Source organism: Paenibacillus thiaminolyticus (assembly GCF_003591545.1).
GTDB classification, from domain to species: Bacteria; Bacillota; Bacilli; order Paenibacillales; family Paenibacillaceae; genus Paenibacillus_B; species Paenibacillus_B thiaminolyticus_A.
In genome coordinates this window covers 1-57,671 of sequence record NZ_QYZD01000008.1, presented here as the reverse complement: position 1 = coordinate 57,671, position 57,671 = coordinate 1, and the positions used below count along the sequence as shown (strand labels likewise).

At 55.3% G+C, this 57,671-nt stretch carries 46 protein-coding genes (1 of these 46 running past the window's edge); 7 read left to right on the top strand and 39 right to left on the bottom strand.

Going from position 1 to position 57,671, the window contains the following annotated elements:
• The 15 genes from DQX05_RS11180 to adhE form a co-directional block, all read right to left on the bottom strand.
• Positions 1–889 carry the beginning of a cache domain-containing sensor histidine kinase gene (locus tag DQX05_RS11180; protein ID WP_119793552.1) on the bottom strand. It extends 947 nt beyond the left edge of the window, so only the first 889 of its 1,836 coding nucleotides appear in the window; the start codon lies at positions 887–889; its stop codon lies off the left edge, out of view.
• A gap of 50 nt (positions 890–939) precedes the next feature.
• Positions 940–2,283, bottom strand: a complete 1,344-nt coding sequence (locus DQX05_RS11175) for an ABC transporter substrate-binding protein (RefSeq protein WP_119793551.1) — start codon at positions 2,281–2,283, stop codon at positions 940–942.
• Between the two features lie 544 nt (positions 2,284–2,827).
• A complete protein-coding gene (gene sdaAA, locus DQX05_RS11170; protein ID WP_119793745.1) occupies positions 2,828–3,706 on the bottom strand; it encodes an L-serine ammonia-lyase, iron-sulfur-dependent, subunit alpha in 879 nt (292 codons plus the stop codon).
• A gap of 85 nt (positions 3,707–3,791) precedes the next feature.
• Entirely contained in the window at positions 3,792–4,454 is a 663-nt protein-coding gene (sdaAB, locus tag DQX05_RS11165; RefSeq protein WP_119793550.1) for an L-serine ammonia-lyase, iron-sulfur-dependent subunit beta, read from the bottom strand.
• A 78-nt stretch (positions 4,455–4,532) separates the two neighbouring features.
• Positions 4,533–5,729, bottom strand: coding sequence for an MFS transporter (locus DQX05_RS11160; RefSeq protein ID WP_119793549.1), 1,197 nt, complete (start codon positions 5,727–5,729; stop codon positions 4,533–4,535).
• A gap of 77 nt (positions 5,730–5,806) precedes the next feature.
• Complete coding sequence (locus DQX05_RS11155; RefSeq protein WP_119793547.1) at positions 5,807–6,973, bottom strand: amidohydrolase; 1,167 nt, start codon at positions 6,971–6,973, stop codon at positions 5,807–5,809.
• Between the two features lie 186 nt (positions 6,974–7,159).
• Complete coding sequence (locus DQX05_RS11150) at positions 7,160–9,487, bottom strand: helix-turn-helix domain-containing protein (protein WP_119793546.1); 2,328 nt, start codon at positions 9,485–9,487, stop codon at positions 7,160–7,162.
• 590 nt (positions 9,488–10,077) lie between these two features.
• Positions 10,078–11,760: an ABC transporter substrate-binding protein gene (locus tag DQX05_RS11145; protein WP_119793544.1), complete on the bottom strand. Its 1,683-nt coding sequence runs from the start codon at positions 11,758–11,760 to the stop codon at positions 10,078–10,080.
• 172 nt (positions 11,761–11,932) lie between these two features.
• On the bottom strand, positions 11,933–12,823 hold the full coding sequence (locus tag DQX05_RS11140) for a carbohydrate ABC transporter permease (protein WP_119793542.1): 891 nt from the start codon (positions 12,821–12,823) through the stop codon (positions 11,933–11,935).
• An 18-nt stretch (positions 12,824–12,841) separates the two neighbouring features.
• Positions 12,842–13,819: an ABC transporter permease gene (locus tag DQX05_RS11135; protein WP_119793540.1), complete on the bottom strand. Its 978-nt coding sequence runs from the start codon at positions 13,817–13,819 to the stop codon at positions 12,842–12,844.
• Positions 13,820–13,997: 178 nt separating this feature from the next.
• Entirely contained in the window at positions 13,998–16,415 is a 2,418-nt protein-coding gene (locus DQX05_RS11130; protein WP_119793538.1) for an AraC family transcriptional regulator, read from the bottom strand.
• Positions 16,416–16,596: 181 nt separating this feature from the next.
• Positions 16,597–17,514 (bottom strand): alpha/beta hydrolase, encoded by a 918-nt coding sequence (locus DQX05_RS11125; protein ID WP_119793536.1) that lies wholly within the window; start codon positions 17,512–17,514, stop codon positions 16,597–16,599.
• A 240-nt stretch (positions 17,515–17,754) separates the two neighbouring features.
• Positions 17,755–18,492 (bottom strand): pyruvate formate-lyase-activating protein, encoded by a 738-nt coding sequence (gene pflA / locus DQX05_RS11120; RefSeq protein WP_119793534.1) that lies wholly within the window; start codon positions 18,490–18,492, stop codon positions 17,755–17,757.
• A 42-nt stretch (positions 18,493–18,534) separates the two neighbouring features.
• Entirely contained in the window at positions 18,535–20,796 is a 2,262-nt protein-coding gene (pflB, locus tag DQX05_RS11115; protein WP_119793532.1) for a formate C-acetyltransferase, read from the bottom strand.
• 459 nt (positions 20,797–21,255) lie between these two features.
• On the bottom strand, positions 21,256–23,850 hold the full coding sequence (adhE, locus tag DQX05_RS11110; protein ID WP_397335315.1) for a bifunctional acetaldehyde-CoA/alcohol dehydrogenase: 2,595 nt from the start codon (positions 23,848–23,850) through the stop codon (positions 21,256–21,258).
• Positions 23,851–24,311: 461 nt separating this feature from the next.
• Between adhE and DQX05_RS11105 the strand changes: the two genes are divergently transcribed.
• A complete protein-coding gene (locus DQX05_RS11105) occupies positions 24,312–25,022 on the top strand; it encodes a Crp/Fnr family transcriptional regulator (RefSeq protein ID WP_119793743.1) in 711 nt (236 codons plus the stop codon).
• A 650-nt stretch (positions 25,023–25,672) separates the two neighbouring features.
• Here the strand turns inward: DQX05_RS11105 and DQX05_RS11100 are convergent.
• Genes DQX05_RS11100 through nirB form a run of 3 tightly spaced genes read right to left on the bottom strand, consistent with a single transcriptional unit; the run spans position 25,673 to position 29,306 of the window.
• Positions 25,673–26,455, bottom strand: a complete 783-nt coding sequence (locus tag DQX05_RS11100; RefSeq protein WP_119793529.1) for a formate/nitrite transporter family protein — start codon at positions 26,453–26,455, stop codon at positions 25,673–25,675.
• Between the two features lie 42 nt (positions 26,456–26,497).
• A complete protein-coding gene (nirD, locus tag DQX05_RS11095) occupies positions 26,498–26,863 on the bottom strand; it encodes a nitrite reductase small subunit NirD (RefSeq protein ID WP_119793527.1) in 366 nt (121 codons plus the stop codon).
• Positions 26,864–26,882: 19 nt separating this feature from the next.
• Positions 26,883–29,306, bottom strand: a complete 2,424-nt coding sequence (gene nirB, locus DQX05_RS11090) for a nitrite reductase large subunit NirB (protein ID WP_119793525.1) — start codon at positions 29,304–29,306, stop codon at positions 26,883–26,885.
• Positions 29,307–29,874: 568 nt separating this feature from the next.
• Here nirB and DQX05_RS11085 point away from each other — a divergent pair.
• Positions 29,875–33,036 carry an alpha-amylase family protein gene (locus DQX05_RS11085; protein ID WP_119793523.1) on the top strand — a complete coding sequence of 1,054 codons (3,162 nt, stop codon included), beginning with the start codon at positions 29,875–29,877 and terminating at the stop codon, positions 33,034–33,036.
• Between the two features lie 94 nt (positions 33,037–33,130).
• On the opposite strand, the gene DQX05_RS11080 is transcribed toward DQX05_RS11085, so the two are convergent.
• From DQX05_RS11080 to DQX05_RS11060, 5 genes are all read right to left on the bottom strand, one after another.
• Positions 33,131–33,871 (bottom strand): hypothetical protein, encoded by a 741-nt coding sequence (locus DQX05_RS11080; RefSeq protein WP_147385177.1) that lies wholly within the window; start codon positions 33,869–33,871, stop codon positions 33,131–33,133.
• Between the two features lie 155 nt (positions 33,872–34,026).
• Positions 34,027–35,967, bottom strand: a complete 1,941-nt coding sequence (locus DQX05_RS11075; protein WP_119793519.1) for an ABC transporter permease — start codon at positions 35,965–35,967, stop codon at positions 34,027–34,029.
• Positions 35,939–36,718: an ABC transporter ATP-binding protein gene (locus DQX05_RS11070; protein ID WP_119793515.1), complete on the bottom strand. Its 780-nt coding sequence runs from the start codon at positions 36,716–36,718 to the stop codon at positions 35,939–35,941. The genes DQX05_RS11075 and DQX05_RS11070 overlap by 29 nt, the downstream gene beginning before the upstream one ends.
• 256 nt (positions 36,719–36,974) lie before the next feature.
• Positions 36,975–38,030, bottom strand: a complete 1,056-nt coding sequence (locus tag DQX05_RS11065) for a sensor histidine kinase (RefSeq protein WP_119793741.1) — start codon at positions 38,028–38,030, stop codon at positions 36,975–36,977.
• Complete coding sequence (locus DQX05_RS11060; protein ID WP_119793513.1) at positions 38,027–38,737, bottom strand: response regulator transcription factor; 711 nt, start codon at positions 38,735–38,737, stop codon at positions 38,027–38,029. Before DQX05_RS11060 ends, DQX05_RS11065 begins: the two co-directional genes overlap by 4 nt.
• Positions 38,738–39,018: 281 nt before the next feature.
• Between DQX05_RS11060 and DQX05_RS11055 the strand changes: the two genes are divergently transcribed.
• Both DQX05_RS11055 and DQX05_RS11050 read left to right on the top strand, forming a co-directional pair.
• Positions 39,019–39,333, top strand: coding sequence for a DUF485 domain-containing protein (locus DQX05_RS11055; protein WP_119793511.1), 315 nt, complete (start codon positions 39,019–39,021; stop codon positions 39,331–39,333).
• Positions 39,330–40,862, top strand: a complete 1,533-nt coding sequence (locus DQX05_RS11050) for a solute symporter family protein (protein WP_119793509.1) — start codon at positions 39,330–39,332, stop codon at positions 40,860–40,862. The genes DQX05_RS11055 and DQX05_RS11050 overlap by 4 nt, the downstream gene beginning before the upstream one ends.
• Before the next feature lie 90 nt (positions 40,863–40,952).
• Here the strand turns inward: DQX05_RS11050 and ric are convergent, their stop codons facing one another.
• From ric to DQX05_RS11030, 4 genes are all read right to left on the bottom strand, one after another.
• Positions 40,953–41,639: an iron-sulfur cluster repair di-iron protein gene (gene ric / locus DQX05_RS11045; protein ID WP_119793507.1), complete on the bottom strand. Its 687-nt coding sequence runs from the start codon at positions 41,637–41,639 to the stop codon at positions 40,953–40,955.
• Positions 41,640–41,767: 128 nt separating this feature from the next.
• Positions 41,768–42,628, bottom strand: coding sequence for a DegV family protein (locus DQX05_RS11040; protein ID WP_119793505.1), 861 nt, complete (start codon positions 42,626–42,628; stop codon positions 41,768–41,770).
• 468 nt (positions 42,629–43,096) lie between these two features.
• Positions 43,097–43,612 carry a cob(I)yrinic acid a,c-diamide adenosyltransferase gene (locus DQX05_RS11035; RefSeq protein WP_119793503.1) on the bottom strand — a complete coding sequence of 172 codons (516 nt, stop codon included), beginning with the start codon at positions 43,610–43,612 and terminating at the stop codon, positions 43,097–43,099.
• A gap of 141 nt (positions 43,613–43,753) precedes the next feature.
• Positions 43,754–44,128, bottom strand: coding sequence for a winged helix-turn-helix transcriptional regulator (locus DQX05_RS11030; protein ID WP_119793501.1), 375 nt, complete (start codon positions 44,126–44,128; stop codon positions 43,754–43,756).
• A 195-nt stretch (positions 44,129–44,323) separates the two neighbouring features.
• Here DQX05_RS11030 and DQX05_RS11025 point away from each other — a divergent pair, with 195 nt between their 5' ends.
• A complete protein-coding gene (locus DQX05_RS11025) occupies positions 44,324–45,574 on the top strand; it encodes a CapA family protein (protein ID WP_119793499.1) in 1,251 nt (416 codons plus the stop codon).
• Between the two features lie 371 nt (positions 45,575–45,945).
• Positions 45,946–47,082, top strand: a complete 1,137-nt coding sequence (locus tag DQX05_RS11020; protein WP_259391917.1) for a GNAT family N-acetyltransferase — start codon at positions 45,946–45,948, stop codon at positions 47,080–47,082.
• A 23-nt stretch (positions 47,083–47,105) separates the two neighbouring features.
• Here DQX05_RS11020 and DQX05_RS11015 read toward each other — a convergent pair whose 3' ends face one another.
• The 12 genes from DQX05_RS11015 to DQX05_RS30275 all read right to left on the bottom strand — a co-directional run bounded on the left by DQX05_RS11015 (position 47,106) and on the right by DQX05_RS30275 (position 56,297).
• A complete protein-coding gene (locus DQX05_RS11015) occupies positions 47,106–47,903 on the bottom strand; it encodes a LutC/YkgG family protein (protein WP_119793497.1) in 798 nt (265 codons plus the stop codon).
• Entirely contained in the window at positions 47,903–49,375 is a 1,473-nt protein-coding gene (locus DQX05_RS11010) for a LutB/LldF family L-lactate oxidation iron-sulfur protein (RefSeq protein WP_119793495.1), read from the bottom strand. The genes DQX05_RS11015 and DQX05_RS11010 overlap by 1 nt, the downstream gene beginning before the upstream one ends.
• A complete protein-coding gene (locus DQX05_RS11005) occupies positions 49,372–50,103 on the bottom strand; it encodes a (Fe-S)-binding protein (RefSeq protein WP_119793493.1) in 732 nt (243 codons plus the stop codon). Before DQX05_RS11005 ends, DQX05_RS11010 begins: the two co-directional genes overlap by 4 nt.
• A gap of 99 nt (positions 50,104–50,202) precedes the next feature.
• Complete coding sequence (locus DQX05_RS11000; protein ID WP_119793491.1) at positions 50,203–51,054, bottom strand: fumarylacetoacetate hydrolase family protein; 852 nt, start codon at positions 51,052–51,054, stop codon at positions 50,203–50,205.
• A gap of 80 nt (positions 51,055–51,134) precedes the next feature.
• Positions 51,135–51,908, bottom strand: coding sequence for an SDR family NAD(P)-dependent oxidoreductase (locus DQX05_RS10995; RefSeq protein ID WP_119793489.1), 774 nt, complete (start codon positions 51,906–51,908; stop codon positions 51,135–51,137).
• A 225-nt stretch (positions 51,909–52,133) separates the two neighbouring features.
• Complete coding sequence (gene rbsD, locus DQX05_RS10990) at positions 52,134–52,520, bottom strand: D-ribose pyranase (RefSeq protein ID WP_119793487.1); 387 nt, start codon at positions 52,518–52,520, stop codon at positions 52,134–52,136.
• Positions 52,517–52,741 carry a DUF4177 domain-containing protein gene (locus DQX05_RS10985; protein WP_119793485.1) on the bottom strand — a complete coding sequence of 75 codons (225 nt, stop codon included), beginning with the start codon at positions 52,739–52,741 and terminating at the stop codon, positions 52,517–52,519. The genes rbsD and DQX05_RS10985 overlap by 4 nt, the downstream gene beginning before the upstream one ends.
• On the bottom strand, positions 52,738–53,409 hold the full coding sequence (locus tag DQX05_RS10980; protein WP_119793483.1) for a cyclase family protein: 672 nt from the start codon (positions 53,407–53,409) through the stop codon (positions 52,738–52,740). The genes DQX05_RS10985 and DQX05_RS10980 overlap by 4 nt, the downstream gene beginning before the upstream one ends.
• Before the next feature lie 9 nt (positions 53,410–53,418).
• Positions 53,419–54,213, bottom strand: a complete 795-nt coding sequence (locus DQX05_RS10975) for an SDR family NAD(P)-dependent oxidoreductase (RefSeq protein WP_119793481.1) — start codon at positions 54,211–54,213, stop codon at positions 53,419–53,421.
• 101 nt (positions 54,214–54,314) lie between these two features.
• Positions 54,315–55,478 (bottom strand): UxaA family hydrolase, encoded by a 1,164-nt coding sequence (locus DQX05_RS10970; RefSeq protein ID WP_119793479.1) that lies wholly within the window; start codon positions 55,476–55,478, stop codon positions 54,315–54,317.
• A gap of 49 nt (positions 55,479–55,527) precedes the next feature.
• Positions 55,528–55,851 carry a UxaA family hydrolase gene (locus DQX05_RS10965; RefSeq protein WP_119793477.1) on the bottom strand — a complete coding sequence of 108 codons (324 nt, stop codon included), beginning with the start codon at positions 55,849–55,851 and terminating at the stop codon, positions 55,528–55,530.
• Between the two features lie 266 nt (positions 55,852–56,117).
• A complete protein-coding gene (locus DQX05_RS30275; protein WP_147385176.1) occupies positions 56,118–56,297 on the bottom strand; it encodes a hypothetical protein in 180 nt (59 codons plus the stop codon).
• Here DQX05_RS30275 and DQX05_RS10960 point away from each other — a divergent pair.
• Positions 56,287–57,291, top strand: coding sequence for a LacI family DNA-binding transcriptional regulator (locus DQX05_RS10960; protein ID WP_119793476.1), 1,005 nt, complete (start codon positions 56,287–56,289; stop codon positions 57,289–57,291). The two genes, DQX05_RS30275 and DQX05_RS10960, sit on opposite strands and share 11 nt — an antisense overlap.
• Positions 57,292–57,671 lie beyond the last annotated feature (380 nt).

Below are 57,671 nucleotides of genomic sequence, written 5' to 3'. Positions count from 1 at the left end.
GCATTTTCCAGGAAGTCACCGAGACGATATGCCAATCATAATCCTTCAGCTTATACATCGAGACGATGCTCTCCTGCCCGTTGAACGACGTCTTGAAGCTTTGATAGCGCGACGTATCCGATAGCTTGGTGGAATCGATCATCCCGGTCAATGAGTCCCCGTCCGCCAGCTTGTCGCTGTCATACAGAATCATGCCCTCATTATTGACGAGCAAGAAGCGCGTGTCATCCTCCTCCTCCCCTTGATTGCGGCGGAAATCATTGAATATCGATTCGATCTCCCAGTTCTTGATCTGCACGACAAGAATGCCGATATTGCGCAGGCTGCTTAATTCCTTGACGACCCGGATCTGGGTAAAAACCGGTTCATGGCCGGTCACCTCCGGGTATTCATACGGTCCCACCCATTTCGGAGCGCCGTTCAACTTCAGGACTTGCTCGTAGAGCGGATGCTTTTTGAACTGATCGAACGGAAGCGCCATAAAGCCCTCTTTGTTAAAAATCGAGATGACCTGATTTTGAGGCAAGGTGCTCCGGTAATTATATAGAAATGCATATCCGATAGACGGATGGCTGTATAACAGCAAGCGGAAATTGCGCTGATTCTCGTTCAGCTGCAAATAATTCGCGTTGGCCAGATTTTCGCTCGCTCCAGCCGTCAGCGCGTTCTGGAAGACGGAGTTGCTGATGCCGGTGTCCGTCACCCGGTTCATTTCCGAGAAGAAATAGCTGACGCTCTGCCCGATCGCTTTGAGCGAGAATTCCGCCTGCTCGCTATACTTTTGCGCGAACAATTGAAAGGTAATATAGAACACGAGCGACCCCAGCAAAAGGAGGGGAATAATGATCAACATTACGAATCCAGCCAACATTTTAAACCGCAAGTTCATTCCCGTTCCCAGCTCCGTCCGTATTTATTGCGCCAGCGAAGGAACATTCCTTATCTCACGGCCATGTTCGCTTCGTCCTGCATCTTCTGCACAGCGGCCAGCATAGCGGCCGGCTCGACATCGCCTTCCATGACGCGCTGAATGCCGATGCGCAGCTCGGTGTCGACCTCGGCCTGAATTAACGCGTCGAACGCCGGCCATCTGTACCGAACTTCATTGGTGCGCTTGATAATCTCAAGAATAAGGCCGCTATCGACCACCTGCTCCATCTTCGACTGCTCCATCTTCAGCGACGGGAGCACGCCGTCCTCCATCAGACCCTGCAATTGAATCTCTTCATTATAAAAATTGAGGATGAACGACTTGACCGCCTCCAGCTTGCGCGGATCCTCCGCCACCTTGGCCGAGAACGCATACCCATTGTTCGTGTCCACCATTGCGCTTATCCCATAACCTTCCTTGAGCGGAGGCATCAGGAAGAAGCCGAATTTGTTCCTGCCGTCAGCTGTCTTCTCATCCGTCAGACCGGAAGACCCCCAGGTCCCGTCGAACATCATGATCGCTTCTCCAGTCAGAAGCTGAGTTCGCTGGTCTGCATACTCCAATCCGAGCTCGCCACGCTTAAAATAACCTTTGCTCACCCATTCCTGATGCTTCGAGATCGCTTCCACCATACGCGGATCGGTCCACTTCGATTCGCCGGTCTTGAAGCCTGCGGTGAAATGAGGTCCGGTATAGTAAGACCACAGATTGTTAATCGTCATGAGCGGAACCCAGGCATCCTTGGAAGCCCGGGCGAACGGGATTTTGCCGTCGGCTTTGATCTTATCCGCAATCGCTTCCAGATCGGCCAGCGTTTTCGGCAATTCCAGGCCCTTTTCCGCAAAATACTGTTTATTATAAAAATAGCCTTCAATGGATCCGCCGTTCGGCAAACCATAAATCTTCCCGTCATGCGTCCACGGTTCCAGGTTGAGGAACTTGTCCCTCAAGCCAAGCTCCTGCAGAATCGGCGCTATATCCAGCACAAGGCCTTCCTTGGCATACAGACCGACATCCGGACTGCCGAATGTATCGAAAATATCCGGCGGATTGCCGGCCGCCATCTCGCTTCTCAGCTTATCCTTGCGGTTCACCTCGCTGTCGACCCCATCCAGCTTGATCGTAAGACCCGGATGCTGCTCCTGCGTCTTCTTCAAGACCGCTTCAAGCCGAGCGAGGCGGTTCTTATTCGCGTCTCCGAGCTGGATATGCCGCAGCTTCAGATCGAACGGCTCACTATTTTGTGATTGTCCGGACTTGGAACCGCCTTCACCGACAATCATGCCGCAGGCAGCAATCACGGACGCCGCCGCCACAATCAGCGCGAGAAGAAGAACAGCCTTTCTTCTCATGGCAAGACCTCCCCAAGGTAAAGTGTAGTCCATACATTATCAATTATAGGTCTATCGCCCGTATCCGTTAAGGACGAATATCTACGATCGGGGGATAAAATCCTCTAATCCCCATTATACAATTGTATCCCTGCCGATGGGGAAGAAGCCTAACTCCTAGAAGATAGATCCGTTCCGTCGCATATCTGCCTTATCCAAACATATCAAAGGCTGCTGAACAAATTCTTCACACCTCATTAGCTTCATAGTAGTATGTGCTTCGTGGTCGTTGTAGAACGGCGCACGTTGCCGCTACCGAGTACTTGTTTTTTTCCATTCTGATACAACTGGACGATCTGCTTTTTTAAAATTCAGGCGTAAAGGTAGGGCGTTCTCGTTTCTCTTGCTGCCACATCACGCGAATTTTGTTTTCATAAAGGCAAGCACCCCTTCCACAGCAAAACGACACCTGTCCTTCTGCTTAGGCAACTTGGACACGTGTCGTTTATTTCATTTAAAGGAACTCCTGTTTTGAAGAAAAAAGCTTACGTCTTACTCCTCTTCCTCAACGGTGAGCCGCACCAAAAATCTCCTGCTTCAACCTTCTGCCGGTTGGCGTATCTGCGAGCCCGCCAAGCGCCGTCTCGCGAAGCGCGGAAGGCATCGATTGTCCGATCTTGAACATCGCCTCGATCACTTCATCACAAGGAATCGTGCTCGTGACACCAGCCAAAGCCATATCGGCAGCAACCATTGCAACCGCTGCTCCCATGGCATTGCGCTTCACGCACGGGACCTCGACAAGTCCTGCTACGGGATCACATACGAGCCCGAGCAGGTTCTTCAAGGCAATGGACATGCCATGTGCGGCCTGAGCAGGTGTTCCGCCTGCAAGCTGAACGATGGAAGCGGCCGCCATGCCTGCCGCAGAGCCTACCTCAGCCTGGCAGCCGCCCGCTGCGCCGCTGATGGACGCATTGTTCGCTACGACCATGCCGAATGCACCTGAGGTGAACAAGAAGTCAATCATTTGCTCTCTGGTAGGGTTCAACTTGTCGCGCAAGGCAAAGAGTGTTCCTGGTACAACACCAGCAGAACCTGCTGTTGGTGTTGCACAGATTAAGCCCATCGCCGCATTCACTTCATTGGTGGCAACAGCCTTGCTTACAGCATCCAAGATCGTGAACCCGCTTAGGCCGTGGCCTGCGGAGATATAGGCATGAAGCTTGACCGCCTCTCCGCCAGTCAACCCGGAATGCGACTTCACGCCGCTTAAGCCTCGCTCTACGGCTTTCTCCATCACATCCAGGTTGCGACCCATCTGCTCACGAACCTGCCCTCTTGTTCTGCCCGATACCTTCATCTCTTGACTAACCATAATCTCAGCGATCGAGCAATCCTGCTCTTCTGCCAGAGCAACTAGTTCTGCTACATTACGAAACATCGTCATGCCCTCTTTCTTCATGCTGGCAACGATTCCCTTGTGCCGACATCTTCATAAAGGAACGGTTGCCACTCTTTTCTATGATTTAGTCTTCCATAGACAGGACGCGATTGACTCCGGATAAAGCGCGGATCTCTTCGATAATGCGATCATCGAGACGTTCATCGATCTCGATAACCATAAGCGCAAGTTCGCCCTTCTCTCGCCGCGATACCTTCATGTTCGCGATGTTAACCTGCTCTTTGCTCAGGATGCTTGTCACACTTCCAACCACGCCGTGTCGATCATGATTGACAACGAGAATTGCAGGATGATGACCGGAGAGCTGAAGCTCGAAGCCATTCAGCTCTATAATTTCCACTTTGCCTCCGCCGATCGAGATCCCTACAACCTCCATCTCCTCCTGCCCGTCCTTCATTCGAAGGCGAGCCGTGTTGGGATGATCAGGAACGGCCTCCATGGTCGTAATGACCACTTCTACACCTGCTTCCTCCGCATATCTATCCGATTCCGGCAGACGCGGATCATCCGTGTCAAATCCAAGCAAACCTGCAATCAAGGCCACGTCTGTGGCATGTCCTTTATACGTCTCAGCAAAGGAACCGTACAGCGCAAGTTCGACATGAGACGGCTGTCGCCCAAAGATGCTTCTAGCAAGTCGACCGATGGACGCCGCTCCAGCCGTGTGTGAGCTTGAAGGGCCCACCATGATCGGTCCAATAATGTCATATACGCTGCGGTATTTCATATCTTAACTCCTTTATCCATCATCAGGAGCAATGTGCTCACTTCATTTCTATAAGTCCATTGTTCATTCAAGCTACAGCTATGCCGATTGCTTGCGTGTGCGAAGCAGCAAGGTCGTCAGTCCGCACAGCAGAGCGGCAATCGCCATAAAGGCAAAGGCTGGTCCGAACGAGCCGCCACTCTTGTCAATCAAAGCCCCCAGAATCATTGGGGCTAGGAAGCCACCGATTGTACCGCCCGTATTGATGATTCCGATCGAGGAACCAATAATCGCTTGGTCGAACAATTTATGCGGCCACGTAAAGATCGCTGTAAACGTACCAACAGATACCATACTGATCAAGACCAAGAGAATCGCGGATACGATCAGCTTCGTGGAGAAGATAAAGCCCACAAGCAGCAGCGATACTAAGATCGCAGTCGAAATAACGAACGCTTTCTCTTTGCCAAGGAACCATTTTGACAACAGCCCGCCGACGATCATGGTCGCCACCGTGGTGCACACGGCATTGATCGCGAGGATGGTACCGACTTGACCAATTCCAATGCCGAATTGGCTCTTCAGATACGTTGGCAGCCATGAGATGTTACCGTATAACAGAAAGTTAAGCAACAGCATCGCCACAAACAGAATAAGCACATCACGATTCGTAATAATTTCAGTAAACTTGAGCTTTGGAGCATTATTGTTCATTTGTCCAGGCGCCTTATACTCCTTAGGGACGAAGAAGAATACACATAGCATCGCTACGGCGAACAATGCGCCAAGCACATAATAACCAAGCTTCCAGTTGCTTGCGATTAGCTGCGCGCCAAGGGTAAACGCTAGGATTCCGCCGATACCGGATGTCGAGAGGATGAGAGATTGCACGAACGTTCTTTTTTCCTTCGGGAAATGATCCGCAATCGTCTTCGAGCAGCTCGGCGGGTAACCTGCATGTCCAACACCAGCGAAGAATCGAATCGCGACGAAGGCGATTAAGCTAGCGCCTATTCCGAAGAAGATGGAGAATAAGGATACAAGAGCAAGCGACGTCATCAAGACCTTCTTTGCTCCAAACTTATCCGCAAGCCATCCGCTTGGAATTTGCATCATCGAGTAACCAAGGAAGAACAAACTCATAATGAGTCCCGTTTGCGAATTCGTAAGGCTAAATTCATCTGCTAACGGAATAATCGCTGTGGAAATCATGTTTTTATCCATATAAATCATGGAATAACCGGCCATTAGTGCAAAGATTAACAGATAAGGATTTTTGTTTTTAGGCTTATCCATTGCTGACCTCCTGTTATGGTGGTGCGTCAACAAAAGGTGGATCAAACCTTTTATTGACTGCTCCGAAGTGAGTAAAGCTATTTCTTGCCGAGTACGTCGAGTGCGATCTGAACATGCATTTGCATGCCGACAGCGAGTGCATCCTCATTGATCTTGAATTTCGGGTGATGGTTCATATAGCCACAGCCTTCTTCCTTTGTTCCGCCTCCTAAGACGAAGAAGGAACCTTTCGTTACATCGGTATAGGCTGCGAAGTCTTCACTACCCATCATTTTCGGACAAGTAAATTGCTGCTCGCCTACGATCTTGTCTGCTGCATTGCGAACGATACCGGTAGCTTCCTCATGGTTCACAACGGCACTGTAGCCATCTAGATAATGAAGCTCATAGGTACCGTTATAAGCCTTCACGATATGATCAATGACTTCATGAATGCGTTTTTTCATTAATTTGCGAGTGTCTGCATTCGTTGTGCGAACCGTTCCCTTGATCGTTGTGGTATCTGGAATCACGTTGTATACCTCGCCTGCCGTGAACTGACCGATAGAAAGCACGGCATTGTCTAACGCAGATACATGTCTTGACACGATGTTGTTCAGATTCGTCACGACTTCTGCACCGATCGTGATGGGGTCAATGGACAACTCAGGCGTGGAGCCATGTGAGCCCCTGCCTTGAATCTTAAGCTCGAAGATATCTTGAGCCGCAGACATCGCGCCTACATTCGTACCTACCATTCCTGCTGGCAGCTTAGGGAAGATATGAATGCCGAACACGTAGTCTACATCTTCCAGCACGCCAGCGTCTACGATGGCCTTAGCCCCCCCTGGCGGAACCTCTTCTGCCGGCTGGAAGATAAACTTGATTACGCCTGACAACTTCTCCTTCATGCCAGCAAGCACCTTAGCTGCGCCAAGCAGCATAGCCGCATGTGTATCATGTCCACAAGCATGCATAATGCCAGGCTTCTTGGATTTGAATTCAACATCTGCTTCTTCCTCGATAGGAAGAGCATCGATATCAGCGCGAAGCGCAATCGTCTTGCCGGGCGCGCTTCCTGTGAGCTTCGCAATTACGCTGTTCGCTGTTGGTCGTGATAATTCAAGATTCGGAAACATACTTAGCACGTCATAAATATAGTTAGACGTCTCTACCTCTTCAAAGGATAGCTCCGGATATTGATGAAAATGTCTGCGCCATTGGATGACTTCTTCCGTCGGTAGTTGCTCTCTCCAGTTTGTCATGTTGATTCCCTCCGTCAGAACGTATTAGAAAACGCTTACACATATATCATAAAAAAAATCGCCCCTTTTGACTTCGCGCGATTTGCTGCAAAGAAGGGCGATTTATAACCTTGTAGCGCACATCTTAGATTTGAAGCAAAAAACGACCTGCTGTTTTTGCGGTTCTGCCCATGAATGAACATCGAACTATAGCAATGGCTGGATCACATACAGCTTGCAGGCATTCATCGTTAGACTTGCATGCAGATTCAGGCCATCTGGAAGGAACCTGCGATCCGTTCGAACCTCCGGGAGAATTTTGCGCTCCAGATACCTTAGCATCTCGGCATCAAGCTCCCTCGGCGCACCGAGCCGGAGCCACTCATGATAGATTCCTCCATGATCCTTATCAAGCAAATACTGCTTCAGCTGATAGCTTCTTGCGGGCAGCCCCGACAAATCAATCTCCAAGCGCTTATTCCGCACCCGAGTCAAGAAATCATCGATGGAATAGAGCGGGTCCATATAGCATGCGTTATAGACCAGAAGCTGCCGTTCCTCTCCCTCACGGGTAAAAATGCAGCCTTCCTCGATATGAAGCATCTCGCTGCCTAGCCGATCGAACATTTGCAGGACGAAGAATAATGGACGCTTCAGCTTCTCATACAAAAAGACGGATAAGCAGCTATCCTGCCTTACTCCGGTCAGCTTCTCTTTAAGCTTAATATTTAACCAAAAGCCAAGGCCCTGGATGTCGCTGGCCAGGTCTGCCAAGGTCTCAATAATCAACGCAGCGCGGAAGAAAGAGCCGCTAAGTACATCGCCTTGCCCCACTAAAGTATTCCACTCCGTAATAAAGCAGCGCGGCTGGTCGAGGCCTGCTTGCTCGAACCCCTGCTTCATGTGCTGAACCAGATTCTGCTGATATTTCCGATAATACTCGACTAAATCCTCTCCATCCCGAGTATCCTCTTCTTCTGATGGATCTGCCGTCAGCGTGACAAAGTCCGGCTCTCGCTGACTCATCTTGGCATAGTCTACGAAGCTTCGGAATCGCTCTGTCTCCTCTTGATCCAAGGAGGACAGAATTTGGATTCCTACTTGAAATCTCGGATGATGCTCCTTGAGTTGGTCATATAAGCTTTCATATGCCGCTTGAATCGCCTTGCTGTCCTTAACCGGCCCAGGTACAAGCTCAAAGCACCAGGTCTCCAGCTCGCTTCTGCCATACCGATTCATAAGGTAACGGACCATATCCAGAATGGAGCCTTCCTTCGTTCTGCCCGAATGTGAAGCCAATACATCGTCTACCTTGAATTGAATCATAGGCATCATCCTGTTCTGAACGATGAAATCAAAGATTCGGTTGTTATTTGGCCGTTCGATCAGCATATTGCTCTTTTCCTTCAGTTCATGCTCGGTCCCGAATCCAATCATCCGAATATAGTGAAACTGAAGCTCTTGATGCACGCATTGAAGCTGGCTTCGCACTTCTTGATCCATAAGCTCTGACGCTTGTCCAATGTTCATGATCTTGCGGGGCTTCGCAAGTACTGTAGAGTGTTCAGCTTCAGCCAAAAGCTCCAACTTTTCACGAATCTCATTGGTATGGTCATTCAAATCCTTCTTCACCATATACTTCGACAACTCGTCAAGTGCAGCGGAAGGATCTATGACCTCATAGGAGGCTTGTGCCGCTTGCACTGATTCCTGTGCCAACACTCCCGGGCGCCGCTCACTTCGGAATTCGCTTGGCGTCATGCCATAGCGCTCCTTGAAGCACCTATTGAACGTTTTTACATTAGCAAAGCCATTGTTCATCGCAATCTTCAAGATCGGAAGCTCGGTATGGATTAATTCGGGAACCGCCTTCTTTAATCGAACCTCATTCACATACTGCGTAAAGGTCATTCCGACGGTTTTCTTGAACAAGCGAGACAGATGATACAAGGATATGTACTCCTGATGAGCAAATTGCTCCAGTGACAGCGGTGAGCGAAACTCCTGATCAATCACGTGAAGGATGCTTCGTATACGTTCGTTCTGAAGCCCGTCTACTTGGAGGGCTGTTTCCACCTGTTCGCCTTGAAAATGGGTCGTCAGGATGGAGAGCAGTTTGAACATGTATTTTCCCATTTCAAAAGGAAAGCCTTCATGCTGTCGATAATAGGCCAGCATGAGATACGTTAATGTCTCTCGAAGCATGCGGTACGTATCCTGCTCTCCCTCATTCGCGATCGCTGAGTTGCAGGCAAATCGTGGAGTCCAAGGCCGCTTCAAGTACTGCTCCACCCCAACACGGGAGATCATCAGCTTTAGAATCAATGTCTCGTTATCAGATTGCAGCGCAAAGATTTCATATGGATGAATCACAATTACATCATCCCCTGTGAGCTGATAGGTCTGCCCGGTAACCTGGATATGGACATGCCCTCTAAGAATGAGCAGAACGATCAATTCATCCAAAGCCTGCTCTGACATCGTCTTTAGCTGTAGTAGCGAGAGCTGTATCGAAGAAGGCCATTCACTGCTCATAGGCTCCCCCTCCTTTTTATCATGCTGTATATATATCTAAGTATTATCCATATTTCTCGTGTTACGTATGTGATGCTTTTATTGATATGACTCTCACGTAAAAGAACTCCCTATGCAAAGCACCATTCTCTTTCAGAGAGTTCGCTTCTCGTTGTATCATAGATCAGCTCTATTCACCATGGCTACAGCAAGTTCCTGACATTCCAGCATACACAAGAAGCCTTATCCTTAGAATAAGGAGCAAGGCTTCTATCCATGATTGTACCCATTTAGGAAGTGAATTACGTCTTACATTACTGCGAAGAAATGAACGAGAACAATGAACCTGTCCAGAGCCTTCCCAATTTGGCGCTATCCAACTGGAAAAGCCCACACGCCGGACTGTATTCCACCTTATTTTTGGTATGTTTTCCTCGATGGGCAATCGGATTTCTCACCTTCCTGACCGATGGGGAGATTGCTCGTAAGAGGCACGAACTCACCATTTCAACATAAAAGCTACCCGGGATAATAACCCGGATAGCTTCTTTGGATAGCTTCTTTCGCATGCTTTGGCGATGGGAAATTGAATGCGGGACCGCGCCTGCGGTTTATTTTTTGCTGTCGAAGGCGGTCTGGTATATCTCCAGGAAACGCGGCAGGTTCATTCCTTCGAGTGTCTGGAGATAGATATCCCAGTCTTTCTCCAGATCCGCGTCGCCGATGACGAAGCGAGCCATCATTTCGTCGACGTAGTCGTTGATTGTCTTCGACAGGTCGGACAGCTCGGCAGCCTGTTCATCGGTGAAGAACAGCTGCGGCACGGCCATATCCGCGCTTGGCTTGTATGGATCGTAGTTATTTTTCGTTTCATTATACAGGATCACTTCGAGACTCGGCTCGCCGTTATCTGGAACGGCCGAGCTCAAGCGAAGCTCGTTGGATCGGTTCGTCGGCGCTGTCTGCTCCCAGTGAACGTTCTGAATTTGCCCGTATTCCTTCAGCTTCGCCCACTTGGCCGGCTTGCCGTTGATGCCGATTTCGCCTTCCTTCGCTTCACGCCATTCCTCGTCCGGTCGTCCGATCGTCGTGCGCAGGGATACTTCTTCATCATAGAAGCCGTCTGCCCAACGGAAGGCGACATCCGGGTGTTTGGCGTTTTTCGTAATGAGGTACGATCCGACAGAGTATCCAAATGGGTCATAGGCGGCATATTGAACGCCGTTCGGCCCTTTCAATGGCGGGACGGTGACATAGTCGAGCCAGCGGCCGCTCTCTCCGGCGATCTGGGTGAAGACGCCCTGGTGTCCCCCAAAAGCCGCCCCAACTATCGGATCGCCGGACGCTTCGCCCAGCTTCAGCAGTTGATCACTGTCCTGCGTGAAGATTTGCGGATCGATCAAGCCTTCCTTATACAACTTGTTCATATAGGCGAGACCGTCACGCCAGCCCGGCTTGTCGAAGGCGACTTGAATCCGACCATCTTCCACATACATATGACTGCGCGACTGGCTGAAGACCGGGTTCAGCACGAAGGAGTTCATTAAGAAGGCGTCGATGGATGAATACCAGCCGCTCCCGCGCGGAGCTCCCGTAAGCGGCACTTCATCCGCCTTGCCGTTCCCATTCGGATCCTTTTCCTTGAACGCCTTCAATACGGTATACAGCTCATCCGTCGTGGTCGGAACGTCCAGGCCGAGCTTGTCGAGCCACGGCTTGTAGATCCACATCTTCTGCGCCATCGAGCAATGGTAGCAGTCGTTGATGCTCGGCAGCGCATAAATATTGCCGTCCGGTGCCGTAATCGCGGTGGACAGCCCAGTATTGCTGTCCAGCACTTTTTTGAAGTTGTCGCCGTACTGCTCGATCAGGTCGTTGAGCGGCAGGAACACGCCCTGATTGCCATAGATCATCTGCTGCGCAGGCGTGACGCCGAATCTCATGATGACGTCCGGGTAGTCGCCCGAAGCGAGCATCAGGTTGAGCTTCTCGCTGGCGCTCTGCTGCGGTACGACGATCCATTCCACATGCACGTTCGTCTTTTCTTCATACCATTTCGTGAACTCGTTCGTCTCGAAATTTTCAACGAGCGCCTCCGACGGAATCATGACCTTCAGCGTCACCTTCTCTTCTACGATCGGGTACGTCCCCTTAGGCGTCACGATCGATTCGCTGGCCTGGCCGCCGTCATTCGTTCCGCTCGCATTGCCGCCGCTGCCCGAGCAAGCGGTCAGCACAAGCGAGAGCGTCATCACCGCCACCAGACATGCCGTACTCCAACGCTTCCATCTCATTACGAATTCCCCCTTTTTGTCCTGTTCACAGCCATCTTGCCTTCTATGCCTAATGATGCGGACGCTTCAAAAAACCGATGCCGAAGCCTGCACCATATCAGGGCTTATCCTTTGATAATGTCTATCCTAATCAGGCCTACCCTTTGATCATGGCGTATCCTTAGATCGGGGCCTATCCTTTGATTGAACCAATCATCATGCCCTTTACGAAATATTTCTGCACGAACGGATAGATAGTCAACAGCGGCACGGAAGATACAACGATGAGAGAATATTTCAGCAGCTCCCGCAGCCCTTGACGCGCGGCTGCCGTCTTCGCGTCCCCAAGCGTCTCCTGGCTGACTTGGTTCTGGACGAGAATATCCCGGAGGACGAGCTGCAGCGGGAACAATTTTTCTGATTTCAGGAAAATCAATGCATTGAAATACTGGTTCCACTGATCCACCGCGTAGAACAGTGTCACTACGGCGATAATCGGCCCAGACAAAGGAAGCACAATGCGCAGCAGGAAGGTGAAGTCGCTGCAGCCGTCCATCTGCGCCGATTCCAGCAGCTCCAGCGGAATACTGGTTCGGAAATACGTCATCATAATCATGACATTCCAGACGGACAGGGCGGCCGGGACAATCATGGCCCAGGCCGTATCCAGCATGCCGAGCTCCTTCACGAGCAGATAGGTCGGAATCAGCCCGCCGTTGAACATCATCGTGAAGACGAACAGCAGCGTGAAGCCTCGTCTCCCCTTGAAATCGTTCCGGGACAGCGGATAAGCCGCCAGCACGGTGACCAACACGCTGATCAAGGTGCCGGCGAGTGTATAGTGAAGCGTGTTCTGCAGACCGGTCCATACCATCCGGTGCCGGAACACGGCCGCATAGCCGTCCAGCGAGAATTCGACCGGCCACAGCCATACTTTGCCGGAAATAACGGCGCTCGCCGAGCTGAAGGAAGCGCTTACGACATACAGCAGCGGATACAGCACGATGAGGAGAAATACGCCGAGCACCGCATTGTTCACGATATGAAAGATACGGTCGCTTTTATCATGAGCCAGTGAATCCATCTATGTCCTCCCTTCCCGTCACCATAAGCTCTCCTGCCCGGTCTTGCGGGCGGTATAATTGACCATCACGATTAGCAAGAGCGATATCACCGATTTGAACAGGCCGATCGCCGTTGCATAGGAGAAATTCATCGCTTCGGACAGCAATCCGATCTTGTAGACGTAGGTGTCAATCACTTCCGATGTCTTCAGATTCAGCGGATTCTGCATCAAATAGATCTTCTCGAACCCGGTCTCCAGCAGTTGCCCCGTATTCAAGATGAGCAGAATCATCGCGATCGGGAGCACCGCCGGCATATCGATATGCCAGATACGCTTCATCCGCCCGGCTCCATCCAGCACGGCGGCCTCATGCAGGGCCGGGTCGACGGTGGACAGCGCGGCAAGATAGATAATGCAGGAGAATCCGATATGCTGCCAGATGCCGGACCAGACGAATACCGACTTGAAAAACTGCATTTCCCCCATAAAATGAATCGGATCAACCCCGAGCAGTCCCAAAAACTGATTGATCATGCCAGAGCGGGGATCGAGGAACTGCAGCAGCAGGCCAACCATAACTACGGTGGAGATGAAATGGGGCGCATAGCTGACCATTTGCACCGTGTTCTTGAACCACCGTATCCGGACCGCATTCAGGCTCAGCGCGAGCAGCACAGGCAACGGCGTGCTGACCGCAAGGGAATAAAGGCTGATAATCAGCGTGTTCTGCATAATGCGCCAGAAGTCATAGGAGTTGAAGAAGCGCGCAAAATGCTTGAATCCGATCCAATCGCTCGCCCACATGCCTTTGACGACGTTGTAGTCTTTGAAGGCGATCTGGGCGCCGACCATCGGACCGTACTTAAAGAGAATGACATAGAGCAGCGGAAGGGCGAACAGCGCGTACAGCTGCCATGATCGCTTCAAATAGGATACGAACGCGGACTTGCGCACCGGTATCGCCGCCGCTGCCGGATTGGATGATCTTGCCTCTGGCTGCCATTGTTCCGACAAAGCACACCTCCTGTTCCCGGTCGGGACCGTTATAATGGCACAGCGATGATGGCGCTTACGTCTGTCGCTGCGATGATGGCTGGCGGACTTGCCCTTACCAACCGTTCGCTGTGTGGCCACAGTGTATAACGGAACTCCGCAACGGGAAAAGAAGCTGTTTTTAGCGATTGTGCGATTTTTACGAAGAGTCATTATTCCTTTTTTGTTCGTTTAACCATTTTCGATATTCGGTGGCGCTAATCCCGTGTGCGCGCTTGAATGCGCGGCTGAACGAGTTCAAGGAATTGTAGCCGACCCGCTCGGCAATGGAGGTCAGGGCGTCCCCTTCCAGCATGAGTTGCTTGGCATGCTCCAGCCTCAGCTCCTCCACATAATCCGAGAAATTCCGTCCGGTCTGCTCCTTGAAAAATGCGGATACATAGGCTTCCGATACTTGGAGCCGATCCGAGATGACGGTGAGAGACAGCGATGAATCCACATAACCTTCGCGAATGCAGGCCATCATATCCCCGAGCAGCGTGGCGTTGCGGCTGCGCTTCCGTTCGTGCACCGTCCGGCTCAATTGAACGAATTCGCTCCGGACAAGCGGGAACAGCTTATGCAGCTCCGACCCTTTCTTTAATGCTTTTTGCTGAAAGGTCGCGCTATCGGTTTGCAGCGGCAGATCGAGCGACTGCGCCAGCTTCATCGCTGCGGCATACATATCCATCAGCAGCCACCGTTCCATCGGACAGGTAAGCGGCTGCTTCTCCCAGTTGTCCTGCCAGACGGTCTTGCATAACCTCGCCACCTCTTCCTCATCCCCGCCGCGGACGGCGTGCGTGAGCCGGTTCTCCATCTCGGCGTTGAACCGGTACATTCCGGCATCCGCATGCTCCTCCTCGTTCCACCAGATCAAATCCTGGCTCCCGTCGGACATTCCGTACAGCTGCTGCGCCTGTTCCAGCGACCGCGGCACATCCATCCGATCGCTGACGATGCCTCCGATCGTATACATCGGCAAGATATGGGCGCTCTTCAGGCGCTCGTTCAATTCCATCAAGGTCTGTGCAATCAAGGCCGCGAAGCGGGCTGCCGCATCGACTTCCGCTGCCGCCTCGGTGCCGTAGAACAGCAAGGCCACCTGATCCTGGCCGGCCTCATGAAGATCGAAGGGAATGCGTTCCAAGCCAGACGCTTCCTCCTTCACGACCAGCATCTTCAGCACCATCTCATCAAGGACCGGGGCGCTCCAATCGTCGCCATGCCAGCCGAGATGAAGCACCGCGACCGCATACATCGTAGCGCTGCGCTGCAATCCCGCATGAGACAGCGAGGACTCCAGCTGCTGGTCGGTGGCGTATCCCCCGCGCAGCCAGCGATCGAAGACCGCCATGCGGGCATATTCCTGCCGCTCGCCCAGCTTTTGATCAAGCGTCTTCATCGTCTCCAGCAGTTCCGTGAACGCATCTCGCAAATAGGCAAAGATGTCGGACTTGCGGCTTCGCTGCCCCATTCCCGGCTTCGCGTTCGTATGGACATAGGAGTACAGTCCTTCCAAGGGGCGGCTGTTCCGGCGGGACAGCCACAAGGCCAGCAGCACGATGACGACGAGCGACAGCCCTACCAGCGTGAAGGTCGTCCGCTTCATGGCATGCACGCTCTCCAGTACCTCGTCCGCCGGCTGCGCAGCGATATACGTCCAGCCCGTCTTCGGAGAAATCATCTTCGAGACGAGCATGTCCCTTCCGTTCAGCTCGGTCCGGTAATGGGTATTCAGCCGTTCCAGGATGGCGGCCAATTCACTCTTTCCTCCCCGCTGTCCGCTTCCTGCTTCGTCCCCGGCCTGGCCGATGAGCTGTCCATTTTTATCCAACACCCGCACCCAGCCCCCGGCCTGCACATTGATGCCGCTGAGCAGCTTCGCCACTTCCGCATGCGGGATGAGCGCTACGACCGCTCCCTGGTAGTAACCGGGATACCCTAGCGATCGGATGTAGGTGATCATCCCCTCCTCGGTGGTTCCGTATTTTACCGTATGAAGACCGATAAAATCTTTGGAATGATATGTCTCCAACGTCTGCTCCCGCCATTCGGTCATATCCCAATCCCGGTAACGGAGCACATCCTCGTAGAATTCATCCAGCGCCTCCACCCGATGCGGCGAGATGACGAGCGAGCTGTTGCGGAAGACGACAAAATAATCCTTCAAAAACCGGTTGCTGATGCTGTAATCATCGAGCGCCTTTTGCGTGCTCATCACCTTGTACGTGTTCGTGCCGGCAAAAGGCTTCTGCACGACCTGGAAGCCTCTCACCTTCGGGTGTTCGGCTACCTGCTGCACGATGGATTCCACTTCCGCAATCCGTGTCTCCAGCAGCGTCTGGGCCTGGTGCAGCGCCTTGTCGTTCCGCTCCAGCACTTCCCGCTCCAACACGTCGATCGTCTCCTGGTAAGCGATCCAGCCGACGATTAAGGTTAATAGGAGAAATAATAAATAAGGAAGGAGGAACCGGAACCAGAGCCTCCCCATCCATTTCCGGGTCCAAAAGGAAACCATCCGCTCTTTTATGAATTCGCTTACATAATGATTCGGCTTCGGCAACGGACTATTCATTCGAGCCCCCCCTTTTTTGTCTAATTTGTGATAATAAACATACCAGAAATATAGGCACTCGAACATCATCTTGTCGGAATTTGCCGCTGGGCATGATTTTGTCCTCAGCAACGCCAAAAAGCTCCTGCATTCAGGAACGGACAGGTTCCAGTTCAGGAGCTTGATATGCTCATTTTTATATTCAATTGGATAGGATGCTCGCGACATCTTGAATCGATTGTCTGCCTGCCCTACTGATGCCGGCAAGCTGAAAAAATCCGTGGTTTACACCAAGATACCTCTTGCAATGCGCCTCTACGCCTGCTTCCAACAAACGGCGATATAACGCCTCCCCCTCGTCCACAAGCGGATCAAATTCCGCCGTAAAAATATGAGTTGGCGGGAGACCTGCCAAATCATTGCGGTATAGCGGGCTCGCTTCCGGATGATCAGGAGACAGATCGGATAAATAAGCCTCAAACCCGCTTAGCAAAGCGTCCCGTGTAACTATATAATCATCGCCATATTTTTGATAGCTATTGCTTCTGCCTTCTGCGTCCAGCATGGGATAAATGAGAATTTGCCGCTGTGGCATCCACTGCCCTTGTTCTTTCAAGCGAAGACAGGTCACCAGCGCGAGATGCCCGCCTGCACTGTCCCCGGCGATCGTGATGTTATCGGGGTCGCCGCCCCAAGATAAGGCATGTTCGCGAACGATAGTAGCGGCTGTGAACGCATCATCATGCGCAGCCGGATACACATGCTCCGGGGCTAACCGGTAATCGACGGTAATGACCAAAGCGTTGCCCCAAGCAGATAACAAACGCATCTGACGATCATGGGTTTCGAAATCGCCGCTGACAAAACAGCCTCCATGATAAAAAATCAAAACCGGAAGATCGCCTTGTTCCGATGGCTTGTAGATGCGAAGCCGTATGCCGTCAATCGTGCGTTCCAAAATAACGTGGACCGGGACTGCCTCTCCGGCCAAGTGAACCGTATCCAAATATCCTTGCCTGCGCTCTTGGATGCTTTGCTTTCTTGCCGATGGGCGCCCGCTCTCGATAAATTGGGCAACCAGTTGTCGAATACCCGGCTCAAGGCCGCTTATATCTGCCATTTTTCATTCACTCTCCACAATTGTCCCAATAGTATGATCCAGCATAACCGCTGTTTTCAGATCTTCATCACTGCACATATTTTATCATATTCTGTCTTTCTCTGGCGGATTACCCGCAACGGCGATAGGGAGCATAAAGAGTGTGCGGGAGAGCCGATCAGGAGATTGCTGGCGAACAAAAAACGTGCAGTGCCCCCGTTCGCCGGGTGACACTGCACGTTCCATTGTCGCGATATGCGATTATTTTTGAGCTGCGGCTTCGGCCCGGCCCTGTTCAATCAGCCGCTGTGCCCGCTCCGCTTCCTCCGCCGTCGGCGTCGGAATGCCTTCCAGCGGGTACTTCTCGCCAAGCTGCTCCCATTTATAGACCCCCATCTGGTGGTATGGGAGCACATCCACTTTCTCGACGCCCTGCAGCGAGCCGATAAAACGGCCGAGGTTCAGCAGATCCTGCTCGTCATCGTTAATCGTCGGCACGAGCACATGCCGGATCCACATCTTCTTCCCGTGGTCTGACAGCCAGCGCGCCGTCTCCAAGGTGCGCGTGTTCGGCACGCCTGTCAAGGCCAAGTGCTTCTCATTGTCGATATGCTTGAGATCGAGCAGCACCAGGTCGGTCAGGTCGTACAGCTCGGTCAGCTTCGTCACGTCGTTGACGCCGTTCGTATCGAGCGCCGTCGGCAAGTTCCAACGCTTCTTCACCTGCTTGAACAGTTCCTTCACGAAGGGAGCCTGCAATGTCGGCTCCCCGCCCGATACAGTCAAGCCGCCGCCCGAGCTGCGATAATACGGAAGGTAGGACTCGATTTCCGAGAGCGCTTCTTCTACGGACATCTCGGTGCCGCCGTGCAGATCCCAGGTATCCCGGTTGTGGCAGTACTTGCACTTCAGGGCGCAGCCCTGCATGAACAGTATGAATCGGATACCCGGCCCATCCACCGTGCCGAATGTTTCTACGGAGTGTATGCGTCCAATCATGTCGCTCACGGTCCCTTCTCTTCCGGCTAACATGCCTGTTGGTTACATGCTGCCGTGGAATGTGCGGTTGATAACATCGAGCTGCTGCTCGCGCGTCAGCTTGATGAAGTTGACCGCATATCCGGATACGCGAATCGTCAATTGCGGATAGTTCTCCGGATGTTCCATCGCGTCAAGCAACTGCTCGCGGTCGAATACGTTGACGTTCAAGTGATGCCCCTTGCTGCCGAAATAGCCGTCCAGCATCGACGTCAAGTTCGACTTGCGCGAATCGAGCTCCTTGCCAAGCGCCTTCGGCACGATGGAGAACGTGTTCGAGATGCCATCAAGGCTGTGCTCATATGGCAGCTTCGCGACGGAGCTCAGCGAAGCCAAGGCTCCTTTGCGGTCGCGGCCGTGCATTGGGTTCGCCCCAGGAGCGAACGGTTCGCCCGCTTTGCGTCCATCCGGCGTCGTACCGGTCTTCTTACCATAGACGACGTTCGACGTAATCGTCAATACGGATTGGGTTGGGAGCGCATTGCGATATGCATGATGCTTCCGAATCATATTCATGAACGATTCAACCAGTTCGATCGCGATGCTGTCTACGCGGTCGTCATTGTTGCCATAGCAAGGATATTCGCCTTCGGTCTCGAAATCCACCGCGATGCCTTGCTCGTTGCGAATCGGTCTGACTTTCGCGTGCTTGATGGCGCTGAGCGAGTCGGCAGCGACCGACAGGCCCGCGATGCCGCATGCCATCGTCCGGAGAATTTCACGGTCATGCAATGCCATTTCAATCCGCTCGTAGCTGTATTTATCATGCATATAGTGGATGACATTCAGCGTGTTCATGTACAGCTTCGCCAGCCACTCCATCATCTGCTTGAACCGCTTGACGACTTCGTCGTAATCAAGCACTTCGCTCGTAATCGGAGGCAACTCCGGTCCGACCTGCACACCCAGCTTCTCGTCCTTACCGCCATTGATCGCGTACAGCAGACATTTCGCCAGGTTGGCACGGGCGCCGAAGAACTGCATTTGCTTGCCGATGCGCATCGCGGATACGCAGCAGGCGATACCGTAATCATCGCCATAGATCGGGCGCATCAGATCATCGTTCTCGTACTGAATCGAGCTCGTCTCGATCGATACTTTAGAGCAATAGTTTTTGAATGCTTCCGGAAGCTTCGTCGACCACAGCACAGTCAGGTTCGGCTCTGGAGCCGGTCCGAGATTGTACAGGGTGTGCAGGAAGCGGAAACTGTTCTTCGTAACGCGGGTCGTGCCGTCCACGGCCATACCGCCGATCGATTCCGTTACCCATGTAGGGTCGCCGCTGAACAAATCATTGTAATCCGGCGTACGCAGGAACTTGACGATACGGAGCTTCATAACGAAATGGTCGACCAGCTCTTGGGCTTCTTCTTCGGTCAGCGCTCCTTCCTCCAGATCCCGTTCGATATAAATATCGAGGAAAGACGATACGCGGCCGAGCGACATTGCCGCACCGTTCTGCTCTTTGATTGCTGCCAAGTAACCGAAGTAAACCCATTGGAAAGCTTCCTTCGCATTTTGAGCCGGCTTGGAAATATCGAAGCCGTGCATCTCGGCCAGTTGCTTCAATTCCATCAGCGCCCGGATCTGCTCGGACAACTCTTCGCGGTCGCGGATAACGTCGTCCGTCATCACGTCAACTTCCAGGTCATTCAGATCCTTCTGCTTCATCTTAATGAGGAAATCTACGCCGTACAATGCAACGCGGCGGTAGTCGCCGATAATGCGTCCGCGCCCGTACGCGTCCGGCAAGCCTGTAATGATGCCGGCTTTGCGGGCCATGCGCATATCGGAAGTATATGCATCAAACACGCCTTGGTTATGCGTCTTGCGAATATCTGTGAACATCTTGATTATTTCATCAGGCATTTCGAAGCCGTACGCTTTACAAGCGTCAATCATCATCCGGATGCCGCCGAACGGCTGGATGGAACGGCGGAACGGAGCGTCGGTTTGTACGCCGACTACCTTCTCCTTATCCTTGTCCAAATAGCCTGGTTTATGCGAGGTAATCGTCGATGGTGTATTGACATCGACATCCCACACGCCACCGCGTTCGCGCTCTTCCTTCGACAATTGGCTTACGATATCCCATAGATCCTTTGTGTTCTGGGTCGGTCCGACCAAGAATGCTTCGTCACCGTGATAAGGCTGGATGTTGCCTTCCAAGAAATTCGGCACATCCACATGATTTTGCCATTTTCCCGTATTGAATCCACGCCACGCTTGTTCTTTTGCTTCTGTTTTACGTTCCATCACCGACATCGTAATCCCTCCATACTGTTTACTTTTCGTATGTGCTGACAACGAAGGCGCCACCCGACATGGTTCTCTCTATACCTTAACGTTATTTTGTTGTGATGAATTTCACATTTAAGGGTACGCGGCTGTTATCTTCTGCCTTCTTCGTTCGATAACTGCCCGTTTTTTTCCTGCCTGAGTGGCCTAATCAGCGTTACCGCTGCACTTGCAGCCTCTATCCTTGCTGCATTTTAATTGTACCTCCTTTCACGCACTTTCGGTGTGATGTACATCACAAAGAAGTAACTTTTTGTGAAAATAATCACATAAAATAGATAAAAGTCCGATTATTTTTTCCGCCCTTACCCACAAACGCGAAAAGCAGCGAAGAGCTATTGCTCTCCGCTGCCTGTTCATACGCTAGTGGTGTGCTAATAATATGCTAGTGATGTCTAGTCATATGCTATTTATGCCATGTTTATCTTATTCGAAGCGGCCATAGAAAGCGTCGCGGTATACTTCCGCCAGCTCGGTTACAAGCGGCAGCTTCGGATTGGCGGTCGTACATTGGTCTTCGAAGGCGCGATCGGCCAGATAGTCGACGCGGGATTCGAAATCCTTCGCATCGAAGCCCAACTCCTGGAACGATTCCGGAATGCCCAGCTCGCGGTTCAGGCCGCGGATGGCCTCGATAAGGCTCTTCACGCCTTCTTCCGTCGTGCGGGCCGGCAACCCGAGAATGCGGGCGATCTCGGCATAGCGCACATCTGCGACGAAATGGTCATATTTCGGGAAGGAAGCGAACTTCGTCGGCTTCTTCGCGTTGTAGCGGATGACATGCGGCATCAAAATTGCATTCGTGCGGCCGTGCGCCGTATGATACTGCGCCCCCCACTTATGCGCCAAGCTGTGGTTGATGCCAAGGAACGCATTCGCGAACGCCATTCCCGCCAAAGTCGAAGCGTTATGCATTTTTTCACGCGCTTTCGGGCATGCTTCCCGGTAAGACTTCACCAGGTTCTCGAAGACGAGCTGGATTGCTTTTATCGCCAGTCCGTCCGTATAATCGCTCGCCATGACGGAGACGTAAGCTTCAATCGCATGCGTCAATACGTCCATACCGGTGTCAGCCACGGCCGTCTTCGGCAAGCTGTAGACGAATTCAGGGTCGATGATGGCCACGTCCGGCGTCAGCTCATAGTCCGCCAGCGGATATTTCGTATTGCCCTTCTCTTTGTCCGTGATGACCGCGAACGAGGTAACCTCGGAACCGGTACCGGACGTTGTCGGAATGGCGACGAATTTGGCCTTCTGGCCAAGGCGCGGGTATTTGAATGTGCGCTTGCGGATATCCAAGAACTTCTGCTTCAGATTGTCGAAGTCAGTGTCCGGATATTCGTAGAACAGCCACATGCCCTTCGCCGCGTCCATCGGCGAGCCGCCGCCCAAGGCGATAATGCAGTCGGGCTCGAAGCTCCGCATCATTTCCGCCCCGCGCTCTACCGTCTTCGTGGACGGATCCGGCTCGACATCGGAGAAGACTTCGATCGCAACCGGAGTGCGGCGCTGGCGCAGATAGTACTCCAGCTTCTCGACGTACCCGAGCTTCACCATCATCGCGTCGGTGACGATCATCACCCGGTGAATGTCCGGCATTTTGGCCAAATATTGCGTTGAGCCCTTTTCAAAATAAATCTTGTTCGGCACTTTAAACCATTGCATATTCACAGTTCGCTTCGCCACCCGTTTAATATTGAGCAGATTGACGGCCGTTACGTTGGAAGACGTCGAGTTGCGTCCATACGAGCCGCAGCCCAAGGTCAACGAAGGGATATTCGTGTTGTAAATATCCCCGATCGCGCCGTGTGTCGACGGTGAGTTGACGAGAATCCGTCCGGTCTGCAGACGGTCCGCGAAGCGGTTAATCACGTCATCGTCGTGGGAATGAATGACGGAGGAGTGACCCATGCCGCCGAAAGCGACGATCTCGGCTGCCCGGTCAATTCCTTCCTGCGCGTTCTTCACTTTATAGCAGGCGAGCACAGGGCTCAGCTTCTCGGCAGACAGCGGGAACTTCGGACCGATGCCGTCCAGCTCGGCTACGAGTATCTTCGTATCGTCCGGCACCGAGATGCCTGCCATCTCGGCAATCTGCTTCGCCGATTGGCCGACAATGACCGGATTGACGGCGCAGGATTCTGGCTTCATCGCCATGCCCTGCAGCTTGCCGCTCTCTTCTTTCGTCAGGAAGCGGCAGCCTTTGGCCTGCATCAGCTTTTTCACTTCGGCGAAGACCGGTTCTTCGATAATGACCGCCTGCTCGGATGCGCAGATCATGCCGTTGTCGAATGTTTTGGAGAGAATCAAGTCGGTAACCGCCTGCTCCAGTTCCGCTGTCTTGTCAATGAAGCAAGGCACGTTGCCCGGACCTACGCCGAGCGCCGGCTTCCCGCAGCCGTACGCCGCCCGGACCATGCCCGCACCGCCTGTCGCGAGGATGAGCGCCACGTCCGGATGATTCATCAGCGCATTGGTCGCGTCCATGGACGGGTATTCAATCCATTGGATACAGTTCTCAGGAGCGCCGTATTTGACCGCCGCGTCGTGCAAAATGCGCGCTGCTTCCGCACTGCATTTCTGCGCCGACGGATGGAATCCGAAAATAATCGGGTTGCGTGTCTTAATGGAAATGAGCGCCTTAAACATCGTCGTGGACGTCGGGTTCGTCACCGGGGTAATCCCCATTACGATGCCGACCGGCTCCGCAATTTTCATATAAGCGCCATTCGGATTGTCCTCGATGACGCCGACGGTTTTCTCATATTTAATCGAGTTGAAGATGTATTCCGTGGCAAAAATGTTTTTCGTGATTTTGTCTTCATATACGCCGCGGCCTGTCTCTTCGACCGCCATTTTCGCCAAGTGCATATGCTTGTCGAGACCGGCTAACGCCATTTGCTGCACAATCGTGTCAATCTGTTCCTGCGTCATGTCCATAAATGCAGCTTGAGCCTTCTTGGCGCGTGCCACCAATTGATCAATATGTTCTGTTGCGTTCGGAACATTTTTCTTTTCCATTGCCGTTGCTTTCGGTTGTGCTGCCATCTTCTTCCGCCTCCACTCCGTAGACCAAGTCAACCCGGGGTTCCGCTTTTTTGCCGGTATTATTTCTATTTATTATGCTGCGGATATCATCCGATGTTCCTCGGTTTTTATTTGTGAATCTTTTCACAATCACAGTGTAGCTTATTTGCGGAGGAACTGTATGTGATCTTCGTCACATCTCGATTCTTTTTTCCATCTATACTTTTACACCCTGATTTCCGTCTATCTTTTACAGCCTCTCCAGACTTTGTGACACTCATCACAATCTGTCGCTAATTTGTAAAAAATTTAAACATTTCTAAATTGACAATACTCCCTGGAACGTACATGATAGTAATATCAAAGGATTTAGTGAAACATGTCACATGATATATCATAAAACCCAATGAATAACATTTGGAAATAGACAATTGGAGGCGAATGGAGTGGCCAACATGATGGAACAACTCGGCGAACACTGCAACTTATCGTGTTTCTCGGAGCAGAACCGACAGCGGCTGTTGGAGATTGCGAAGGATCGGACCTACCCCGAGAACTCGCATCTATTTTGGGAAGGCGACGTATCTGATAAGCTCTTCATTCTCAAGAGCGGCCGCGTCAAAATAACAAAATCGACGGATGAAGGCAAGGAATTGATTCTCTATATGTATCAAGCCGGAGACATGATCGGGCAGGTCGATCCGTTCAACAGCACGAAGCATAGCTTCACGGCGGAAGTGATCGAGGAAGCCGAGCTCGGCCTGATTGATCAAAAGGATATTGAGATTTTAATCTGCCAATACTGCGATTTTTCGATCGACTTCATGAAATGGATGGGGATCCATCATCGTCTGACGCAGACGAAGTTCCGCGATCTGATGATGTACGGCAAGCCGGGCGCGCTCTGCTCGACATTGATCCGCCTGTCCAACACGTACGGAGAGGAACTGGACGACGGCGGCGTGCTCATCAACAAGAAGATCACGCACACCGATTTGTCGAACATGATCGGCGCTACCCGCGAGAGCGTGAACCGGATGCTGAGCGATCTCCGCAAGAAGGGCGTCCTCGAATACGAGAGCGGCATGATTGTCATCCGCCAGCTCGATCATCTGCGGGACGTCTGCCGGTGTGAAATGTGTCCGAAGGAGATCTGCCGCATCTAGTTATCCGATTACGACGGCCCTTCCTTCCCCATCCAATCGCATATCGAAGCCAGCAGCTTGATGCCGCTGGCTTTTTTGCATGTTCTGTTTTGGCCAGTTGCAATCCGCACTTGAGCAGTGTTACCTGCACTTGCTATGTGCAATCCATACTTGCCCAGCACTACCCTCACTCGCCAGTTCCAATCCACACTTGTCCAGTGTTTTCTGCACTTGGCCTAGATGCATTCCGCACTTGCCTAGTGTTACCTGCACTCGCACCAAAATCCTGCATTTGTACATCAATTTTCGCCGCTTGAGCTTATATCTGTTATAATTCCTGCGCTAACGCATCATTTTCGCTAATTTCATCTTCTTTTCGTGGGATATCATGAAAATTGATGTACTTCTGCAGGAATTTCAGCCTAGGGTAGAAGCAAGTATCCGAATGCTGCAGTTTTGCAGCATTTTGGAGCAAGTCCAATAGAAAAGGAGGCTTTAAGGCCAAACAACACCCTCAACTCAGGGCCATGAAATTCCGTATGTGAAAAAGCCCAAAGCTGGAGGATCGCTCCCGCTTCAGGCTCTATTGGTACATGCATTTTCATTGATCTGCTCTTGATGCGATGTGAATGGACTCACGGGCTACAGAAATGTGCCGCGCTCATGCGCCGTTATTGCCCTTTCCGAACCGGGCTGATGAACCAATAAGCCATGCCTACGAAAATGGCGCCGCCGACGATATTGCCCAGCGTCACGGGAATCATGTTATGCAGCCACCCCGCGATCGTCACCGTCTCTGGATGCTGAGGCAGCAGCAATGCCGTCGTCAGCAGCGACATATTGGCTACGCTGTGCTCAAATCCGGTGGCGATGAAGGCGTACAGCATCCACCATATCAATACCAGCTTAGCGATCTCTTCCTTGGCGCGCATCGCCGTCCAGATCGCCAGACAGACGAGCCAGTTGCACAGAATGCCGCGGAAGAAGAGCTGATCGATTGGCAGCTTCATCTTCGTAGCCGCTGCCGTGAACAGCAGATGATCGGCCGGTGCGGCGCCGAACACGCCCGATCCTTGAATGAGCAGACTGAACAGAACCGCACCGAGCAGATTGCCGAGGAAGACGATGCACCAGTTCGCCCACGTCATCCGCCAAGGCGTCCTTCCCGACAAGGAGCTGACGGTGAACAGCATATTGTTCCCCGTGAACAGCTCGGAGCCGGCGAATATGACCAGGGTGAGGGCAATGCCGAAGGACATGCCCATCACCAGCGGCACGGCAGGAGAACCTGCCGCCTTGAAGCTTCCACCGACCGTAAAAATAAGCATAATGCCGAAGCCGACATAGGCGCCTGCCAGCATCGCCGACACGATATAACGCAGCAGCCCCGACTGCATCAGCTTCTTTTTCGCTTCTACCGCTTCATTGACGGCTTCCAGGGATCCCTTGAACATGGCGTCCCCTCTCCTTTCTCCAGCTTCCGCATCTTGTGCCTGTTATATGGATATGCTGTCCGTGCTTCCGTCCCGGCTTGCCCCGCCTGCCGCAATCTTCACGATGCCGTCCTCCGCCTTGATCGGATAGGTCTTTACCTGCCCTATGTCAGGCGCCTGAACGCGGCCATCGCGAAGATCGATCTTCCAATCATAGAGCGGATCATATAAGTAATGTCCGGATACGATTCCTTCGCTGAGCGGGCCGCCCTTCGGATGCGGGCTCCGATCCTCCAGCGCATACCATCCGCCTTCCGTCCGGAAGACTGCAACCGCTGCGCCCTGCATCCGCACGACGCGACCCACTCGCGGCAAAAACTGCTCCATCTCCCCTACCGCCACAAACGCTCCGTCCACTGATTTGGCCATGCTCGTCTCCTCCTCTCCACTATTGCTCCAACGTAACGGCTTCGAACAGCTTGCTCCGCAAATCCGGCTGCTCCAATACTTGCTTCCATGGGTCTTCCGCCTGGGCCAGAGCGGTGTTGATTCGTTCGACGAGATGCTTGCGCTCTTCGCTGTCTTCCACCACGGTGTGCCGGATCGCATCAAGCCCGATTCGCTCTACCCATTCCGACGTCCGCTCCAAGTAGTTAGCCGACTCGCGGTAATATTGAATGGCAGCCGCCGTCGTCTCGACAAGCTCCTCATCCGTCTTGACCTTGCACAGCAGATCCGCCAGCCGAGGCTTGATTCCGCCGTTGCCGCCGATATAGATCTCCCACCCGCCGTCATTGCCGACGATGCCGATATCCTTCGTGCAGGATTCGGCGCAGTTGCGAGGGCAGCCGTTCACCGCCATTTTGAATTTGGCCGGGTAGTCGATCCGCTCGAACTTGCGCTCCAGCAGCGCGCCCATGGCCAGCGAATCCTGCGTGCCGAAGCGGCAGTATCTGGAGCCGACGCAGGTTTTGACCGTGCGCAGCGATTTGGCGTAGGCATAGCCCGACGGCATATCGAGCGCCTCCCACACTTTCGGCACATCTTCTTTTTTGACGCCGATCAGATCGATCCGCTGTCCCCCCGTCATTTTGACGAGCTCCACATTATACTGAAGCGACACGTCCGCAATTTTTTTCAATTCCTCCGGCGAGGTCATGCCGCCGTACATGCGCGGCACGACCGTGTAGGTGCCGTCCTTCTGAATATTGGCGTTCATCCGCTCGTTCACGAAGCGCGACGATTTCTCGTCAAGGTAGCTCTCCGGCCAGATCATGCCGAGATAGTAGTTCAGTGCGGGACGGCATTTCGAGCAGCCCTCCGGCTGCTTCCATTCCAGCGCCACCATCACTTCCTGAACCGTAAGGAGCCCCTGCTCCCGAACCGCCGCGACGATCTCGTCGCGCGAGTGCTCGGTGCAGCCGCAGATGCCTTGCTTGATGGCGCCTGCCTCGAAGCCGTCGCCGAGAGCATGCTGGAGCAGCTGCTCCACGAGAGGCTTGCAGCCGCCGCAGGAGCGCGATGCGCCGGTGCAGGCCTTGACTTCCTCGAGCGTCGTCAGGCCGTTGTCCGCGATGGCGTCCAAAATCATCTTTTTGGTCACGCCATTACACCCGCAGACGATATCGTCATCCGCCAAATCGGCAGCCGCATTCGCCTTTGAGCCGCAGCAGCCTCCCGTACCCGTCAATTCCTGGTACAGCTCGTCGGTCATCGCCGCCCCCTGCTTCACGAGGCGTTCCAGCTTCGCGGCATCATCCGTATCGCCGAACAGCACGGCGCCGACGATGATATTATCCCGGAGCACGATTTTCCGGTATGTGCGCTTCCACCCGTCATGGAAGGTCAGGGTGGTGCATTCCGGCGTCTCCAGGAAAATGCCTGTCGAGAAAACATCAACGCCGGACACTTTGAGCTTGGTCGAGCAGACCGAGCCTTCATACGCCTTCGTCTCCACGCCGGCGAGCGTCTTCGCCAGCACCGCCCCCTGCTCGAACAGCGGAGCGACGAGCCCGTAGCAGACGCCGCGATGCTCCGTGCACTCCCCGACGGCATATACGTCTTTGGCGGAAGTCCGCAGGCAGTCGTCCACCACGATGCCCCGGTTCACGTCGAGGCCGCTCGCCTGGCCGATGCCGATATTCGGGCGAATGCCGACCGCCATGACGACGAACTCCGTCTTCAATTCCGTCCCGTCGCTGAAGCGCAAGCCTTCCACACACTCGCCGCCCGTAATCTCCACCGTCTGCTTGCCGAGCGCGAACCGGATGCCCTGGCGCTCCAGTTCCTGCTCAAGCAGGCGCGCCGCGGTCATATCGAGCTGGCGCTCCATCACATAATCAGGCAGATGGACCACCGTCACGTCCATGCCCAGCTGAACCAGCCCCTTCGCCGCTTCCAGCCCGAGCAAGCCGCCGCCGATGACGGCTGCCGTCTTATACGTTCCCGCTGCGGCAATCATGCGATCGCAATCCTCGATGCTGCGGAAGCCGACGACGCCCTCCTTGTCCGCGCCGGGCACAGGCAGCCGGAACGGCGTTGAGCCGGTCGCGATGATGACCCGATCATACGGCACCTCGCGGCCCTTATCGGTCAGGACGATACGGCGTTCGGTGTCGATCCGCTCCCCCTTCTCGCCCGACAACAGTGTAATGCCAGCCTCTTCATACCACGAATACGGATTCAGTACGATATCATCCAGCTTCTTACTGCCCTCCAGCACATAAGACAGCAGAATCCGGTTGTAGTTGGGATGCGGTTCCTCCCCAATCACCGTAATGTCGTAACGATCGGTCAGCTTCATCAGCTGCTCCACCGTATTGATGCCTGCCATGCCGTTGCCTACGACGACCAGCCGCCATTTTCGTTCCATGATGGTCCCTCCTTGTCACAATCCGAAATCCTCGTACAAGTATTGTTACTTTTTTCACATACTTTTCTGATTGGATCATACCTCAGGCTGGAAGCGTATCGAGTGATTACACTCACAGCAAATGTGTCGGTTTTTCTCGCGTTTGTTCACATTTGAGTTTGGCCGCTCCATACGCGCTCTGGGGGCTTTTCCCGCTGTAAGTGCCACCGTATTTCCCCTGCACTTACACTGTACTTACTGCTACACTTGCCACCGTATTTTCACTGCCCTCATACTACTTACCGCTGCACTTGCCACTGTATTTCTGCCTTTATACTGTACTTCCCGCTTCACTCACCACTACACTTGCTGCTGTCCTTGCTTCTTTCCCCACTCCCCGCACCCCAAGCCCCGTTACCGCTTTTCGAGCCTCCTCTCCAAGCGCGAGACGGGAATTTCCTATAAAGACAGCCCTCCCGGCTTCCCCTATAATGAGAACAGCATCAGCTCAAGAATTTCAAATTAAAGGGTTGTTCGAAATGCCCGCTGCGGCCTTTTGAACACGCATTTATTTAAAGGAGATACGACAATGAAGACTACTTATGTATGTCTATATGATCCAAGCTTCCCGTCCGCCAGCGGCGCACTCCCTTCCGGCATGCGGGATCGTCTCGCCTCCGAATGGAATATCGTGCAAGCGGATCAACTCGCCGAAGCGCTTGACGCGCAGCAGGGCGGCGTACTTATCAACCTGCACGCCCCTTACTTCCCTAAGAGCGCGTGGACGTCCATCGCCGCGTTCCTCGAACGGGGCGGACATCTGCTCAGCGCTGGCGGCTCCCCCTTCCGCATTCCCATCTACCGCGACGGCAGCGGCTGGACGGCGGAGCCGGAGCAGACAGCCTATCACCAGCGTCTTCGCATCCACGAGTGCATGCCGGTGCAAGCGGACCGGTTCGAGCGCTTCGCCGCCAACGTGGAACGCCCCTTGTTCGATCAGGCGGCACCGCTGTGGCCGGCTTCGCCAACCTGCAGCTTCGTGCTCTGGGTGACCCGGCACGACGACTGTCCCGGCGAGCACGGTTCCGCCGGCCCGATGGATGCCCACATTATTCCGCTCGTCACGGCGCTGGATTGTGATGGCCGGGAGGTGGGCGCTCCCGTCGTGCTGCTCGAAAACACGAAGGGCGAGTTCGCCGGCACCCGCTGGCTGTTCGTGAACCAGCCGCTGACGGCAGAGTTCCTCGAGCAGGTGGGAGCGGAGACGCTACTCGCCTGGGCCCGCTATTGCTCGTACGGCGTCAGCGATTGGTGGCTGAAGCCGGGCCTGGCCTGTTATGAGCCGGGAGAGCGCCCGAAGCTGACCCTGCAGACGCAACTGCTGCACGCGGCGCGTGCCAGCTACGGCGCCGGCGGCCCGCTGGCCGCTTCGCGGCGAAGCGTGGCCGATGCCGCGGAAGCGGAAGTCGTCTGGCAGGCAAGCGTCGAACTGACGGCGGACGACGGCGAGGTGCTGTGGCGCAGCGAGCTCTCCGTCCGCTGCGGGCGGGAGCTGGAGCGGCTGACCCTGACGCCGGACACCGTGCTCGCTCCGGGCATATACCGGGTGAATGCCCGGCTTGTGAGCGGCACCGGCGAGGTCCGCCTGCTTCGGCAGGGCTTCTGGTGCCGCGACGAAGCACTGCTGCGGAGCGGCTCGTTCCTGAAGGCGGGCCGGGATTACTTCGAGCGCGACGGCGTTCCTGTTCCCATCGTGGGCATGACGTACATGTCAAGCGATGTGGCGCGCAAGTTCGTGTTCCTGCCGAACGCGGCGGTATGGGATCGCGATATGGCCCAGATGAAGAAGGCCGGAATCAATCTGATCCGCACCGGCATCTGGACCGCTTACCGCCACATTATGTATGTGGACGGGCATCCGTCCGAGGATGTGCTGTGCGCCCTGGACGCCTTCTTCCTGACTGCGAAGAAGCACGGTATCGAAATATGCTTCAACTTCTTCTCCTTCACGCCGGAGCTGTGGGAAGGATCGAATCCTTACCTCGATCCGCGTAGCATCGAGGCGCAGAAGCGCTTCATCGGAGCGGTCGTCGAGCGGCACCGCCACTCCTCGTTCGTCCATTGGGATCTGATCAACGAGCCGTCTCTGTTCGATCCGAAGCGAGTGTTCGCCGGGCCGCGCAGCGCGAAGGATAAGTATGAGATCGCGGCCTTCCGGGAATGGCTCAAGGAACGCTACGCCGGCGATATCCGGCTGCTGCAGGAGCGCTGGGGCATGACGCCGGAGCAGGTGCCGGACTTCTACGCGATTATGCCGCCGGAGCCGCAGGAGATTAACTTCGATGCCCAGGATATGATTAAGGAGAAAAAAGGGACGCGCTGGCTGGATTATTCGCTGTTCACGATGGAGATGCTCAACCGGTGGGTGCATGCAATGCGCGCCACGATTTCGTTCCATCAGCCGGAGCAGCTCGTATGCGTCGGCCAGGATGAGGCGCTGGCAGCACAGCGGCCAAGCCCGTTCTTCTATGAAGCGTCCGTTGATTATACATCGAACCATTCATGGTGGCTGTACGATCAGCTTATCTGGGACGGCGTCTTCACGAAGACGCCGTACAAGCCGAACCTCATCCAGGAGACGGGCATCATGTACGGCATGACGCCGGATGGCTTCGCCTTGCGGACGGAGGAGCAGCTGCGCAGCATTTTGGAACGGAAATACGCTTATGCGTTCGCGACCGGCTGTGCCGGGGCGGTGCAATGGATTTGGAACACGAATTTCTACATGAACAATGTGAATGAATCCAATATCGGTGCGCTGCGCGCGGACGGCACGGAGAAGCCGGAGGCCGATGTCTCCTATGACTTCGGCGCATTTATGCAGGCAGCAGCCCCGCTCTTCCGGGATCGGGAGCTGGAACCGATCGTCGTCATCTACCCGGAAGCGAACGATCTGTCGAACCGGCGGATGGCGGCTGAAGCGACGTCAACGGCGGGGCGCGTGCTGGCCTATCAGTTGAAGGTTCCGTTCCGGGCGATGGGAGAATACCAGCTGGAAGCACTGGATGATATGCCGCCGCGGCTTATTATCGTGCCGTCTCCGCATCATTTGACCGATGCAGCTCTCGATCGTCTGCTCGCCTTCGTGGAGCGTTCCGGTGCGATCTTGCTCATCACCGGGCCGATCGGCCGCAATGAATATTGGCAAGCGACCGCCCGGATGGACAGCCTGCTCGGTCCGCGGCGCCTCGGCAGCGTCGTGCGCGAGGAGCGCTTCCTCCTCGCAGGTCGGGAGATTCCGCTCTCGTTCGGCGGCCGCAAGATTAAGCAGGTATTCAAAGAAACGAATCCCGACGGCAGCCCGTCCACGCTGGTGGAGCAGCCGTTCGGACGCGGCAAGCTGCTCTGGGTCGGCCTCCCGGTCGAATGGAACGATCGGCAGGCTGCCGTCGCGGAGCTGTACGCGCATGCCATGCAGGCCGCATCCATCAATCCTGATCTGCGCTGGGAAGAGGGCGGCAGCCGCCCGGGAATCTACGGACGCTGCCTCACCTTCGCGCAGGGCCGTCTCTATCTGTTCGTGTCCGAATCAGGGCAGGATGAGATCGTCCGCATCGTCCAGCCGGACAACGGAACAACGTACGCCTTCAAGCTGGCCAGCGAACGCACCGTCATGTTCGCTGCCGATCGCCAGGGCGAGTTGATCGCCGTCTACCGGCCGCGGGAAGTCGAGATCGAAGTCATCAAGTAATCGGAGCAGGCGAGCTCCGGATAACGGCAACAAGCCCTTGCAGCGCAATCATTCATTGCGTCGCAAGGGCTTGTCCCGTCTGTACCCCAATTATTTATGGTGTAATGTTGATTTCGATCTCGTCATCAGGCTTCAGCTTGCGCTCGGGATCCCGATTATAATCCAGCTTCTTGTCATTCACCTTCAAGGAAAGGACCGCCTTGACGTCCGGTTCCTTCTCGCCGATGCGAAGGACATGCTTATGGTCCTCGTCCAGACTGATCTGCGCGAAGTTCTGAACCAACTCCTGGAGTGTTAATTCCTCCGTCCAACGGACCAGATAGGAATTCGAAATATTCGGTGCGACCGTGCCCCCATCGATGCGAAGCGTCACGCCAGGAGCCGCCACATGGTTCGTGCGGACCTCCAGCCTCTTGATGAAGACGCCGACGACATCGTCAGGCCTCAGCTTCTTATCCATGGCGAACGGCAGCACGAATTCCTTCCCGTTCAGCAGCAGGCCCCACTCCATCTTCGGATCGAGGGCCACATCACCAACCGAGACGATGGCGGACTTGTCTTCGGATACTTTGACGGTTCCGGATTGCTTCAGCGCGTCGACGAGCTGCATGGATGGCTCATAGCTTACAACGATGCGCTCCGACAAAGTTGGAACGAATGTGCCACCGTCAATCGAGACGATGACTTCCTTCCCAGGAGGCTGCGCGTCTTCCTGCTCTCCCCTGTGGGAAACGCTTGATGCGCATGCTGAAGACACCAAAAAGAGAACGCCCAGCAGCAGCATCTCGAAGCCGAGCCAACTGCCCCTCCTGAAGCTGACATGATGTTTCCCCATTGCCGTCCACTCACTTTCCCACCTTCAAGTTAACCGCATTCACTTGAGACACTCTGCATCTATTATGCATGAAAGATGGCGAGAAAAAGTATCAATCCAGTAACAATACTAACGGGGTTATCCATGATTCGACATGGATGGAAGTTAGCGTCAAGCTAGACGACAGCCTCTTCCAAAATCTTGCCCATATAAGTGCGCCGCGCCATCAAAAAATAGAGCGTCTGCATCAGAACGAACAGGCCAACCACGGTAACGCCGTAGCCCATGACATTGATATTCATCAGATTGGTTAAGGTCTTCATTGCGAACAAAGTATGGATGCTGCCGACGATGCATGGGGCATAGAAGATGAGCCCCACCTGGAAGGTCACGACGCGGCGTATCTCCGTGACCGACAGACCGATGCGGGTGAGTGCCCGGAAATGAGCCTGATCATCCTGCAGCTCCGTGAACAGCTTGAAGTAGATGACGCTGCCGCTCGCGATGAAGAACAGCAGACTGATGAACAAGCCGATGAACAGTCCGAGCGAGTAATTCTGCCGGGTATCGTTCCAGTCTTCGGTTAGGCTATATATACCGAAGTCCGAAGCCGGATCCCGCATCTCCCGGATCCGTTCCATCAGCGGCATCGCATCCTCCCAGTCGGTCCAGTTCATGACATACACCGTCTGCGCCTGCTCCGCCGGCGCCTGCCGATACAGCCGGTCCAGCAAGGCATCGGGGACGACGAACAAACGGTAGCTTATGCCCCTCGTCAACACGATCTGCTTCGTATGCACCTGCTGAATCTGAAGCTGGAGCGGCTTCTTTTGTCCTTCGACCTGAACAGAAAGGCGATCGCCTTCCTGCATATCCTGGTTTAAATCCTCATAGAACAGCAAATCCCGCTGGTCGACCAGGATCGCTTTGCCTTCCTCAATCCGGACAGGCTCATACCCCAGCTCTCCGGCAAGCCGATTGTAGTCGGATTCGCCAACCAATGCCCCATATTGCTCCAGCCTGGCCCCCTTCACCACCGCATCGACGACACGGGCCTTGTCGGAGAAGGTGATGTGATGCTTCATTTGCTCCGCCAGCCGTTCAATGCGATCCGGCGTTACCGGCGGGTGATCCGCCTTCCCCGCGGACATCGTCAAGACGAACGGATTATTGAGTTTAGCCGAGATTCTCATCCCTTGATCGAAGGCGTATACGGTAGCGGTCGCGGTAAGCACGACGGCGCATAGAATCGACACGTTGAACAGCACGCGGGCATTATCCTTCATTTTGAAGGCCGCTTGCGAGACATTCAGGAGATTCGTGCCCCGATAATAGAACCGCTTGTTCTTCTGCAGCTCCCGAATGACCGCCACACTCAGCTGCGTGAACAAAAAATACGTGCCAAGCACAGTCAATCCGATAATCGGCATCGCCGACAGAATAAACAGCTTCAGATCGGTCACATAAGCCAGACCGTATCCGGTGCCGAGCGTAAGCACCGACAACAGCACAAGGAACCAGGAGAACTTGGGCGGCAACTTCGGCTCCTTGTCCGCCCGAATCAAATCGATAATCTCCACCCGGCTCACATGGCGCAGCGAGAAGAGCGTAATCAAGGCGAACAGCAGCAGGTAACCAATGGATGTCAGACCGATCGCAGACGGACTGATATAGAAGGTCAGCGGCGCATCCACCTGCAGCAGCCGGGACATCGCCATCAGGAACAGCTTCAGCAGCACCATGCCGCTTCCGATGCCCACAACGATCGCCATGATGGAGATCAGCATGTTTTCATAGAAAACCAGCATGCGGAGCTGCCCTTTGGTCGAACCGAACAAGGACAACAAGCCGAGCTCTTTTTGCCGGGATTTCAGAAAAGCGGAGCTCGAGTACAGGATGAAAAAAAACGAGAACACCATGATGAGAACTTCGCATACAATCATCAGTTGGCGCACATAGTCGCTTTCCTGCATCTTGCCGTCCGCCACCTCCGGATGGTAAATGATCGATGCGTACACGAAAAAGATCATGACAGCGAAGACGCAGCTGAGAAAATAAGCGCCGTACCGATGCCAGCTGCCTTTAATATTATTGATAGCGAGCTGTCGGTACGTCATCGAATTGGCCCCCTAACAGACTGAGCGAGTCTAATATGTGCTGGAAGAATGTCTGCCGGTTCGAGCCGCGGCGCAGCTCGGAAAAGATTTGCCCGTCCTTGATGAATAAAATCCGCTTGCAGTAGCTCGCTGCGAACGGATCATGCGTCACCATGAGAATGGTGCGGTTCTGGTTCTCATTCAGATCTTGAAGGGCGTCCATCACTTCCTTCGCCGCCTTCGAATCGAGATTCCCGGTCAGTTCGTCCGCCAATAGCAGGGACGGCTGATGAATCACCGCGCGGGCAATAGCCGTCCGCTGCTTCTGTCCCCCCGATACCTCGTACGTCCGCTTGTCCAGAATCGGCTCGATGCCGAGCCAACGTATTGTATCGGCCAGCCGCTGCTCAATGTCGCGCGCCGAGATTTGATCCAGCGCCAGCGGCAAAATGATATTCTCCTTAATGCTGAGCGTATCCAGCAGATTAAAATCCTGAAACACGAACCCGAGCTCCCGCCGGCGGAAATGCGCCAGCTTCTTGTTGCTCAGCTTCGTCGGATCGGTTCCGTTAATCCATAGCTTACCGGAAGTCGGCTTATCTATCGTCGCGAGAATATTGAGCAGCGTCGTCTTCCCGCTGCCCGATGGGCCCATAATGCCCACGAATTCTCCCTCATCCACATGCAGATGAATGTCTTTGAGCGCCTTGTACGTCATTTTTCCTTTGGTGCCGTATACTTTCGATAACTGCTCCGCTCTTAGAACCTCCATATTTCCATCCCCTTTCCAGTCATGCAGACGAATACACTTATCCGTTCATTTTTACTTGTCTTCAGTATAACCGTTTTCGGGCAGGTACGACATGGAATAGCCTTGCGCCAGCTTACAAACTTGTCACCTACGGCAACCGGACAGCCCGCACGCGCCGCAGCGCAGCCAATGCAAACAACGCATGTACGGCAGCCGGCTGCCATGCACGCGTTGCACACGGTGATTGGAATGAGGCGGGGGCATCTCCCGCCCCAGCTCATATACGGTGGATGCCGTCGGAATGGAAGCCAAGCGTGAAGGTCGTGCCCACATGCGGCTCCGATTCGACGCTTATCGTATGACCAAGCTTGCCGCACACCTGCTTCACCAAATAGAGCCCCATCCCGGTGGCATCTCCTTCCCGGCGTCCATTCTCCCCGGTGAAGAAGGCTTCGAAGATGCGCGGGATATCATGCGGCTCGATGCCGACCCCCTCATCCTGCACCCGGAGCTGGACGGCACCGCCGGTCTGCTGCACCGTGAACTGGAGCGACTTCGCCCCTTCCTTATCCTTCATATATTTGATCGCGTTCGTGACCAGCTGGGTCAGAATGAACGCCAGCCACTTCTCATCGCTCTCGACCATCGTGTCGCCGGGCGTAACCTTCGGATAGATCTGATAACGAATGAGTGCTTTTTTATTCTGATTGATGACCTGCCGGATGACATGCTGAAGCGACAGTCCCGTCACGTGCAGATCAAGGTCGAACTTTTCCATGCGGGCCGTATGCAGCATCATGTCGAGGCCGCGCGCAAGCCGATCCGTCTCTTCCGCGATGCTGCGCAGCAGCTGCTCCGTCTCCTCCAGAGACAGCGGCTGAGGCGTCTGCTGCGAGATAAGATGCAGCACCGACACCGGGGTCTTCATATGATGAACCCATTGGTTCGTAAAATGAAGATGCTGCTCCCGGTTCTTCTGCGCCGTCAGCAGCTCGTCCATATAGGCGCTGTACTGGCGGCTGATCAAGCCGTGAACCCGCTCCTGCTCCTGCGTCTCCGGATGCTGAAGACAGAGCGTGAAATCATTGCTGCTCGCATTCTCCTCCGCATTCTTCATCTCGCGGAACCAGCGCCGCTGCCGCGAATAGTCATAGATTAAGCCGACGAGGATGACGGCCCCGCCCAGCACGAATACGTAGGTTAGGCTCCCGCTGTACAGATAGCGCTGCCCGATCCCGAGATCCAGCCATACGACAAGCAGGGCGACGAACAGAGCCGCGAAGCAGGCCAGCACAAGGAGCAGCCTATCCTTCATAAAGCGCCAAAAGGTCATGCCCAATCCCCGGCTTCCGTCCACGAGGGTTGCAAGCGGTATCCCTGGCCGCGCATCGTCTCGATCGCTTTATGAATGCCAATCTCCTCCAGCTTTTTGCGCACGCGGGTTACATTCACGGTGAGCGTGTTGTCGTCGACGAAGTCGACATCATCCCACAGCGCCTCCAGCAGCGTCTCGCGGGAGACGACATGACCGGCGCGCTCCATGAGCACAGCGAGCAGGAGCGCCTCATTCTTCGTTAGATCGACGCGGCTCCCCTTCCATTCCAGCGTATTCCGGGAGCGGTGCAGGCTCAAGCCATGCACGACGAGCTCCTCGCCGCCGCTGCTGGAAGCATACTCTCCGTAGGTCCGGCGCAGGACACCCTTGACCTTCGCCAGCAGCACATCAAGGTGGAACGGCTTCGTGATGAAATCGTCGCCCCCGTTCTCGATCGCCATTACCTGATCCATCTCTCCGGTGCGCGCGGAGACGAAAATTATCGGGGCATTGGTCACCATTCGGAACTGCCGGCACCAATAGAATCCGTCGTAGGCCGGCAAATGTATATCGAGCAAAATCAAATCCGGGTTCACCGCAAGCAGCTCTTCCTTCAGCGCCTTGAAATCGGTGGCCCGCGTCACTTTGTAATCATACTTCTCCAACGAAGATTGCAGAATGGAAGCAATCTTGTCATCATCTTCAACGATCAAAATCCGATACATTGTTATCATCCCCCGACTCTGTCTATATACCGATCCATAGCATATTTTTCATCATATCACAAACCGTGCGCCGGACAAACCGCCGCGTTTTTTACTTGATACTGGAAAATGTTTGACGATCTGGTGAACGGCTTATATAATAGAAAAAAGTCATCACGGCCATACGAACGAACCGTTATTTCGAAAGGGGTGTAAGCGTTTACTTTACCTGTTATAGACTCGTTATCCTGAAGTGGTAATGAAATCTGTCGGAATCATTGTTCGGAGGTGTATCGCGTCCTATGGAGCAAGAACGCGTGAATTACGGCCAGATGGCCAAGTCGTCCCGGTTTCATACGTTAATCCAGAGCAAGAAGCGCTTCATTATCCCGCTGACGATTTTCTTTTTCCTCTTCTATTTCGCCCTGCCGATCCTGACTTCCTACACCACGATATTGAACCGGCCCGCGGTTGGCGCGATTTCCTGGGCCTGGGTATTCGCCTTCGCCCAATTCATCATGACTTGGGTTCTATGTGTCCTCTACGCCCGCAGAGCGGCCAAATTCGATAAACTGGTGGCCGAAATCAATCAGGAATGGAGTGGGGAACGCGAATGAGCATAACGGCGTTCATTTTGTTCGTGGCCATTGTGATGCTCACCATGGTGATTACATATATTGCGGCGAAGAAGACGCGCAGCGCATCCGATTTCTACACGGCCGGCGGCGGCCTGAAGGGCTGGCAGAACGGCCTGGCCATCGCGGGGGATTATATGTCCGCGGCTTCGTTCCTGGGCATCGCCGGATCGATCGCTCTCGTCGGCTTCGATGGCTTCTTCTATTCGATCGGCTTCCTCGTCGCCTATCTCGTCGTGCTGTATCTTGTCGCGGAGCCTTTGCGCAATCTGGGCAAGTTCACCTTGGCCGATATGATTGCCGCCCGCTTCAATAATATGAAAATCCGGGGTATCGCCGCGCTGAATACGGTGACGATCTCCACCTTCTATATGATCGCCCAGCTCGTAGGGGCCGGCGCGCTCATCAAGCTGCTGCTCGGCATCGATTACGTATGGGCCGTCCTTATCGTTGGCTGCCTGATGACACTGTATGTCGTCTTCGGCGGCATGCATGCCACCTCATGGGTTCAGATCATCAAAGCGATCCTGCTCATGGGCGGGACCTTCCTGCTCTCTATTTTCGTCTTCTCCAAATTCGACTACAGTCTGACCGGCATGTTCGAGCAGATGAAGACAGCGACTCCGCTCGGAGAAGCCTTTTTGAATCCGGGCAATAAATATACCAATTCGTTCGATACGCTCTCGCTCAATCTCGGACTGGTGCTCGGAACCGCCGGCCTGCCGCATATTCTGATCCGCTTCTTCACGGTGAAGGACGCGCCGACGGCCCGTTCCTCGGTCGTCTATGCCACCTGGATAATCGGCCTGTTCTACATCCTGACCATCTTCCTCGGCTTCGGCGCCGCCGCCTTCGTCGGAACCGAAGCCATTCTCGCAGCGAACAAGGGCGGCAATATGGCCGCGCCGCTTCTGGCCCAGGCGCTCGGCGGCGATTTCTTCTTCGCCCTGATCTCGGCTGTCGCGTTCGCGACCATTCTCGCTGTCGTCACCGGCCTGGTCCTCTCGGCCGCCTCCGCCTTCGCGCATGACTTCTACAACCATATCCTGCGCAAGGGCAGAGCCAATGAGCGCGAGCAGATGAAGGCCGCCCGCTTCGCCTCCATCGGCGTATCCATGCTGTCGATTGCCTTGGCGCTGCTCGCTTCGAAGCTGAATGTCGCCTTCCTGGTCGGCCTCGCCTTTGCCGTCGCGGCCAGCGCGAACCTTCCGGTCATTCTGTTCACGGTCTTCTGGCGCCGCTTCAATACGGCAGGGGCGATCAGCGGCATGCTGACCGGATTGCTGTCGGCGATTGCGCTCGTCGCCGTCTCCCCAAGCATCTGGGATCCGGCCGGCAAGGCGATCTTCATCGGAGAGCCGCTCATCACGCTCACGAACCCGGGCATCATCTCGATCCCGCTCGGCTTCATCGGCGCCTGGATCGGTACCATCGTGTCGTCCCGCAGCAAGGACGCGGATGCGAAGTTCGATGAAGTGCTGGTCAAAGCCAACACCGGCATTCATATGTAACCGGCAGCGCGGCCGAACCACGCAAACAGCCCCCGGCGTCATCCATTGACGCGGGGGCTGTCCTCTCGCTGTCTTGTGTCCGATTATCCGTTAACCGGCAATCCGCGGGAATAGCACATTATTTTCCAAATGCACATGCTCGAAGGTCATCGACTCCAGCTCCTCCAGCCGCGCATAAGCGATGCGATAGGTCGTGCAAGCGCCTTCCGGCGGCGTGAAATCCGATGTCGCTTCCCGCAGCTGCTTGAGCAGAGCTCCGGCTCCGTCATGCTCCTCCGCCAGCTCCGCTACGACGGACCGGGCTTCCGCCGCCATCCCTTCCGGATCGTCCTCATATCGGATGATAAGCGGGAAATGTGAATCTTCTTCCTTCTCGATATGCGCCTCCAGCTCGGCCTTCAGCTGCAAGAACGCCTCATGTACCTCGGCCAGATGGGGCTGATCCCCGCCATGCACGTGATACACCCGCGCCACATTCGCCGTGATTGCCGGCAACTGCTCGCGCAAGTACTGGTGATGCTTATTCACGATATATTCAATCAGCGAACGGGATGACATGAACTGCCAGTCGACACCCGTTCCCGCCGCAGGAGCCGCTTCACGCATCCGGTTCAACTCGTTAATGACCTCTTCCGCCGCATATCCCCGTTCCGCTGCAGCTTCGCGTATCGGCCGGTTGCCCCCGCAGCAAAAATCAATCTTCAACCGTTTAAATAAATCGCTCGCCGCCGGATAACGCAGCACGGCATCGCGTACCGTCATCTCTTCTGTAAACATGTGACACCTCTCCCTTCCTCGTCCAGCGTTTTATCGCGGCTGCACGCCGCCAAGCTTGCGCTGTAACCCGATCATACGCCCGGGCAAGGAACAGGATAGTGATTGCGATCACCGGAAAATAGACAAATCTACGACAGTGCAGGCGCTTCCTGATAAGAAATGAGGACGCCGCCTTCCCCGGCATAGGTTCCGATGACCGGCCCCATATTGACGAACAGCACCTCATCGAACGGATACTTATCCAGTAAATCGTGGAGAAACACTTTGGCGCGCTCCTCGCAGTTGGAATGAGCGAGCGCAATCCAGTTTTTGTCAACCTGATGCCACGCATCGCCCACCTTGTCGATCAGGCGCCGCAGCGTCTTCTGGGTGCCGCGGATTTTTTCCAGCACTTCAATCGAGCCTTCTTCGTTTGCCTCCATCAGCAGCTTAATATTCAGCATCGAGGCAACCGTCCCCTTAATCCGGCTCAATCGGCCGCCGCGGATGACATTTTCCAGCGTGTCCAATGTAAAATAAGTTCGTGTATGCTTAATAAAATGAACCATCTTCGTCATCAGGTCTTGCAGATCTTCCCCCGCCTTGGCCAATTGGGCCGCCCGCACGGCCAGCAGTCCAAGCCCCATCGACGCCGTCTTCGTATCCAGTACCTCGATCCGGTTCGGATGCCCTTCTTCCTCATACATGGTCTTGGCCATCAGCGCATGATTATAGGTGCTGCTGAGCTGAGAGGTCAGCGATAAGACGAGAATGTCTTTGTCGGTTCCGAGAGATCTGTACATATTATAGAAGTCGGAAGGCGAAGGACTCGCTGTATTGGGCAGCTCATGCTCCTCCCGCATCCGTTCATAGAAGGAATCCGTATTCATATCGGATGTCAATACGTCTTGTCCGAAGCGAACGTACAGCGGAACGACGTGAATGCCGTACTGCTCGACCAGCTCCGGCGTCAGGTCCGAGCTTCCGTCCGTGATGATGTGAATGGTCATGTCAGTCTCCTGTCTCATAGTGAAATGTGATTGTTAATCTTAATCCGCGTTCAAATCGTCGGGTTTTCAGCACCGAGAAGGTTGCGAGAACCTGAAAAGCTTATCCTTCCGAAGCGAGTTTTGCTCCGCAAAACTTTCAAGAGCGCAGTGTAGGCGAAACCTACATGAGCACTTAAAATGTTTCCGCAGGAAATATACATCGGAAGCATACGCTCTTCAAGGGTGAACGCAAGATTCGACGTCGAGTACCCTTTCCGTTCTACTTCGTGATCAAAAGACGACGATTTGAACAACCTCTTAAATTTACCCCTTATCATTCCGCTTAATTATAAGGGCTCCAGAGAAGGTTGACAACGGTAAAAAGGGGCACCGTCCCGCAGCACCCCCTCCAACATAAAAAAAGCGGGCGCATTACTCCTTCGGAGCCGCGCCCGCCGTGCCGCCCGGTGAGGGCGTTCGCCCGCAAGCTTAACGCTTGCCCTGCTTCCCGCTCACGCGGTCCGCAAGCGACCATAAGTACGTTGATAACCGATTGATATATTGCAATACGACTTTCGAGGCGATCTCATCACGCATCAAGGTGACGATTCGCCGTTCCGCCCGTCGGCATACGCCGCGGCACATCATCAGCCTGGCAGACAGGGGATTGTCCGGGTAGCCGGCTTGAAGCGGCTGCGCCGGGGGATACTCATCCATGCGCCGTTCCAGCTCTTCGACCGCCTCTGGCGCAAGCCGGTAGGGCCGGAATTCCGGAGAGACGACGGCCAGATCATGGCTGCAATCGAACAGGTATTGCTGGATTCCTGTCAATTCGTCCGCAAGCTCGGCTTCCCCGTCGATCTCCGCCTGGCGAATGGCCGAGCTCATGAACGTGTTCAATTCGTCAACCGATCCGTATGCTTCCACCCGCGCATGATCCTTGTCGACCCGCCCGCGGATGACACTCGTCTTGCCGCCGTCTCCCGTCCTTGTGTAAATACCCAATCATCATTCTCCTTTGCGTGATAAACCGTTAGTCGTTGCTTCATTCATTGCGAAATACGATGCCTTGGGCTTGATGGCGATAATGCGCCTCCGGCAGCGCCCGCTCTTCCGGTCGTGGCGACCAGCGCCGCTTCAACCTGATCAGGAATCGCCCGAATCGGTTGCAGCGGATTCATCCGGCTCTCCGCAGTCCTCCGACTCGCTCACCCATGTCTCCGCCCAATGTTGAATGGCTTCCATGACCGGCTGCAGCGCCAGACCCTTCTCAGTCAGCTCATACTCAATCCGCACCGGAGTCTCCGGATAGACGTTGCGCACGACAATGCCGGCTGCCTCCAAATCTTTCATTCGCTCACTTAGCATCTTGTCGCTCATCGCAGGAATGAGCGCGGAAATATCTTTGAACCGCTTCGGTCCGCTGAGCAGGACCTGAATGAGGAGCCCGTTCCAGCGCTTCCCTAATACACAGAACGCGGATTCAAAACGGGGACACATCCCCAAATGATGGGATTCCATATCATCATCCCTCCTTCATAGCTTACAAAATGTAAGCAAGTTTATTTTACCATAGCGTTTTCAAAAAGAAAATGGGGAAGACTTAAGTCAAGTAACAAAATTTATAGTATATTGCAAATATTTTGAAACTTATTTCCTGATGTTAACGAATATAATGAAAGCGGTGAAATTACCTTTATACATAGGAGGTACCCTTTGAGCACATTTCAAGAATCACGCCGCGAGCGCCATCAGCGACTGAAGCAGCGCCGCAGGCGCAAATGGACAGCGGCGCTTGCGATGGGTGCCGCCGCCCTGCTGTTCTCCGCCGGCATCCTCCTCCATGCGATGGACGGACCGAGGCAGGATCAGGGAGAACAGGCAGCAGCCGCTCCGTACGGGGCCCCTCCCACGCTGGGCAAAGCCCGCGGGAACGGCGCAATGGGGCCGCTTCCCCCTGTTTACGGACCCACAGCCGGGGCCAACGCCGCGGCAGACGGGCCAATTCGGCTCGTATTTGCGGGCGACGCGCTCATGGACTGGTCGGTCAAAGAGACGATTCGGAAGCAAGGGCCGGACTATCCGTTCGCGCATGTAGCCGAGGAAATCCAGGAAGCCGATTTCGCCGTCGTCAACCTGGAGACCGCCGTCACCTTCCATAACCAAAAAGATACGAACCAGCTGTTCAATTTCAAATCCGACCCGATCTCTCTGGAAGGATTGAAGAATGCCGGCTTCGATCTCGTGTCGATCGCCAACAATCACACACTCGACTTCAAGCAGAAAGGCTTTCTCGATACGCTCGCCAATCTGGAGCATTACGAGCTGCCCTTTATGGGAGGCGGCAAAAACGGCGAGGAGGCGTACCGCGCCCATGAAGTGACGATCAAGGGGAAGCGCATCAAATTCCTCGCCTTCTCCCGCTTCATTCCCCAGACGTACTGGTTCGCTGCAGATGACCGGCCGGGCATCGCAGAGGCATACAATAAGTCAAGCGTTCTGCCTGTCATTCGCAAAGAAAGCCAAGATTGCGATTATTTATTCGTCTATATGCACTGGGGCGTGGAGAAAAATAATAAGCCCGAGCCGTGGCAGCGAACCTATGCCCGCGAGATGATTGACGCTGGGGCCGACGGCATCGTCGGCAGCCATGTGCACGTGCTGCAAGGCTTCGAATGGTACAACGGCAAGCCGATTGCCTATTCGATAGGCAACTTTCTTTTTCCGAATTACGTGAAGGGGAAAAATGCGGATACGGGCCTGCTCACGCTGACGATTGAGGATGACGGGATTCGAATGTCCTTCAGTCCGTATCAAATCTACCGGGATCAGATCATCAAGAAGGACGCTGCCTATGTGAAGCGGCAATTCAAGTATTTGGAGTCCATCTCCTACGACGTGGCCATTGGCGCCGACCGGGCGATAGAGGCGATACAGTCGAAGCCTCCGGCTTCCGGCAAGCACTAAGCACTCTTACGGGAGTACGGGAAAAAGGGCGGAGCATGCGGCGCGGGCGCATGCTCCGCTTTTTGCCGTCGCGGCGAGGGCCGGCCCAGCGAAGTCCGGCGGCCTATTAATCGCAGGCCGGCCTGCCGTTCTCTTGTCATCGCCAGGTTCCTTAGGCATGCCTAACCGCCCCAAAAATCGTCCAGCTTCCACGGCGATGCACAGCGGAGGGGAATTATGTCTTTTTTATGTCCAATTTGCCATCAAGTAGGTATCTTGCTTCCTTCATCGAAATAAAGTAAGAGCCAGAGGCAAAAAACGGATATATCCATTCATGTGCAATTCCCGCCTCCGGAATTGAATTAACCCGCAACCCGATAAGGAGGAGTACCATGGAACAAATACGAATGCTGCAGCCGCTCGATTATGAGCAGGCTGTGCAATTGTCGGACAAGGTGTTCCGCAACAGCCGGCAGATCTCGATGGAACACGGCTTCCCATACTTGTTCTCGCCCATCTATGCCCATTCCTACGGCGTATTCCGGGACGATAAGCTCATCGCGCATATGGGGCTCCTGCCTGCCAAGCTGCGCATCGGCGCCGCCCGCCTGCCCGTCTTCTCGCTCGGATCCGTGTGCACGGAGCCGGAAGCCCGGGGCAGCGGAGTCGCGACCGAGCTGCTGCACCGCGTCATGCGCCATGTCGACGATATGGGAGCGGCGCTGCTCTTCATCTCGGGCGGCCGTTCGCTTTACCGACGGAACCGCTGTTATTCGTACGGCCGCTTGACAGCGTATACATTGACCGCCGAGACGAACCGGGACGCGGCCATACCGAAGGCGGAAGAGGCGGCGAACGATGTTTGCCTTCGCGAGCTCTCCAGCTTCGACTGCTTCGCTTTCCATGATCTGACGCTGCAGCATACGGCTGCCTTCGACATGAGCGTATGGGATCTGGCGGGCCTGAGGGATGCCGCGGCCTATGCATCCTGCCGGGAGATGAAGCCGAAGCTGTACGGGCTGGAACGCGGCGGCGCGCTTACGGCGTATGCTTACGTGCTGAAGCCGAAGCCTTCCCAGACCGATCGGCTGCCGATGGTGCTCGAATATGGCGGAGACGACGCTCCGCAGCTCGTGCGGCTGCTCCAGAGCGTCCCGGCCTATGAGCGGCTGGAGGTGATCGTGCCTTGGCAGGACGATGCCATGCACCGTGAGCTGTCCGCCTGTCCGGCCCAGGTCCGCCACAATGAGGGCACGGTATATGTTCCGTCCATGATGCGGCTCTTCCGTCTGCTTCGGGACTGGTGGCAGTCGACCGGATCGCCTGCCGCCTGCATCGAAGCGGATGATCTCGGAGACGGCCACATCCGCCTTCGCTACCCGGACGCGGAAGCAGCCGTATTGTCCGAGGAAGAGACAATACGACTGCTGTTCGAGCCGGAGGCGGACATTTCGCTGCCGGAATCATGGCCGGGCGATCTCCGCGTAACGGTTCCGCTGCCGTCGCTGACCGGCTTATATTATATCTAAATCCGCAATCCGCACCGGCGCGGCTACGTGCCGGATGATGTCAAAATGACAACACCCACCACACCCGGGCCGTGAACGCCGATCGTGAGATCATTCTCGATATCGGCGCTGCGGCTCGGCCCCGTAATCAGATTCAACGAGGCCGGCAGGCCGCCTTCCCGATTCGCCATCCCGTTCACCCGTTCGAACGTCTCGCCCATCCGGGCCACGATCCGCTCGGCCTGCAATATGGCGAGCAGCATGCCCGGCAGCAGGCTGACCGAGCGGCCTTGTCGCCCGGCGGACCATACCGCCAGCGTGCCGGTGTTGGCGATCGCGGCCGCGGGCGCAACGATGCCGAGCTGGCACCGCTCTGCGGCGCGCAGCAGCGGGCTGCGAGCCTGCCACTTGGCTCCGGCGAGCGCTCCCGCTTCGCCGGGCTCGGAGAGGCCCAATTGCTCCAGCTCGGCTTCATTGTTCCGATCATCCGCCCAAGGAACCCCGCTCAAGCCCTGCTCCTGAAGCACCCGCGGCACGCCGTACCCGCGCAGCTCCTTCGTGTCCGCATAAAGCACGCGCTCCAGCGGGCCGCGCTGCCGGAAGCGGGTCAGAATCTCTTCGATGCCCGCTGCCGCCTCCTCCTTCGGCACGATTACCGCTTCGCCGGTGAGCGCCGTCCAGTTATTGACGAACAGCTGAAGACGTTCGTCCGCGTTCAGGCGCTCCATACGGTCCAGATATTCTCCCGGCACACCCCGGTACAGATGGGCCGGCGCTTCCGTCAACGGTCCGGACCGGCCAAGCCGGGAGGCAATCTCGGCAAGAAATGCATGACGCTCCATTACGAATCCCTCCCCTTGTCGCGGTCCGCCCGCGCCAATTCCGCTTGCAGCCCATCCCATCGGTCGCGGAAGGACTGCTTCGGTATCGCCGGGAACGTCCGCGTAGCGGTCCAGCCGCCTAGCGGGCCCGGCCCTTTGCGGATCACCCCGTCCCGCACGAGCGGCTTCTGGCCGTAATAAGCGGCTTTGCCCGCCATCCGGTACCATTTCACATGGCTGAACACTTTGCTGAACAGCTGGAACCCGAGCCGCTCGGTCTGCGGCGTATAGCCTTCTTTCACTTTGCGGGCGCGCAGATGAACGAGCATATCATGGAGCGGAATTTTGACCGGGCAGGCTTCATAGCATGCCCCGCATAGCGATGACGCGTAAGCGAGCGTCCCCGCCTCCTTCATATCCTGCTTCAGCAGCGGAGTCAGTACCGCCCCGATCGGCCCGCTGTAGACCGAGCCGTACGTATGGCCCCCCACATGCCGGTAGACCGGGCATACATTCAGGCAAGCCGCGCACCGGATGCAGTGCAGCACCTGCTGGAACTGCGGATCGCCGAGCTGTGCCGACCGCCCGTTGTCGAGAATAATGATGTGCAGCTCCTCCGGGCCGTCCAGATCGCCCCGCTGCCGGGGACCGGTGATGAACGACGTATAGGTCGTCAGCTTCTGCCCGGTCGCGCTGCGGGCCAGCAGGTTCAGCATCACCTCGACATCGTCAAAGGTCGGAACGAGCCGCTCCATCCCCATAACGACGACATGCGTCTTCGGCAAGGTCGTCACCATGCGCCCATTGCCTTCGTTCGAGACGATCGTCACCGTGCCGGACTCGGCGATGCCGAAGTTGCAGCCCGAGAGCCCGATATCCGCTTCCAGGAAAAATTGGCGCAGCTTCCGCTTGGCGAATGCGGCCAGTTCCTTCGTCTCCGGTGGAAGCGGCTTGCCGGCCTCCTTCGTGAACAGTTCGGCAATCTGGGACTTGTTCTTATGGATCGCCGGGATGATCAGATGGGAGGGGGTCTCCTTCGCCAGCTGCAAAATATATTCGCCCAGGTCGGTCTCAATCGCGTCAATGCCCTGTTCGCGGAGACGCTCATTCAGATGCATCTCTTCCGACACCATCGACTTGCCCTTGGCCACCAGCTTCGCCTGCTTTTCCTTCGCGATCCCCAGGAAGACCTGCACCGCTTCGTCGCCCGTCCCGCAGAAATGAACCCGCGCGCCGCGCCGTTCCGCCTGCTCAGCGAATTGTCCCAAATAATAGTCCAAATGCTCGATCGTATGCTGCCGAATCACCTGGCCGCGGGTGCGCCACGTTTCCCAGTCGCCGAATTCTTCGGCAGCGCTCAAGCGGCCGGTGCGGAGCTTGTTCGTCGTGAACGCCACGGCTTGACGCAGGAACGCGTCCTGAAGCACCGCCTTCGTCCGCTGCTTCAGACCACTGCCGATGCCGCCTTGGGCGGAGGATGTCTCTGTGCTCATGCCCGCTTCACTCCTTCCTCCAGCAGTTGGGCGAGATGCATGACGCGAATCGGCTTGCCGGCCTGATTGAGCCGGCCGCCAATGTTCATCAGGCAGCCCATATCCGTCCCGATCAGAATGTCCGCTTGCGTCGATACGACATGCTCCGCCTTCTCCGTGACCATCGCGCCGGACATCTCCGGCATCTTCACGGCGAACGTGCCTCCGAAGCCGCAGCAATCCTCCTGATGAGGCAGATCGACAAGCTTCAGCCCCTTCACATGCCGCAGCAGCGTCATCGGCTCGTCGCCGATGCCGAGCAGCCGCATGCCGTGACAGGACGGATGGTAGGTGGCCGTCCCTTCGTAAGCGGCCCCGATATCGTTGCGCCCCAGCACCTTCACGATGAATTGGGACAGCTCATAGGTGCGGTTCGCCGCACGCTCCGCCCGGGCCAGCCATTCCGGCTCTTCCCGGAACAAATCCTCGTAATAATGGCACGCCATGCCGGCACAGGAGCCAGACGGCGTCACAATGTATTCGCTGTGCTCGAACGCCCGCAGCCACTGCCGCGCGACCTCCCGCGCGTCGTCATGATAACCGCTGTTGAACGCCGGCTGCCCGCAGCACGTCTGGAGCCGGGGGAAATCAACGTCGCAGCCGAGACGGTGCAGCAGCCGGACCGCGCTCTCCGCCACGTCGGGAAAGCAAGTATCCGCCAGACAAGTGACAAATAAAGATACGCGCATCGAACCCCTTCTTTCTTCTCGGATCGAATCACTCAAATAACCGCTTCTCGCCTACATCAAAAGCGCTAGAAGGAGCTGTCCCCTTAAGCGCCGTCGAATTTACCGTTCGGCCACCATCCGGTTTGTCAAAGCGCCGAGCTTCTCGATTTCAATCGTGACCAGGTCGCCGTCCTTCAAGTAGACTCGTTCGGATTCCGGCAAGCCCAACACGACCCCTTCCGGCGTGCCCGTCAAAATGAGATCGCCCGGAAGCAGCGTCATATGACGCGAAATATAGCTGATAATCTCCTTGCAGGTAAAGATCATGTCCGCCGTAGTCGAATGCTGGCGCGTCTCTCCATTGACAATGCATCGGATATCGAGTTGGTTCGGATCGCCCACCTCATCCGCCGTCACGAGATACGGCCCGAGCGGGCTGAAGCCGTCGCAGGACTTGCCGAGCATCCATTGTGGCGTGCGCATCTGCAGATCGCGAGCCGACAGGTCGTTCACGTTGCAGTAGCCGAACACGTAGTCCAGCGCCTCCTCCTCCGTTACATCCTTGGCAGGCTTGCCGATGACGATGACCAGCTCGGCCTCGTAGTCCACGGCTTGGCTGACGCGCGGGAGCACGACATCATGGCCGTGGCCGGTCAGCGTATTGTTGAATTTGTTGAACAGAATCGGAACTTCCGGAATCGGAGCATTCGTCTCCTCCGCATGCTTCCGGTAGTTCAGTCCAACACAGATGATCTTCTGGGGGGCCGTGACGCATGGCCCGTAGGTCAAATCCTTCTCGTCGAGAACATCATCAGCCCCGGCGGCGTAAGCCTCGACATCCCGCAGGACGTCCCGTCCTCCCGAGATCACCTCATGAATTGTATATTTGCCGCTGATGTCGACGATGCCTCGATCCGTCTTGACGCCCGTGCGCAGCCGTTGATCGTGATCATAGAACGTGATAAATTTCACCGTAATTTCCTCCTTCACTGGATATAATGGGCATTAGACAGGCAGAGTCGGGCGGTACCAGATCCGCGTCTGCCGCAGATTTAAGCATTTTTGCCGAAGACGACGCCGCCGTCCACGTACAACGGGGACCCCATAATGAATTTGGCTTCCTCCGAAGCCAGGAACAGCGCCGCTTCCGCCACATCCTCAGGCAGGCCGAGTTCGCCGCTCAGCTGCCGTGTCTTGATGGAAGCAATCGCTTGCTCGGGATCATCATAAGAATTGCGCAGATACTGCTCGACGAACGGTGTGTAGATCGTTCCCGGCAACAGCGCATTCACCCGAATGTTGTACGGGGCGTAGTCCACCTGCATCGATTTGGTCAAGGACAGCACCGCACCCTTCGTTGCCGCGTAGGATGCGCGGTTCGCCAGCCCCATCTCGGCGATGCAGGAGGACATGTTGATAATCGCGCCGCTCTGCTGCTCGATCATATAAGGAATGACATATTTGCTCGGCAGGAAGACGCCGCGGATATTAATCGCAATGACGCGATCCCATGCCTCGGGCTCGATCTCATGCAGCCTTCCTATGCCGCTGACCCCCGCATTATTGAACAGAACGTCAATGCGCCCATACTGCCGCATCACCGTGTCGGCCATGGCCTGAGCTTGCTCCGGAACGGTGACGTCCACCTGCACGAACGAAGCGGCCCCACCCTGTTCCGTAATCAACTCCACGGTATCCTGGCCTGCATCCGGCTGGATGTCGGCTACGTACACCACCGCTCCTTCGCTCGCGAAGCGCAGCGCCGAGCTGCGTCCGATGCCGGATCCCGCGCCTGTAATGATGCATACTTTCCCTTGTAAACGCATGCCGATGACCCCTTCCCTCGATATCCCTTTGTCCCTCACTGCATTCTCATAAAAGTTCGTAAAAGTTTGTAAGAGTTCATAGAAGAATCGTACATGATGGAAGCCTTTACAACGATGTCTGCTCAAGCTGTACATACAAGGGAACAAGCCTGTGGCGGCCCGTTCCCTCATTCTGCGCTGCAGCTGCAGAGGCCGGCGCAAGCCTGGCCTCTTCGGCGATGCCAATCATCCGGATACGATGATCAGATTCGCATACGGGGTCGTATCCCCCGTCCGGATAACCGCTCTCGATTCGGTGCACAGCTGCTTGAACTGGACATGCGGCAATACCTTCCATCGCACATCCGGCATCAATTCCTTCAGCAGGGCGACCCGCTCCGGACTGAAGGCTTGCATTTCCTCGGTAATGATAATGCAATCGATCATGAATTCGCCGGCGATGGCCCGCAGCGCGTCCGTAACGGCCGGCAGATCATCGGTCAAAGCCAGATCAACCCGCTCCACGCCGAGCGGTACCGGGAATCCGCGATCGCAGATCGTCAGCATATCGGTATGTCCCGTCTCGGCCAGGATGCGGTTCAGTTGGGGATGAAGCACTCCCCATTTTTTCATGATTCTTCCCCCTTCCGGCTGCGGGTTTCCGCCATCCGAGCCACTTCTTCGCGTTGATCCAGCGTAATAAGCTCCCGGAACGTCGGGCCCGGCCGCTTGAGGTACATCTGCTCGATGCCGTCGACCACCGTAACCGCGACCAGCTCCCAGCCGGATTGGCCCAGCTCATTCAATGCGGCCGCATCATGCTCGATTCGATACTCCCACGTAACGAGACTCATGGGCGAGCCTCCCACTGGATCGCCACGATCCGGGCAGGCGCTCCGCTCGAATCCCGTATTTTGAGCGGCATCGCCATCACATGCCAGTCGCCCTCCTGCAGCGCGGGATTATCGAGCTGCAGCCCTTCGGCAACCCACATATCGGCGCCGAGCACGATGCGGTGCGTCTCCTCGTTCTCTTCGCCCGTGCCGCCAATGCTGAAATGGTCGATGCCGACCGCTTTTACGCCGCATTCGGCCAAATAACGGGCGCCCTTATTGGACAGATACGGAGATTCATAGATCCATTCCTTGGTCCAGCCCCGCTTCTCGCCCCAGCCGGTGTACAGCAGCACGACCGCATCGCTGTTCAACTGTTCGGCATACGGCTCCAGATCCGAGCGCCCAATCGGGTAACCCTTGCCCCGATCCTGCAGCGGGACGAAGACCATCCGTCCTTGAAAGGCGTCCACCGGGAATTGATCCAAGGTCTTGCTATATTCGCCCAAATGCGCCGGCGCATCCATATGCGTGCCGGTATGCAGGTTCATCGTCACCTGCTCCAGCTTCCAGCCGTCGCGCGGCCCGACGCATAAATAATCCATTTTGGGCGGTTCGAAATCCGGCAGCACCGGGCACAAATGGTACAGCTCCTGCGAAAGATCCACCATCCGGGTAATGTTCAGCATTTGCCTCACCTACCGTTCCATATGATCGTCCGGCTGCGCCGCCTTCACCGTCAAGCCGCCGTCCACCATCAGCAGATGGCCATTGACCTGCATCGCTTCCTCGGATGCGAGGAAGACGACCGCATCGCCAATCTGGCGCGCGGTGCCGAGCCGCTTCATCGGGTTGGCCTGCTCTTCCTTCTCCCGCATGCCCGGCGCAGCCAGGAATTCCGTGCACATGTCGGTATCAACCGTGCTCGGGCCGACCGCATTTACGTTAATATTGAATCTGCCAAGCTCGATCGCCATCCCCTTCGTCAGCATATGCGCAGCCGCCTTGGACGACTGGTAATGCGGGATGACCGGACTGGTCACCATCAGGCTTGCCGTCGACAGCACGTTGACGATTTTGCCGAAGCGGTTGTCGATCATATGCTTCGCTGCCCGCTGCGAGCACATAAAGATGGATTTTACGTTCGTATTATAAGTACGATCCCACGTCTCCTCCGTCACTTGCATGAACGGCTCGAATGGGGCGATGCCCGCATTGTTCACTAGCACATCGACAGGGCCCAGCTTCGCCTCGACCTCATCGAACATGCTGTTCACTTCCGCCTTGCTGCCGACGTCCGCCTGCACGACAATCGCCTTGCGCCCAAGCTGCTCCACCTGCTGCTGCACCTTGACCGCCTTGTCATACGAAGCCTCCGACATATAGTTGATCGCGATATCCGCACCTTCTTCCGCCAAGCGGATGACAATAGCTTCGCCGATCCCGCGGCTGCCTCCTGTTACCAGTGCGATTCGTCCTGTTAATCGACCCATATTGGCACGTCCTTTCTCTTGTTCCCCAATGTAAAATAAGTTCCTGCTCCGCCAATCAGCCCTCAGCCCGCTCTTCTAGCCGGCCGGCCGCTTGCCATTCCTTACAGACTCGGACCTATCCGGTTGATGCTGAACTCCGCGTGACCGAGTACTTCGGCTGTCGTCAGCTTGCCGCTGCTGACCGCCCGGATTTCGTCCCAGATGCGCTCGCCTGCTTCCTGAAGCGAGTGCTCCCCTTCAAGCAAGCCGCTGACATCGACGTCCATGTTATCGGCCATCCGCTCCGCGCACAGGCGGTTCCCGGTAATCTTGACAACCGGAATGACGGCCGATCCGGTCGGCGTGCCGCGCCCCGTCGTGAAGCAGACAAGATGCACGCCGCCCGCAGCCATGCCGGACACGCATTCGATATCGTTGCCGGGGGAGTCCATAAAATAAAGCCCGCCCTTCGGCACCTGCTCTGCATATTCGACGATGCCTTCGATCGGCGCCGTGCCGCATTTGCTGATGCAGCCAAGCGACTTCTCCTCGATTGTGCTCAGGCCGCCCGCAATATTGCCCGGGCTCGGATTGCCGCCGCGCATATCCGCCCCCATTCGCTCAACCTCCTTTTCGAATCGATCGACGATGTGGTACAGATTGTCCGCAACCTCCGGCTTCCGGCACCTTCCGGCCAGCACATGCTCAGCCCCGATAATCTCCGTCGTCTCGCCGATGACAATCGTTCCGCCTTCCCCGATGAGCGCATCCGCCGCCACGCCCAACGCCGGGTTGGAAGCAAGGCCGCTCGTCGCATCCGAACCGCCGCATTTGACGCCGACCTTCAGTTCGGACAGCGGGATGTCCACCTTCTCCATCGCATCAAGCAGGGCCCGCATCTTGCCGGCAAGCTCAACGCCATGCTGGATCGCCTTGACAGAGCCGCCGACACTCTGAATATCGAATACCTCGACGGGCTTCCCGGTCTTCCGGATCTCCTCGCCGAGCTGCATCGGATCGACGACCTCACAGCCAAGGCTGACGATGAGCACTCCGCCGACGTTCGGGTTTTTCCCCGTACCTGCCAGCACATCGAACGTGCGCTCCTTGTCGGCGCCAATCTGGCTACAGCCATGCTGATGCGGGATGGCGACCGTGTTCGGAACAAGCTGTTGAATGCGGTTGCACACTTGATTCGCGCAAATGACCGTTGGGATGATTAGCAGATGATTGCGAATGCCTACCTCGCCATTCGGGCGCCGGTAGCCTTGAAATGTCATGCTCATTTATCCGATTCCCCTTCCCTAAGTTGACAGGCTGTCAGATGTGGTCCGCTTACTTAGCCGATGCCGCCTGATCCCCTCGGCCGCGGATGCCTTCGATGTTGTGTACATGCACATGGCTGCCTACAGGAATGCCGCAAATCGCCCGGCCGATCACTTCTCCGTATTTGCGCACATGGTCGCCTTCCGCGATCGGGATGACGGCCACCTTATGCCCGAAGGGAATGACCTGACTTACCGCAACGGAACGAGTTGCTCCCGCGACCTCGCAAGTGACCGTTTCGCCCGGCTGCAATTCCCGCAGTGCCGTCGCCACATGATCGCGTTCGTCCATGACGATAACGCTTACACCTTTTTGCATGACCCTCTCGCCCATGCTTGATCCCTCCTGATTTATACTAACAAGATGACTTAAACTGGAAATGTTATCGTTAACTCAACAATATCATGGGCCCCTCTTGATGTCAATGTTCTCTATAGCATAAAATAAAATCGGTATAATCTATTTTTAAGTTCTGGCGAAAATGGTATAATTAGGACTTCATAGAGAACGCAAGACTCAACACTGGGTCCGTTCCTATTATTCTTCATAACCAAAAGCGGACTTGGTGAGCCGCCTCTTATTTGGAAATAGGACATGCTTCATCGTCTCGCTGCGTCGGTTGGTCCGCCGTAGCAGGCGCCCGGCCCGCGGACAGCTCGCTGCCGCGGCTTCAGCCCCGGATGCCGCCTTCCTGCGGCGCTTCGTTCGCTGAAGCCGCTTGCAACTGTGCCGCCGGTGCCCATTAAATCATAGTAGGAGATAACGCCAATGGCTACCATTTATGATATTGCGAAGAAAGCTAACGTCTCGGCGATGACCGTATCCCGAGTCATCAACAATACCGGAAGAGTGAGCGAGAAGACCCGCGACAAGGTCAAACAGGTGATGGAGGAAATGCGGTACATCCCGAACTCGGTCGCCCGCTGCCTCGTCACGCAAGAGAGCAAGATCGTGTCGCTTCTCATTACGGATATTACGAACCCGTTCTTCACGACGATGGCGCGGGGCGCAGAGGATGCCGCCATGCGGCATGGCTATCGGCTCATGTTCGGGAACAGTGACGAGAGCTTCTCGAAGGAAAAGGATTATGTGGAAATGATTCTGTCGATGCGCGTGGATGGCGTGCTGTTCGCGCCGAGCGGGGATCAATCTAAGGAACATCTGGAATGGCTGCAGCGCCAAAATGTGCCTTTCGTGCTTCTGGACCGCGAGGTTCCCGGCATCGACTGCGACGCCGTACTCGGCGACAGCCGCGACGGGGCGAAGCGAATGGTGGCGGAGATGATCCGGTACGGACATCGCCGCATCGCCCTTGTGAACGGAGCTCAGGATGTATCGACCGCCCGCGAAAGGCAAGCCGGCTATATCGAGGCCTTGCAAGAAGCCGGCATCGAATTCGACGAGTCGCTGATCAAGCAGACTAGCTATTCACGCGAGCCGGACTTGTCCGTCGCGCATTGGATGGAACTCGCCCCGGGAGCGCGGCCAACGGCCATCTTCGCGGCGAATAATATGCTGGCCCTGTCCGTGCTGAAATCCGTCCGCAGCCTGGGCCTGCGCGTGCCGGATGATCTGTCGATTGCCTGCTTCGACGACTTCGGATGGGTCGAGGAAGCGAACCCGTTCTTCTCCGTCGCTTCCCAACCAGCATACGAATTCGGCGAGCAAGGCATGCAACTGCTGTTGGAACGACTTAAAAACCGGGAAGAACAGCCGCGCCAAATCGTGCTCCCTTGCGACATATTGATGCGGGAATCCGTGGGAAGAGTATAGATTTAAATCGTTATACGCCGGGAAGGGACGCCTTCCGTTCCTTCCTTTCCTGCATTTGACGGAGGCACTCACGCGGCATCCTGAACAGAACCACACTGATCCTGTTTGCTCAGAAAAAGAAACCACATATTACGCCGCATCGTGTGCCTATGTGACTGACTGCTTAGGATAAACGCCCATGATGCGGCATTTCGTTTTGCCCACGCAATGCTTTTTTTTCGCATATTCAGACTCTCCCCAACCGGTAAGACGGCCCCACTCGCCCAATACTCAATCTCCCATAAAAATAAGAGCTCTCGACTCGCCTTTTGCTCAGTCTCCCATCCAGTCAGGGGCTCTATCTCGCCTTTTGCTCGGTCTCCCATTCAGTCAGGGGCTCC

Excerpts from the sequence above, each read along its gene's own strand:
- DQX05_RS11175 (WP_119793551.1), bottom strand. The coding sequence starts at position 2,283 with ATGAGAAGAAAGGCTGTTCTTCTTCTCGCGCTGATTGTGGCGGCGGCG.
- sdaAA (WP_119793745.1), bottom strand. The coding sequence starts at position 3,706 with ATGTTTCGTAATGTAGCAGAACTAGTTGCTCTGGCAGAAGAGCAGGAT.
- sdaAB (WP_119793550.1), bottom strand. The coding sequence starts at position 4,454 with ATGAAATACCGCAGCGTATATGACATTATTGGACCGATCATGGTGGGC.
- DQX05_RS11160 (WP_119793549.1), bottom strand. The coding sequence starts at position 5,729 with ATGGATAAGCCTAAAAACAAAAATCCTTATCTGTTAATCTTTGCACTA.
- DQX05_RS11155 (WP_119793547.1), bottom strand. The coding sequence starts at position 6,973 with ATGACAAACTGGAGAGAGCAACTACCGACGGAAGAAGTCATCCAATGG.
- DQX05_RS11150 (WP_119793546.1), bottom strand. The coding sequence starts at position 9,487 with ATGAGCAGTGAATGGCCTTCTTCGATACAGCTCTCGCTACTACAGCTA.
- DQX05_RS11145 (WP_119793544.1), bottom strand. The coding sequence starts at position 11,760 with ATGAGATGGAAGCGTTGGAGTACGGCATGTCTGGTGGCGGTGATGACG.
- DQX05_RS11140 (WP_119793542.1), bottom strand. The coding sequence starts at position 12,823 with ATGGATTCACTGGCTCATGATAAAAGCGACCGTATCTTTCATATCGTG.
- DQX05_RS11130 (WP_119793538.1), bottom strand. The coding sequence starts at position 16,415 with ATGAATAGTCCGTTGCCGAAGCCGAATCATTATGTAAGCGAATTCATA.
- DQX05_RS11125 (WP_119793536.1), bottom strand. The coding sequence starts at position 17,514 with ATGGCAGATATAAGCGGCCTTGAGCCGGGTATTCGACAACTGGTTGCC.
- pflA (WP_119793534.1), bottom strand. The coding sequence starts at position 18,492 with ATGATTGGACGCATACACTCCGTAGAAACATTCGGCACGGTGGATGGG.
- pflB (WP_119793532.1), bottom strand. The coding sequence starts at position 20,796 with ATGTCGGTGATGGAACGTAAAACAGAAGCAAAAGAACAAGCGTGGCGT.
- adhE (WP_397335315.1), bottom strand. The coding sequence starts at position 23,850 with ATGGAAAAGAAAAATGTTCCGAACGCAACAGAACATATTGATCAATTG.
- DQX05_RS11105 (WP_119793743.1), top strand. The coding sequence starts at position 24,312 with ATGATGGAACAACTCGGCGAACACTGCAACTTATCGTGTTTCTCGGAG.
- DQX05_RS11100 (WP_119793529.1), bottom strand. The coding sequence starts at position 26,455 with ATGTTCAAGGGATCCCTGGAAGCCGTCAATGAAGCGGTAGAAGCGAAA.
- nirD (WP_119793527.1), bottom strand. The coding sequence starts at position 26,863 with ATGGCCAAATCAGTGGACGGAGCGTTTGTGGCGGTAGGGGAGATGGAG.
- nirB (WP_119793525.1), bottom strand. The coding sequence starts at position 29,306 with ATGGAACGAAAATGGCGGCTGGTCGTCGTAGGCAACGGCATGGCAGGC.
- DQX05_RS11085 (WP_119793523.1), top strand. The coding sequence starts at position 29,875 with ATGAAGACTACTTATGTATGTCTATATGATCCAAGCTTCCCGTCCGCC.
- DQX05_RS11080 (WP_147385177.1), bottom strand. The coding sequence starts at position 33,871 with ATGGGGAAACATCATGTCAGCTTCAGGAGGGGCAGTTGGCTCGGCTTC.
- DQX05_RS11075 (WP_119793519.1), bottom strand. The coding sequence starts at position 35,967 with ATGACGTACCGACAGCTCGCTATCAATAATATTAAAGGCAGCTGGCAT.
- DQX05_RS11070 (WP_119793515.1), bottom strand. The coding sequence starts at position 36,718 with ATGGAGGTTCTAAGAGCGGAGCAGTTATCGAAAGTATACGGCACCAAA.
- DQX05_RS11065 (WP_119793741.1), bottom strand. The coding sequence starts at position 38,030 with ATGACCTTTTGGCGCTTTATGAAGGATAGGCTGCTCCTTGTGCTGGCC.
- DQX05_RS11060 (WP_119793513.1), bottom strand. The coding sequence starts at position 38,737 with ATGTATCGGATTTTGATCGTTGAAGATGATGACAAGATTGCTTCCATT.
- DQX05_RS11055 (WP_119793511.1), top strand. The coding sequence starts at position 39,019 with ATGGAGCAAGAACGCGTGAATTACGGCCAGATGGCCAAGTCGTCCCGG.
- DQX05_RS11050 (WP_119793509.1), top strand. The coding sequence starts at position 39,330 with ATGAGCATAACGGCGTTCATTTTGTTCGTGGCCATTGTGATGCTCACC.
- ric (WP_119793507.1), bottom strand. The coding sequence starts at position 41,639 with ATGTTTACAGAAGAGATGACGGTACGCGATGCCGTGCTGCGTTATCCG.
- DQX05_RS11040 (WP_119793505.1), bottom strand. The coding sequence starts at position 42,628 with ATGACCATTCACATCATCACGGACGGAAGCTCGGACCTGACGCCGGAG.
- DQX05_RS11030 (WP_119793501.1), bottom strand. The coding sequence starts at position 44,128 with ATGGAATCCCATCATTTGGGGATGTGTCCCCGTTTTGAATCCGCGTTC.
- DQX05_RS11020 (WP_259391917.1), top strand. The coding sequence starts at position 45,946 with ATGGAACAAATACGAATGCTGCAGCCGCTCGATTATGAGCAGGCTGTG.
- DQX05_RS11015 (WP_119793497.1), bottom strand. The coding sequence starts at position 47,903 with ATGGAGCGTCATGCATTTCTTGCCGAGATTGCCTCCCGGCTTGGCCGG.
- DQX05_RS11010 (WP_119793495.1), bottom strand. The coding sequence starts at position 49,375 with ATGAGCACAGAGACATCCTCCGCCCAAGGCGGCATCGGCAGTGGTCTG.
- DQX05_RS11005 (WP_119793493.1), bottom strand. The coding sequence starts at position 50,103 with ATGCGCGTATCTTTATTTGTCACTTGTCTGGCGGATACTTGCTTTCCC.
- DQX05_RS10995 (WP_119793489.1), bottom strand. The coding sequence starts at position 51,908 with ATGCGTTTACAAGGGAAAGTATGCATCATTACAGGCGCGGGATCCGGC.
- rbsD (WP_119793487.1), bottom strand. The coding sequence starts at position 52,520 with ATGAAAAAATGGGGAGTGCTTCATCCCCAACTGAACCGCATCCTGGCC.
- DQX05_RS10985 (WP_119793485.1), bottom strand. The coding sequence starts at position 52,741 with ATGAGTCTCGTTACGTGGGAGTATCGAATCGAGCATGATGCGGCCGCA.
- DQX05_RS10980 (WP_119793483.1), bottom strand. The coding sequence starts at position 53,409 with ATGCTGAACATTACCCGGATGGTGGATCTTTCGCAGGAGCTGTACCAT.
- DQX05_RS10975 (WP_119793481.1), bottom strand. The coding sequence starts at position 54,213 with ATGGGTCGATTAACAGGACGAATCGCACTGGTAACAGGAGGCAGCCGC.
- DQX05_RS10970 (WP_119793479.1), bottom strand. The coding sequence starts at position 55,478 with ATGAGCATGACATTTCAAGGCTACCGGCGCCCGAATGGCGAGGTAGGC.
- DQX05_RS10965 (WP_119793477.1), bottom strand. The coding sequence starts at position 55,851 with ATGGGCGAGAGGGTCATGCAAAAAGGTGTAAGCGTTATCGTCATGGAC.
- DQX05_RS10960 (WP_119793476.1), top strand. The coding sequence starts at position 56,287 with ATGGCTACCATTTATGATATTGCGAAGAAAGCTAACGTCTCGGCGATG.
- DQX05_RS30275 (WP_147385176.1), bottom strand. The coding sequence starts at position 56,297 with ATGGTAGCCATTGGCGTTATCTCCTACTATGATTTAATGGGCACCGGC.